The organism is Pararcticibacter amylolyticus (genome assembly GCF_003130405.1).
Classification (GTDB): Bacteria; Bacteroidota; Bacteroidia; order Sphingobacteriales; family Sphingobacteriaceae; genus Arcticibacter; species Arcticibacter amylolyticus.
Genome location: NZ_QEAS01000009.1, coordinates 1 through 57,671, shown reverse-complemented (window position 1 = coordinate 57,671; position 57,671 = coordinate 1). Strand labels below are relative to the sequence as shown.

At 45.2% G+C, this 57,671-nt stretch carries 38 protein-coding genes (1 of these 38 running past the window's edge); 31 read left to right on the top strand and 7 right to left on the bottom strand.

Annotated features, from left to right (window positions below):
- The 11 genes from DDR33_RS11885 to DDR33_RS11835 form a co-directional block, all read left to right on the top strand.
- Positions 1-3,096: the 3' portion of a TonB-dependent receptor gene (locus tag DDR33_RS11885; protein WP_158280726.1), read on the top strand. Its footprint begins 297 nt before the window's first position; only the last 3,096 of its 3,393 coding nucleotides appear in the window; its start codon lies off the left edge, out of view; its stop codon occupies positions 3,094-3,096.
- Between the two features lie 11 nt (positions 3,097-3,107).
- Entirely contained in the window at positions 3,108-4,814 is a 1,707-nt protein-coding gene (locus tag DDR33_RS11880; RefSeq protein ID WP_158280725.1) for a RagB/SusD family nutrient uptake outer membrane protein, read from the top strand.
- 59 nt (positions 4,815-4,873) lie between these two features.
- Entirely contained in the window at positions 4,874-6,526 is a 1,653-nt protein-coding gene (locus DDR33_RS11875) for a hypothetical protein (RefSeq protein WP_109416016.1), read from the top strand.
- 100 nt (positions 6,527-6,626) lie between these two features.
- Positions 6,627-7,457, top strand: coding sequence for an SGNH/GDSL hydrolase family protein (locus DDR33_RS11870; protein WP_109416183.1), 831 nt, complete (start codon positions 6,627-6,629; stop codon positions 7,455-7,457).
- A 316-nt stretch (positions 7,458-7,773) separates the two neighbouring features.
- Positions 7,774-8,364: an RNA polymerase sigma factor gene (locus tag DDR33_RS11865; protein ID WP_109416015.1), complete on the top strand. Its 591-nt coding sequence runs from the start codon at positions 7,774-7,776 to the stop codon at positions 8,362-8,364.
- A 93-nt stretch (positions 8,365-8,457) separates the two neighbouring features.
- On the top strand, positions 8,458-9,666 hold the full coding sequence (locus DDR33_RS11860) for a FecR family protein (protein ID WP_109416014.1): 1,209 nt from the start codon (positions 8,458-8,460) through the stop codon (positions 9,664-9,666).
- Positions 9,667-9,848: 182 nt separating this feature from the next.
- Positions 9,849-13,256, top strand: coding sequence for a TonB-dependent receptor (locus DDR33_RS11855; protein ID WP_109416013.1), 3,408 nt, complete (start codon positions 9,849-9,851; stop codon positions 13,254-13,256).
- A gap of 17 nt (positions 13,257-13,273) precedes the next feature.
- Positions 13,274-14,845, top strand: a complete 1,572-nt coding sequence (locus DDR33_RS11850) for a RagB/SusD family nutrient uptake outer membrane protein (protein WP_109416012.1) — start codon at positions 13,274-13,276, stop codon at positions 14,843-14,845.
- A 304-nt stretch (positions 14,846-15,149) separates the two neighbouring features.
- Positions 15,150-15,701 (top strand): HEAT repeat domain-containing protein, encoded by a 552-nt coding sequence (locus DDR33_RS11845; protein WP_109416011.1) that lies wholly within the window; start codon positions 15,150-15,152, stop codon positions 15,699-15,701.
- Between the two features lie 57 nt (positions 15,702-15,758).
- Positions 15,759-16,607, top strand: a complete 849-nt coding sequence (locus DDR33_RS11840) for a helix-turn-helix domain-containing protein (RefSeq protein WP_109416010.1) — start codon at positions 15,759-15,761, stop codon at positions 16,605-16,607.
- Between the two features lie 171 nt (positions 16,608-16,778).
- Positions 16,779-17,687: an alpha/beta fold hydrolase gene (locus DDR33_RS11835; protein ID WP_109416009.1), complete on the top strand. Its 909-nt coding sequence runs from the start codon at positions 16,779-16,781 to the stop codon at positions 17,685-17,687.
- An 87-nt stretch (positions 17,688-17,774) separates the two neighbouring features.
- Here the strand turns inward: DDR33_RS11835 and DDR33_RS11830 are convergent, their stop codons facing one another.
- A complete protein-coding gene (locus tag DDR33_RS11830; protein ID WP_109416008.1) occupies positions 17,775-19,007 on the bottom strand; it encodes an MFS transporter in 1,233 nt (410 codons plus the stop codon).
- A gap of 93 nt (positions 19,008-19,100) precedes the next feature.
- Between DDR33_RS11830 and DDR33_RS11825 the strand changes: the two genes are divergently transcribed.
- The 3 genes from DDR33_RS11825 (at position 19,101) to DDR33_RS11815 (ending at position 22,165) form a co-directional block, all read left to right on the top strand.
- A complete protein-coding gene (locus tag DDR33_RS11825) occupies positions 19,101-20,063 on the top strand; it encodes a helix-turn-helix transcriptional regulator (RefSeq protein ID WP_109416007.1) in 963 nt (320 codons plus the stop codon).
- A 176-nt stretch (positions 20,064-20,239) separates the two neighbouring features.
- Complete coding sequence (locus tag DDR33_RS11820) at positions 20,240-21,133, top strand: SDR family oxidoreductase (RefSeq protein WP_109416006.1); 894 nt, start codon at positions 20,240-20,242, stop codon at positions 21,131-21,133.
- A 111-nt stretch (positions 21,134-21,244) separates the two neighbouring features.
- Positions 21,245-22,165, top strand: coding sequence for a helix-turn-helix domain-containing protein (locus DDR33_RS11815; protein WP_109416005.1), 921 nt, complete (start codon positions 21,245-21,247; stop codon positions 22,163-22,165).
- Between the two features lie 38 nt (positions 22,166-22,203).
- On the opposite strand, the gene DDR33_RS11810 is transcribed toward DDR33_RS11815, so the two are convergent.
- Positions 22,204-22,851, bottom strand: a complete 648-nt coding sequence (locus DDR33_RS11810) for an LURP-one-related/scramblase family protein (protein ID WP_109416004.1) — start codon at positions 22,849-22,851, stop codon at positions 22,204-22,206.
- Between the two features lie 339 nt (positions 22,852-23,190).
- On the opposite strand from DDR33_RS11810, the gene DDR33_RS26980 reads away from it, so the two are divergent.
- The 17 genes from DDR33_RS26980 (at position 23,191) to DDR33_RS11725 (ending at position 48,607) form a co-directional block, all read left to right on the top strand.
- On the top strand, positions 23,191-23,511 hold the full coding sequence (locus tag DDR33_RS26980; protein ID WP_394341113.1) for a DUF6660 family protein: 321 nt from the start codon (positions 23,191-23,193) through the stop codon (positions 23,509-23,511).
- A gap of 265 nt (positions 23,512-23,776) precedes the next feature.
- Entirely contained in the window at positions 23,777-28,144 is a 4,368-nt protein-coding gene (locus DDR33_RS11805) for a CusA/CzcA family heavy metal efflux RND transporter (protein WP_109416003.1), read from the top strand.
- Between the two features lie 10 nt (positions 28,145-28,154).
- Complete coding sequence (locus DDR33_RS11800; protein ID WP_109416002.1) at positions 28,155-29,417, top strand: efflux RND transporter periplasmic adaptor subunit; 1,263 nt, start codon at positions 28,155-28,157, stop codon at positions 29,415-29,417.
- A 237-nt stretch (positions 29,418-29,654) separates the two neighbouring features.
- The gene (locus tag DDR33_RS11795) at positions 29,655-31,244 is read left to right on the top strand and encodes an AAA family ATPase (RefSeq protein ID WP_109416001.1); all 1,590 of its coding nucleotides are present in this window, start codon (positions 29,655-29,657) and stop codon (positions 31,242-31,244) included.
- Positions 31,232-32,200 carry a hypothetical protein gene (locus DDR33_RS11790; protein ID WP_109416000.1) on the top strand — a complete coding sequence of 323 codons (969 nt, stop codon included), beginning with the start codon at positions 31,232-31,234 and terminating at the stop codon, positions 32,198-32,200. The genes DDR33_RS11795 and DDR33_RS11790 overlap by 13 nt, the downstream gene beginning before the upstream one ends.
- Positions 32,200-33,963 (top strand): DUF58 domain-containing protein, encoded by a 1,764-nt coding sequence (locus DDR33_RS11785; RefSeq protein WP_109415999.1) that lies wholly within the window; start codon positions 32,200-32,202, stop codon positions 33,961-33,963. The genes DDR33_RS11790 and DDR33_RS11785 overlap by 1 nt, the downstream gene beginning before the upstream one ends.
- On the top strand, positions 33,956-34,531 hold the full coding sequence (locus tag DDR33_RS11780; RefSeq protein ID WP_109415998.1) for a hypothetical protein: 576 nt from the start codon (positions 33,956-33,958) through the stop codon (positions 34,529-34,531). The genes DDR33_RS11785 and DDR33_RS11780 overlap by 8 nt, the downstream gene beginning before the upstream one ends.
- Complete coding sequence (locus DDR33_RS11775; protein ID WP_158280724.1) at positions 34,518-35,882, top strand: AMP-binding protein; 1,365 nt, start codon at positions 34,518-34,520, stop codon at positions 35,880-35,882. The genes DDR33_RS11780 and DDR33_RS11775 overlap by 14 nt, the downstream gene beginning before the upstream one ends.
- Positions 35,879-36,511 (top strand): nicotinamide riboside transporter PnuC, encoded by a 633-nt coding sequence (gene pnuC, locus DDR33_RS11770; RefSeq protein ID WP_109415996.1) that lies wholly within the window; start codon positions 35,879-35,881, stop codon positions 36,509-36,511. The genes DDR33_RS11775 and pnuC overlap by 4 nt, the downstream gene beginning before the upstream one ends.
- Entirely contained in the window at positions 36,504-37,520 is a 1,017-nt protein-coding gene (locus tag DDR33_RS11765) for an AAA family ATPase (RefSeq protein ID WP_109415995.1), read from the top strand. Before pnuC ends, DDR33_RS11765 begins: the two co-directional genes overlap by 8 nt.
- Positions 37,521-37,534: 14 nt before the next feature.
- The gene (locus DDR33_RS11760) at positions 37,535-38,476 is read left to right on the top strand and encodes an ADP-ribosylglycohydrolase family protein (RefSeq protein WP_109415994.1); all 942 of its coding nucleotides are present in this window, start codon (positions 37,535-37,537) and stop codon (positions 38,474-38,476) included.
- Between the two features lie 90 nt (positions 38,477-38,566).
- Complete coding sequence (locus tag DDR33_RS11755; RefSeq protein ID WP_109415993.1) at positions 38,567-39,412, top strand: SGNH/GDSL hydrolase family protein; 846 nt, start codon at positions 38,567-38,569, stop codon at positions 39,410-39,412.
- Positions 39,413-39,740: 328 nt separating this feature from the next.
- Complete coding sequence (locus tag DDR33_RS11750) at positions 39,741-40,304, top strand: RNA polymerase sigma factor (protein ID WP_109415992.1); 564 nt, start codon at positions 39,741-39,743, stop codon at positions 40,302-40,304.
- A 90-nt stretch (positions 40,305-40,394) separates the two neighbouring features.
- Positions 40,395-41,573 carry a FecR family protein gene (locus DDR33_RS11745; protein ID WP_109415991.1) on the top strand — a complete coding sequence of 393 codons (1,179 nt, stop codon included), beginning with the start codon at positions 40,395-40,397 and terminating at the stop codon, positions 41,571-41,573.
- Positions 41,574-41,777: 204 nt separating this feature from the next.
- Positions 41,778-45,113, top strand: a complete 3,336-nt coding sequence (locus DDR33_RS11740; RefSeq protein WP_158280723.1) for a TonB-dependent receptor — start codon at positions 41,778-41,780, stop codon at positions 45,111-45,113.
- Positions 45,114-45,124: 11 nt separating this feature from the next.
- Complete coding sequence (locus DDR33_RS11735; protein WP_109415989.1) at positions 45,125-46,774, top strand: RagB/SusD family nutrient uptake outer membrane protein; 1,650 nt, start codon at positions 45,125-45,127, stop codon at positions 46,772-46,774.
- 717 nt (positions 46,775-47,491) lie between these two features.
- Entirely contained in the window at positions 47,492-48,607 is a 1,116-nt protein-coding gene (locus tag DDR33_RS11725; RefSeq protein ID WP_238387775.1) for a glycoside hydrolase family 130 protein, read from the top strand.
- A 135-nt stretch (positions 48,608-48,742) separates the two neighbouring features.
- Here DDR33_RS11725 and DDR33_RS11720 read toward each other — a convergent pair whose 3' ends face one another.
- The 5 genes from DDR33_RS11720 to DDR33_RS11700 all read right to left on the bottom strand — a co-directional run bounded on the left by DDR33_RS11720 (position 48,743) and on the right by DDR33_RS11700 (position 57,233).
- Positions 48,743-50,599, bottom strand: a complete 1,857-nt coding sequence (locus tag DDR33_RS11720; protein WP_238387774.1) for an alkaline phosphatase — start codon at positions 50,597-50,599, stop codon at positions 48,743-48,745.
- Positions 50,593-52,113, bottom strand: a complete 1,521-nt coding sequence (locus DDR33_RS11715) for a RagB/SusD family nutrient uptake outer membrane protein (protein ID WP_109415986.1) — start codon at positions 52,111-52,113, stop codon at positions 50,593-50,595. Before DDR33_RS11715 ends, DDR33_RS11720 begins: the two co-directional genes overlap by 7 nt.
- Before the next feature lie 16 nt (positions 52,114-52,129).
- The gene (locus DDR33_RS11710; protein WP_109415985.1) at positions 52,130-55,474 is read right to left on the bottom strand and encodes a SusC/RagA family TonB-linked outer membrane protein; all 3,345 of its coding nucleotides are present in this window, start codon (positions 55,472-55,474) and stop codon (positions 52,130-52,132) included.
- Between the two features lie 54 nt (positions 55,475-55,528).
- Positions 55,529-56,482 carry a FecR family protein gene (locus tag DDR33_RS11705; RefSeq protein WP_109415984.1) on the bottom strand — a complete coding sequence of 318 codons (954 nt, stop codon included), beginning with the start codon at positions 56,480-56,482 and terminating at the stop codon, positions 55,529-55,531.
- A gap of 202 nt (positions 56,483-56,684) precedes the next feature.
- Positions 56,685-57,233: an RNA polymerase sigma-70 factor gene (locus DDR33_RS11700; RefSeq protein ID WP_146198755.1), complete on the bottom strand. Its 549-nt coding sequence runs from the start codon at positions 57,231-57,233 to the stop codon at positions 56,685-56,687.
- Positions 57,234-57,671: the final 438 nt, after the last annotated feature.

Sequence of the window (57,671 nt, the reverse complement as noted above, 5' to 3'; positions counted from 1 at the left end):
GCTATACCCGGACACCCCTTAAACAATGTTTCTGCGGATCAGAAGGTTTTAGGGGTGGTAAGGGATTCTATAAGCGGGGAGCCCCTTCCGGGTGTATCAATCGGAATCGAAGGAACAACGCGGGGAGCTGTATCCGATGCCAACGGTGCGTTTACATTGACAGTTCCCTCGCCGGCCTCTGTTCTGATATTTACTTACATCGGCTATCATCGCCAGCGCGTACCTCTGAACGGAAAAACTGTTCTTGACATCCGGATATCTAAATCTGAAGCGAAGCTGAGCGAAGTCGTTGTGGTTGGCTACGGAACACGCGTAAAGGGAGCCGTTACCGGTGCCATTTCTTCGGTTAAAGCTGAAGTGTTTGAGAACAGGCCGACCACCAGTAGTTTCGATGCCTTACAGGGAACTATACCGGGCCTTACGATAGCGAAAAACAGTGGACAGCCTGGTGGTGGAAACTTCAACCTGAAAGTACGCGGGGAGTCGTCAATCAACGGCAACAAGCCTTTAATTCTTGTCGACGGAATTCCCGGGGATATCAATACGATCAATACCAATGATATTGCCGACGTTACCGTGTTGAAGGACGCTGCCGCGGCGATATATGGAGCGCGTGCAGGCGATGGTGTAATCATTGTAACAACCAAGCGCGGCAGAAAAGGACCTCCGGAGGTAAATTATACTGCAAATGCAGGTATTAAGACCCCTACCTACCTCAGAAAAATGATGAACACCCTGCAATATGCGGAATTTGCAGATGAAGGCTTGAGAAATACAGGTTTGCCCGGATTCCCCCAGGAGGTGTTTGATAAAATTAAAGCCAATGCTGCACCGGATCTGGATAAAGGATGGAATTATGGGGTGACAAATTATCCGGGATTTTATGGCTATACCGACTGGAATAAGGTAGTATATAAAAGTTCGTCCCAGCAGATTCATAACCTGGCCATTTCTGGCGGCGGAGAGAATAACAGTTATATGATGTCTGCAGGGTATAGAAGAGACAATGGTATCCTGCGGTTTGGCGAGAATAAATCAGATGGCTATAACCTCCGGATGAATTACGACTTTCGTATCGGCAATAAATTATCGGTAGAAACCCGGACAAATTTTGATAATACTAATACAAAAACACCTTCAGAAATTAACGGAGAGAGCCCTCTGAAAAATGTCACCAGGCAGTTTCCTTATGCTCCGGTGTATAACCAGGTGGGGCAGTTCTACAGTTACCAGGGGTATGCCAATCCGGCCGGATACCTGGAAGAAGGGGGAACCACTACGGATAATTTTTCACGGTTTGCAACGAACTTAAAAGCAGATTATTCTGTTCTGCCCGGCTTTAAACTTACGGGACAGGTAGCTGTCAGGATGGATTATCTTAATAGCACGGCAATTCATCCCACAATTATCCGGAGCAATTATACCGGAGGCATTCAGGATATCCGGAATACGCCGAACTCTGCCGGTTATACAAATAGCAAAACGCTGAATAAACTCTACCAGGTTTATTTTGACTATAATAAAGATTTTGGAACAGATCACCGGTTCAGTTTAACAGGAGGTGCTTCACTGGAACAAACGAATATTTCCGGACAGTCTACAACTGGATATAATTTTCCGAACAACAGCTTGTTTACACTGAACCTGGCTGACCGGACGAAAGTTGCTTATGCAAATTTTACAGGTAACCTGAGTGATCAGGCACTCGGGTCTTACTTTGGCAGATTAACGTATGGGTATAAAGGAAAATTGATCATGGACCTGACTGCTCGTGCCGACGGAAGTTCAAAGTTTGCGCCATCGGAACGCTGGAGCGCGGTTTTCCCGTCAGCTGCAATAGCTTATAACGTCTCAGAAGAAAAGTTCATTAAGTCGCTGAACGCGTTTGACCTGTTAAAATTGAGAGTGTCTTATGGTAAGATGGGTAACCAGGAGATCGGAAATCTGGGACTTTATGATTATATCCCATTAATATCTCTAAGTGGTAATTACCCTTTAGGTTCGCCGAATGCAGGCCTTACCGGAGCTAACGCCAATCCGGCTTCTTCTGACAGAACATGGGAAACAATCACCAATAAAAATATTGGTCTCGACCTTGCTTTGCTGAATTCAAGACTTGCCTTTTCTTTCGATTACTATAACAAGATCAATGACGATATGCTGGTGAATATAGCAGTGCCGGCAACCTTCGGAGCCACACCGCCTTCCAGCAATCAGGGAAAATTGGTGACGAAGGGTTTTGAATCTATTGTGACGTGGAAAGATAAGATCGGAGACTTCCGGTACAGTGTTTCTCTGCAGCTGAGTGACAGCAGAAATGAGCTGGTTGAGCTGATGAATACTGATTCTTATGGAGAAGGGATGGTCAGAACCCGCAAAGGGTATGCCCTCAATTCTTACTTCGGATATGTTTCTGAGGGTATTATCAGGACCCAGGCCCAGCTGGATGAATATAAGAAACTTCAGGGTGTACCGGCGCGGGTTTCTATCGGCGACATGATGTATAAGGACGTAGACGGAGATGGGAAGCTTACTGCTTTCGGCGATAGGAGCAAGGGGCTTGATGGTGATATGATATACCTCGGTAATGTTACCCCGAGATACTCTTATTCATCTAACATTAACCTTGCATATAAACAATTTGATTTTCAGGTATTCTTACAGGGAGTTGGCAAAAGAGATGTGATTTATGAAAGTAACATCAGCAGGCCTAATACCTTCTTCTGGCCTTCGCTGGCATATTTTTATAACAAAACTTACAGTGCTGACCGGCCCGATGCTGAATTTCCAAGATACCTGCCAGGGAATTTAGGATGGGACGATGTGGGAGGGTATAATTACCGTGCATCTACGAAAACCATACAGAATGTTGCCTATCTGCGCTTTAAGGTTATTACAGCCGGGTATAACCTGCCGGATGCTTTTGCCCGGGCTATCAAAATGAAATCTGCCCGCATCTATGTGAGCGGCCAGGATCTGTTTACCATTTCAAAAGGAACATTTGGCGGCAACTTCGATCCTGAAGACGGTTACCGCCAGGAGGGCACTTATCCCTTCAACAGGGTTTATTCGATGGGTTTAAATGTTAAATTTTAATGAAACAGGGTATGAAACGCAGATATTTAAATCGTTATAAAATAATAAGTAAGGAAACCCTTGTAGTCTCCTTATTGCTGATGTCTATTCTTTGGAGCAGTTGCCAGAAGGACCTGAACCTGGTATCGCAGGATAGTATTACGGATGCCACATTCTGGAAAACAGGCGCTGATTTTAAGCTGGCTGCTAACAATCTTTATAACGGGCTTGACAGGTTTGGCGAAGAGGATACCGAATCCGATATTGCATTTAATGTGCCAAATTCGGTAAGTAACGGTCAACTGGTTCCGCCCGAAACATCCGATACATGGAATTCTTGCTACGGATACATCCGGTCTGCTAATAATATCTTAGAAAAAGGTGCAGGAAGCGAGGATGTTGAGATTAAAAGGTATGTAGCCGAAGCCAAGTTTTTCAGGGCCTGGTATTATTGGAAACTACTCAGAATATACGGGGGAGTGCCGCTCATAACCAGGGTGTTAAAAACAAATGATCCCGAATTGTTCGCTCCCAGGTCGGGCCGTACTGAAACTGCTGACCTCATACTGAAGGATCTTGACGAAGCGAAAAATGATCTGCCTGTTCAATCGGATATCTCTTCATCTGATATTGGAAGAATCACTAAAGGAGCGGCTCTGGCCCTGGCTTCGCGGGTAGCGTTGTTTGAAGGAACCTGGCAGAAATCAAGAGGCGGTGCAAATGCTGTTAAATACCTGGATGCAGCAGTGACGGCCTCGTTGGCAGTGATCAACAGCAATGCCTACAGCTTGTACACCGGCAGCGGTGCACAAAGTTACCGGTACTTGTTCCTGGAAGCGGGGGATGACTCTAAAGAATCCATACTCGACCGCCGGTATGGCAGGAATATCCTTGGACACGATGCCCCCTATATGTACGACCAGGATGGCTATAATCCGACCCGTAAACTCGTGGACCTATATCTTGATAAAAATGGGTTGCCCATCACTACACCGGGTACTGTCTTCCACGGTTACGGCACTTTTACCTCTGAATTCCAGGAGCGGGATCCGCGGATGACACAGACGATGATCATCCCGGGGACCTTAACCAACCGGGTGTTTTTCCCGGTAACGAAAGTTGCTAACTGGCCGGATGTTCCCCAGCGTAATTATAATACCGGCTACATCCTGTACAAATACATGTCGGAAGATCCTGTGGCCAATAATTCGGGCCGGGAAGGGGATAATAGTTTGTTTGATTACGACAGGCATCTTATCCGTTATGCTGAAGTGCTTTTGAATTACGCAGAAGCAGTTTATGAAAAGAATGGATCAATCAGCGATGCCGATCTTAATATATCGGTCAACAAGCTGCGTGACCGGGTCGGAATGCCTCATCTTACTACGGCCTTTGTGACGGCGAATAACCTCAGCATGCAAATGGAGATCCGGCGCGAAAGAACGGTAGAACTGGCGCTTGAGGGTTTCCGCTACGATGATCTGCGCAGGTGGAAAACTGCGGAAACGGAGTTGCCGCAGGACATTAAAGGTATTAAAATAACTGGAACGGACTGGGCCGGACGTGCACCCTATAACGATCCGGGCTATGCCGGTAAAGTAGATGCGAACGGTTTCCTCATTGCCGAAAAGGGTAGAAGATTCGATCCCGCAAAAGATTACCTTCAGCCGCTGCCGACCAGAGAGGTCGCATTTTACCAGGCGAACGGCCACACCCTTGAACAAAACCCGGGATGGTAATGCACGTAAGGAGACAGGGATTCCTGTCTCCTTAATTACACACGATAAATATTTTTGCAATGATCCATAAAAACACACATTTCTTTCTGCTGATTGCATACTGTCTGTTTGTCCAATCCGGTGTATTCGCCCAGCGGACAAAATTATCCCCTCAACCTGAGCCCAAAATTGTCAATATCGTTAATTTCATCCGGGAAATTGAACCGCGTGACGGCAATATCACGAAGGATGTTCTGTACGAAACTGTTGTCAACCAGATCAAGCTAATGAAGAAATACCATCTGGGCGGCACCTTCTTACTTCAATATGATGCGCTTATTGATAAACGTTATCAGGATTTGCTGAAATCCCTGCCCGAAGACGAGTTTGAGATCGGCGCGTGGTGGGAACTGCCGCAGCCGCTGATCGAGAAAGCCGGCATCAAATGGCGGGGAAAATATGCATGGGACTGGCATTCCGATGTTGGATTTTCGGTGGGTTACACGCCTGCTGAGCGAGAAAAGATCATCGATGTTTATTTCCATGATTTTAGGGAGGTTTTCGGACATTACCCGAGGTCGGTTGCTTCATGGGTGATCGATGCTCATTCTTTGGGTTACATGTACGATAAGTACAAGATCGTTGCGTCTGCCAACTGCAAGGACCAGGTAGGTACCGACGGCTTTACTCTTTGGGGCGGTTACTGGAACCAGGCCTATTACCCAAGCAGGCTGAATTCTTATATGCCCGCTCAGCACGCTGAAAAGCAGATTCCTGTTCCCGTGTTCAGGATGCTTGGAAGTGATCCGATCAGGCAATACGCTGATGGCCGGACGGTGACTACCCTCGAACCTGTATACAGTCATGCCGGGGGAAATGAACAGTGGATAAACTGGTTCTTCGGAACTTTTTCCGGCGACCCGTCACTCGGGTTTAATTATACGCAGGCAGGCCAGGAGAATTCATTCACCTGGGAGGGAATGAAAAAGGGGCTGGAAATTCAGATGCCCATCATTGCCCGTCTCCGCAGTGAAGGCAAGATCCGGGTTGAAACGATGAAATCATCCGGAGAATGGTTTAAAAAGACCTATAAGGTGACTCCAGCCACTACCTTTACCGTAAGCCGGGACCTCGGCGAAAGTGATAAAAAGACCATCTGGTATAACAGCCGCTTTTACAGGCTCAACTTGCTTTGGGAGAATGGCAGTATGAGGATCACAGACATTCACTTGTTTAATGAAACAGTGCCGGATAAATATCTGAAAGACGTCACCACCATTAACCAAAGCTTCTTTTACACATTGCCGGTGGCAGATGGCTTTCAATGGGGTAAAGCAGGTAAGCCTGAAGGGTTTCGTTTGATGATGAATGAAGGCGGCCGCGAAGTCCCCGTAAAAGGTGGCGATCCGGTCTTTAAGAATATAAGTAAAACGAAGGCGCTCGCTTCATGGCCGGCGGGTTCCGGTAGTTTCGAGATTACAATGGACGAGAAATCGATAACCATTGCGGCGAAAAATAATCCCCCCGTCAACTGGTTTCTCGACCTTTATGTGGCCGGGAACGCTGTAACCGCTTTTAAAGAAGTTTCCGGAGAAGGCGCCCAATATGAGTTCGATGGTCATCGTTATCAATTGCGGGCAACGCATGGCTCGATAGAGAAAACGGATAACGGCAGTTTGTTCCGCATCAGACCCAAAGGCCAGCGTATTGTGTTATCTCTGGCAGATTTGTAGGATATGCTTTATAGTGTGATTTTATTCCTGCCAATGCCCGGGCTTCAGCGACTATTTGAAGCCCGGGCATTGACAAACCTGTAAATTTATAATGTATAATATGAAAAAATATTTCTTTATCCTGTTCTGCTTGTTGCTGTTATCGTCCTTCAGGGAGAGAGAATTAACCTGGCTCGCAATCGGCGATTCAATTACATACCTGAACGATCATCCGGATGAAACCGGAAACCGGGTGAAGAAAGGATATCTTACACGGGTAACAGAAATGCTGCCCGGTCTGCGATATATCAACCAGGGTCATAACGGTTGGACATCAGGTGCTATCGCGCAGGAAATCGGGAACCTCGGCCTGGTCAGGGCAGATATATACACTGTTTTTTTAGGAACAAACGACTGGTGGCAAGGCAGGCGGGTTGGACAAATGGAAGATTACCAGAACGCTGCCGGTAATGAAACTGTATACGGTTCGTTCCGGATCATCGTGGATAAAATCCGCCAGTTGAATCCGGCTGCCAAGATTGTTTTGGTCACCCCCATGCAGCGCAACGACTTTGTTTATATCGCGGACCCCAATAACAACGCATTTGGTTCCTATCAAAAAAAGAATGATCAAGCGCTGGAGGAATTCGCTAATGCCATTATTTCGATTGGTGAATATGAGAAAATTCCAGTTGTCGACCTGCATCACCATCCATTGCTCAGGATGAAAAACCTTGTCAACTTTAAGCGCCTGAGAGATCCTGAAAAAGGTGGATATAAAAATTACAGATTCCCCCAATCCAGCCGGGTGCCGTTCGATCCTATGAAGGATGAGTACCCTTATCCTCCCGCTGCCATCAATCTCACTTATGATGGCTTACATCCTTCAGATAAGGGAAATGCTATTATTGCGGAGTGTCTTGCAAAAACCTTTAAACGACTGGGACTATGAGAGGATTGAACTAATCTCCTAAGTTCCTTTAGCATTTTAAGAAAACCCTGTCACTGTACCCTTCATGCCTTTACTCCCGCCGTGCAGATTCTCATAATCTCCTAACATTGCCGGGGATTCTTTTCTATTTTAGCCATCTATCACTATCTTTGATTTGCAGTGGTTGCTTTTATTCGTATTGACTGTGTTAAGGTTTAATAGTTAATTTGTTACTTGTAAGAAGCGATATTTTTTGCTGCTGCCGGCATCTGTTGCTTCTTTTTGCAACATAACTTATCAGTGAAGCCGAATGTTATTCCATTGAACAATTATAAATATGTTTAACTACGATGGACTTTCAGAGAAAGAACTTATCTGCCTTCTTCAGGAGGGTCATGAAGGTGCTTTAAGGTCGCTTTATGATATCCATGTTAAAAAACTGCACTATTTCATTTTGAGGACCGCAAAGTCGCGGCAACTGGCGGAAGATGTAGTTCAGGATGTTTTTATTAAAATATGGGAAACCCGTTTACTTATCGATCCCCAACAACCCTTTAAAACTTATCTCTATACGATTGCCAAACGCCATCTGCTCAACCTGCTGAAACGTCTGCAACATGAAACCGGGATTCTCGAAGAAATCCGGAAATACATGGATCCGGTTGAAAATACCACCGAGTTGCAGATCGAATATGCCGAAAGTAACTTGTTGCTTGCCGAGGCGATCTCTAAACTTCCGATCCAGCGCAGGGAAGTGTTTATCCGCTGCAAGCTTCAGGGCCTTTCTTACAAGCAGGTTGCTGCCGAACTGGATATTTCTGAAGGGACTGTAAATAACCAGATGGTGAAAGCGCTCAGGTCGATCAGGGAGTATATCACTTTTAAAAATACCATTGTTTCGTTACTGATATTCTTCATGAATAATTGAATTCATAACCACTTGTGTCAGGTGCTTTACAATTTTTTATTTTCACGATATATGTAAAGCCTCTGCCATTTGTATAAGTAAGAAAAGGCCGTAGTGGATAATTCAATTAAAAACCTGTTTCTGAAATACATCAATAATCAATGCAGCCGGCACGAGCTGGATGAAGTGATTTCACTAATCAAGGGTGGCGCTCACCAGTCGGAATGGGAGGCAGCGATTTCAGAAGATGCCAGGCATACCGACAGGCTTGACCAGGAAAGCGACATGACAGAGGCGGAGACCGACCGAATTTATAAACGGATTGAAAATAAGTTATTTCTGCCGGAACACACCGGTACGGCTGGTTTCCGAATGAGGGTAGTCAGGGTATGGCAGACCGTTTCCGCCGCTGCTGCTGTTATCATTATTACCTCGGCCGTGTTTCTTTTCTTCAACAACCGGAAAGGTAGTACCAATTCATCCTCCGTTCATATTGCCGATGTTCGTCCAGGCGGGAATAAGGCATTCCTGACCTTAAGTAACGGAAAGAAAATATCGCTTACCGATGCCGCTAACGGAAATATTGCCGTACAGCCGGGGATAAAGATTTCAAAAACCGCCGAGGGCCAGATCATTTACACCGCCCAAAAGATGCCATCGGGCATGAATGCGGAGCAATACAATACGATCGAAACTCCCAGAGGAGGTCAGTATCAGATACGTTTGCCGGATGGCACTGCCGTCTGGCTGAATGCCGCTTCCAAACTGATATACCCGGTGAATTTCCGGGGAAGCCGGGAACGCAGGGTGCAACTTGAGGGAGAGGCATATTTTGAAGTAGCAGGGGATAAGGCTCATCCTTTTGTTGTGAAAACAGGCAGGCAGGAAGTGACCGTTCTGGGCACTCAATTTAATATTAACGGTTATAAAGAAGAAGCGGTGATCAACACCACCTTACTGGAAGGCCGCATACAAACCAGGAACTTAAATTCCGGCCAGTCTCGTATATTATCTCCCGGACAGCAGTCGAGCGTTGTTAAAGGCGGCAGAGACATTGACGTGATGAATGTGAATACTGACAATATTATCTCATGGAAAAATGGATACTTTATATTCAATAACCAGGATATTATCAGTGTAATGAAAGTGATAAGCAGATGGTATGATGTCAACGTCGAATATGAGGCGGTGGATACTGAAGAGAAGTTTGGAGGCACCTTTTCCCGTTCTTCGGAGCTTAACGATATTCTCGAAGTGCTTAAAAAACTGGGAAAGGTGGATTTTAAAGTAAAGGGGAGAATAGTTGTAGTATCAAACCAATAGAAAACCGACTAATAAATTAACCAGTTGATTTTTTTAAGAAAGGAGGAAAATTATCAGAAAGAAGATGAAATAACTAGTAAGACCAAGGGAAGGTGGAAGCTCCCCTGGTCCTCAGCAAGGCTGAGTCAGGCACTTTTAATAGATTCAACTGCAATAAATCTAAATTAAAACCCGACATTCAAATGTATAAAAAATTTACTGAACCCCATTTCAGGAGGGACTCCTGTGCGCGTTCAAATCTCATTCTAAGATTAAAATTTACCTTTATTTTGCTGATTTCTGCCCTTTGTCAAATAAGAGCGGAAGGGTTTGCACAAAAGATTACGCTGACGGTAACCAACGCACCGATAACGGAAGTCATCGCCCGGATAAAGAAGCAAACGAAGTTCGACTTCCTGTATAACAACACCATCCTAAAGGAGGCGAAACCCATTTCTATCCGGGTGAAGGATCAGGATCTTATGAAGGTTCTCGATCTGTGTTTTGAAGGGCAGCCCCTCCGGTATGAAGTCAGGAACAACATTATTTTCATAACAAAGAAGACAGAGGTCAAGGCTGTTAAGCCGCCTGCCTCTACATTGCAGGTGCTGGAGGTGACGGGAACAGTAAAGGATGGCTCAAGCGGTGAAACCTTACCTGGCGTCACCGTTAAAGTAGAACGCGCACGTCAGGGAACCAGCACCGATGCAAACGGAGCCTTTACTCTTAATGTTCCCGACCTGAATGCTGTCCTTGTCGTTTCCTACCTGGGATATGAGACACAGCGGATCTCTTTAAACGGGAGAAGAAGTATTGAGATCAGGATGGCGAAATCTGATACTAAACTGGAGGAAGTCGTAGTGGTTGGATATGGAACGATGCGAAAGTCTGACGTGACCGGCTCGATTGCTATTGCCAAAGGTGCTGATATGGTCAAGTCTCAAAATTTCAGCCCCTTAGACAACCTGAGAGGCAAGGCGGCCGGTGTCAATATTTTTTCTAATTCCAGTCAGCCAGGTGCCTATGCCAACCGCGTGATCATCCGGGGGACAGCAACAATTAACTCTTCTTCGAATCCGCTTTATGTGGTAGATGGTGTCGTAATGGAAGATTTTCATTTGCTGAACCCCAATGACATAGAGCGTATCGAAGTGTTGAAAGATGCTTCGTCTGCCGCCATTTATGGTGCCCGGGGCGCCAATGGTGTCATCCTGGTGACTACCAGGCGGGGCAATAAAGATGGCCGCAGGACGATCAGTTACCAGGGATCTGCCGGCCCAAGCTCTGCCCAGCGTTATATGGACCTGCTTAATTCGCAGGAGTGGGTAGACGCATTCATGATCGGTCTGGAAAATGAAAACAAGTGGCAGGGTAAGAACTGGTCGCTGAATAAAGCCACCTGGTTTAATGACCCCAATTACTTCGATGCCAGCGGGAATCCATTGTATAACACAGACTGGCAAAAAGAAGCTACCCGGATTGCCTGGTCGCAAAATCATCAGCTCAATGTTCAGCAAGGGGATGAAAAATCTTCTACTGGTGCCTTTTTGAACTATTCTAACCAGCAGGGCATTGTGCAAAATACCTATAATAAGAGAATCAATGGTAAGCTGGCTTACGATAGCCAGGTAAAAGACTGGTTGTCGGCCAGTATTAACCTCACTGCTAATCATACCTGGGGGCGGTACACACCTGAAGACGGCGGCGGCCAGGATGCGCGCCGGACGATGATTGAAATGCTTCCCTGGCTGCCGGTCCGTCAGCCTGACGGAAAATATACCTCTTCAGCCTCCTCCACGGTGGCAAGTGTTCTGGGCTTCGAAGGTATGGCGAATCCTGTTTCTATTCTGGACCTGCAGAAACGCATGCGCTACAATACACAGATCTTTGGAAACGCTGCCCTGACCTTTCACCTGATGGATGGTCTGGATGTGAGGACCCAGTTTGGTATTGATAACCATAAAAAGGCTTACAAAGGATATTCGTCTATCACATTAAACAATATTTCCATGCCGAACGGATGGGCGGAAATCAACCATACGGACGTGCTGTACTGGCAGGAGGAAACATACGTGACCTATAACAAAACCTTTGGGAAGCACCGCGTAAACGGGATGGCTGGATTGTCCTGGCAGGAACGCACTTATAACTATGACGGAGGCAGAACGGAAGGCTTCACCAGCGATTTTTTCGAGTGGTACAATATGGGGGTAGGAAGCATTCCGTCTTCGCCATACTCTGATTATACCAGGTGGGCGATGAATTCCTATTTCGTTCGGGCTGCTTACACCTATAACGACCGGTATTCTGCTACTGTTACGGGGCGGTATGATGGGTCTTCGCGGTTTGGAGCCAACAACAAATACGCCTTTTTTCCTTCGGTAGGGCTTGCCTGGAACCTCTCGAATGAAGACTTTCTGAAGGATAATGCCCTGATAAATAACCTGAAACTGCACACCAGCTATGGAATTACCGGGAACTCGGAAATTGATCCCTATAAGGCCCTGGCGAATGTAACGTCAGGAACTTATCTGTTGAACGGGGTGCGGGCGCCTTATTCCTATATCAGTACCATGCCGAACGATGACCTGAAGTGGGAAAAAACGAGAACCTATGACGCTGGTTTTGAGCTGGGCCTTTTAAACAGCCGTCTCAACTTCGATATTTCCTATTACAACCGTAAAACGACCGATCTGCTGCTGGATGCACCTTTGCCAAACTCCACTGGTTTTGCTTCTGTGATGAAAAATATCGGCTCTGTGCGCAATCAGGGCGTGGATATTATGATCAACGCGACACCTTTAAAGTCAGAAAAGTTTACGTGGAATACCACGTTGAATGCCAACTTCAATAAAAATGAAGTGCTCAAATTGGGCGAGAACAACGAAGACATCACGGTTCTTGGCTGGGTAGGAGGGCCAAACGGTATTATCCGGGTAGGAGAGAACCTCAACAGCTTCTATGGCTATAAACGTAACGGGATCTATACGGTTGAGGACTTTCAGGGCGGGGTTATCCCGATGGATAAGATCGGGCGGCCGAACCGGTCTGCCAAACAGGAAGTACTGGGGCAGGGGGTTCCCGATTGGTCAGGCAGTTTTATTAATACATTGAAATACGGTAATTTCGATCTCACCCTCGATTTGCAGTTCGTTTATGGCGTGGAAACCCTCCAGCAGTTCTTTCACTCTACCTACGACCGCTTCGGAATAACCAACGGCCTGAAGGAGATCCTGACGGATGCCTATAACGGAGCAAACCCCGGTACGATGCAGCAGGCAATTTATCTGACGAACAGCGGGCATGCGGGCCAGGATACTAACGTAGACTCGCGCTGGGTAGCAAATGGTTCATATCTGCGTGTAAACTTACTGCAGCTTGGATATACATTTTCGTCGGGACTCGCAAAAAGAATGGGCTTTTCGGCTTTGCGCGTTTATGCCAGTGCCAATAATCCATGGTTGTTCACATCCAAAGATTTCAAAGGCTATGATCCCGAAAGTACATCACAAATCACTTCAGGAGAGGCTTATAAATTCGGACAGAATGTAACGTTTTTTTCTTACCCAAGAGCTAAAACGTTTTTATTGGGAGTAAACCTTACTTTATAATCAAACGGAGACAGGTTATGAAAACTAAAAATATAATAATTGTTTTGATTCTTGGATGGATGACAGCGCTAAGTTCCTGCAAAGGATTTCTTGATGAGGAACCCAGAAACAAGGTAACATCAGGAGTATATTATCAGAATGAAGCGCAGGCGCAGGAAAACGTCAATACGCTGTACCGGATGGGAGCGCCGGTAAGATATGCCTCGGCTCCCAGTGCTTACATTGGTCCTACGGCCTCCATCAATACCATGCTGACGGGATATTTTACCAACTCCTACGAAGGGCAGGAGCTGGTAACCTTATACGCCCGGCAGCTTACCCGTCAGCAGAATACCCGTATCGTGTCGAACACCATGAACACCATCTGGAACGAGTGCTACCAGGCGATCAACGTGGCTAATGGCGCTATTCAGTATATTCCCCGGATTTCAATGAATGACGCAAATCTGCAAAAGCGGCTTGTGGCTGAAGCTCGATTTTTCAGGGCATTTAATTATTTCTACCTGGTAAAAACGTTTGGTGCGGTCCCCTTATCGACAGCCCCTTACGAAAGTCTCGAAAATATCTATCTGCCGCGTACAGACGTTCCGGAGATTTATGCTTTAATGGAGGCAGATCTGAAGGAGGCTGCAGAGGTACTGCCTGCAGTAACCTTCGCAGCTAGTGGCCATCGCATAACAAAGTTTGCAGCTGCAATGGCCCTGGCTAACGTGTACCTGCAGCAGGGAAAGTTTGCAGATGCAGCAACCTACGCCAGGATTGTGGTGAACTCACCTCATAGTCTTACCCCGAACGATGACCTGGCTATGAGCAGCGCTTACAATAAATTGCGGAAAACAGATGACCTTCCGGAGGTTATTTATGCTTATGAGTATGATGGCACTATCAGCAACAGCAGCTGGTGGCCTACTTATGCGTTTAGTTCTTCTGCCACCTCTGTGTTCACCACCTACTCGATTTTTGAAAGAGTATACGGGCCTACCAATCGCTTCCTGAATGTGTATACTGCTGACGATCTGCGCATTCAGGCCAACCAGTTCTTTCATTGGGAATATACTAATCCAAATAATGGGAGGAAATGGACTTCTGACGTCGCCGGGGTGTGGTATTTCTACGACGAGGATGCCTTGTTAAACAGCGGAAGAGGTACCAAAGACTGGAATTTTTACCGCTACGCAGAAGCACTTCTGATCGCTGCCGAAGCCACCGTCAGATCTGCCGGTTCTGTAACTTCTGAGGCTGCCGGTTATCTGGCACAGATCAAAGCCCGTGCTAACACCAGCGGGAAAACGATAGCTCAATTTACAACGGAGCTTCAGGGGATGACCGCAAATGCCTTCGTTGAAGAGGTATGGACGGAGCGTCTCCGCGAACTGCCGCTGGAATTCAAGATGTGGGATGACTGCCTCCGTACCGGTAAATTCCCGGTGATCTCTGCTACCGTCAAAGGCTCCGTAACCTATCAAAACTTAATTGGAGCTACTAATGGTTCTGGTGCTGTATTTAAGGAAACGGATCTTGTATGGCCGGTATCTTTAGATGAATTACAGCGCAACCCGTCTTTAACTCAAAATAACGGATATCAATAAGAAGACGGCGATTATTCATTAATACCGGGAAAGCCGTCTCACAACTGAAGTGTGAGGCGGCTTCTTTTAACCAGGCTTTCAACTCTATCTAATTACGGTCATAAAAATGTCATGAAGTTTCGTTTGTCTATACAAAACTCTCATTCGTCATTTTTTGAGCAGATCAATTACTCTTATCACTACATTATCACCGAAATGCTGTTGCAGCAGAAAATGCAAAAATTGGATAGAGCCTTTCCGGTTTGCGTTGAATACATGAGAATTTAAACTGTTCAATTCTTGTCGCTGACAGCCGGGTGTTTAAATGACAACAAATTTAACAGAGGAAGAAGCTCTTGCTTTCTTAAGAAGTCATCAACCGATGCCGGTTGATGAATACCTGTCTTCAGACCTGGCAGGCGTATACGATGAGGTCAGATGTTTTTTTATTGCTAATAAGAATAAAAACTGTGTACCCCTGTTTTTAAATTCCTTTGGATCCATTAACGGATCAGGTATTTATCAGTTAGTTGAAGAGGTGATTTTGCAATTTCCGCCGGAAGATGTGATCCCTCACTTAAAACAAGCATTACTAAGCAATGAATATAGCGTTCGTTACTGGAGCGTTCTGATAGCCGCGCATTACCCTTCAGCCGAGCTGTTGCCATTGTTTAAATATCTATTGGAGAACGAGGACTTTGACATTAAATACCTCGTTCTTTCAGCGCTAGTTCAGTTTCCGGTCGAAGAGTCAAAATCTTTGCTGGAAGAATTTTTGGAGAACGAGGCCGGTAAGGAGCTGAGGAGCATTGCAAAATGCGTATTATCCGCCGGAATGCAAAACTTCGTCTATCCGCCAAAGAAGTACATCCATTGAAAGATTTGATTATTTTAGTACTATGAAAATCACCGACGAAATCAAAAAAGCTGTTTGATGATGAACAATATCTTTGACGTCAGCCTGAAGACTATAGGTTTAATGCCAGTCAGTAACGATAGCCTTGAGATGATAAATTCTGACACCTATAAGTCGTATATTAAGATTATGTATCTGCCAAAAGGGTGTAAGATAAAAGTAGACTTCAGCGTTTACCATACAGAAGGGCCGGCTCTCTTCTTCGTCAGTCCAAACCAGGTGCTTCGCATTGAAAACCTATGTGCCGAATCCGGCTCTTTTATATTCTATAATCGTGATTTTTATTGCATCCAGATTCACGACGAAGAAGTGGCCTGCGACGGTTTATTGTATAATAACATCCACAATATGCCCATGACTGCTGTACCTGAGCAGGAGGCGGCTTTCATCAACTATCTTTTTACACAAATCGAAAGCGAATTTAAACTGAAAGACTCGTCACAGGAAGAAATGCTTCGCACTTATCTGAAGCAGTTGCTCATTAAATCCACGAGGCTTTGGAAACAGCAGCACCTGGACGGTGTACTTGCTGACCAGAATAATGACCCCGAGTCCTTCCGCCGGTTTACGCAATTAGTTGAGGCATATTATAAACAAAAGCATACCGTTGCCGATTATGCTGATCTGATGCTGGTTGCCCCTAAAACGCTTACGCACAAATTTAAGCGGATGAATCTGCCGCAGCCAAATGAAGTCATCAAAAACCGGATTATTCTGGAAGCTAAGCGGCTTTTGGTACATACAGCCATGACGGCCAAGGAAATCGCCTACGAGTTGGGTTATGATGACCCTGCTTATTTCAGCCGTTTATTTTTCATTAAGACAGGTGACTCTCCGTCAGGGTTCCGGACTAAATACCTGGTTTAGGAAACGATAGGTTAACTGATTTTATCTCATACCTGGCGCAACTTTCTGAAGCCGGGAAAAATATGCAAGACACTCCTCCTTTTGTCCATTCTCCGGGCATGTGGTTTTGCTCACCTTTGTATTGTTAATCCAATAGTAATACAAACAGATCATAATCCAAACACTAAAACAATGAAAACAATCATCTCAACAATCAGTCTGCTAATCGCGTTGTCATTAAACCAGTTAATCTTTGCCCAGGTAAAAAGAACTCCCGCCTCAGCCGGAAGGGCCGAATATATTGAGGTTGAAAAGAATGTAAAACTTCATGTTATAGACCTCGGTGAAGGGCAGCCCATTGTGCTTATTCACGGCTGGCCGCTCAATAACGCTATGTATGAGTACCAGTACCAATACCTGGTTCAAAAAGGCTTTAGGGTAATAGGCATATCGTTAAGAGGTTTCGGGAAATCCGACAGACCTTATGGTAAGTATGACTTTGATGTTTTCTCGGATGACATCAAAGTGGTCCTGGAGAAACTGGGAATAGAGAATGCAGTGTTGGGTGGTTTTTCGATGGGTGGGGCAGTAGTTACCCATTACATGGCCAAATATAACGGCGCTCATATCAGTAAGCTTGCATTATTTGCAGCTGCGGCACCATCGTGGAAGCAACGCAAAGATTATCCTTACGGCATCTCAGAAGAGGCTGCAGCCGGGTTGATTCAGACCACCAAAACTAACAGGCAACAACTAATAGAGGATTTTGGCAAGGGCTTCGGCGCTACAGAGACCAGTCTTTCTGCTCCTGCATCAAACTGGCTTGCCAGTATCAACGCCGATGCATCTCCTTACGCTACTACGCAATCTATTACCGCATTACGTGATTTAGACCTGCGCCCGGTACTCGCCAGGATAAAAGTTCCGGTAGCGATATTTCATGGTACGAAAGATAAACTGTGTGATTTTGTTTTCGCCGAACAATTACATAAAGGCATTAAAAACTCTTATATTGTTAAATTTGAGAACAGCGGACACGCTCTGTTTCTGGAAGAGATGGATAAGTTTAACACCGAGCTTGAGAAATTTGCCAGATCGTAAGATTATACTTTTATAGCATAATCCTGAAGGGAATAGACAGACCATTGGTTTGCATCTATTCCCTTCACTGTTTTATTGGCACATCATTTACCTGTTGGTATCGGCACTATATGTGTATATCATAACTCCCACAAATATAATCAATGCTGCTGTTGCATATAAGATCCCCGGGCTGTGGACATAAATGGCAGCTGCAGCCAGCGGAATAAGCACATTGTTCGCCGACTGCAGGCTTTGATTCACACCCTGTAACTTGCCCTGTTCGCTCTCGCTGACTGATTGCGATAGTTTACCATTGTAAGAAGTCTCAAATAAACCTTCCCCGGAAATGATAAACAGGATGGCAAGTATGATCATAACAATAGAATGAATGCCTGTGCTTGCCGCTATTAAGCCCAAGCCAATACAAAGATTAAACAGACCGGTTATTCCTATCCTTTTTTCATTCATACGTCTCAGTAAGCGGGGGAGCAGCAATGCCCGTGTAACTATTTCGCACACCCCAATTGCTGTAAGCAACATTCCAACCGGTTCCGGTCCCCATTCATAAATATCTTTCAGAAAGACAGTAAAATTGAACTGAAAAATACCCATGCCTGCATAGAAAAACAAACCAGGTACAAGCAGTAATCTGACATTCTTCAGAATGAATACATCTTTAAAATGAGAAAAGGTGTTGACGCTTTCTAAAGTCAGTCGTTTGATCCTCTTTTCAGGCGGCAAAGACTCAGGAAGCAGGAAATATACAGCTAATCCGGAGATCAATATGAAGGCCGAAGTAACATAGAAAGGCAGGGATATAGAGATACTTCCCAGCAGCCCACCCAGGGCTGGCCCGCCGATCTTTCCTATCCCCATGGTAGCGCCCATATAGCCAAACCATTTCGTGCGTTCTTTTGACTCAGTACTATCCGATATACAGGCAAGCAAGGTGCTGATATTTCCAGCTGTAAGTCCGTCAATAATACGCCCGAGAAAAAGCATCCATAGAGAACCTCCTGCTGCAAACAGGATATATCCAATGGCAGATCCCGACAAACTGATAATCAGGATACGCTTCCTTCCATATCTGTCACTTAATGCTCCCAGAACCGGTGCGGCAAAAAAGGTACAGCCTGCGTATACGGATAAGAGAGCACTCATGCCTACGACAACCTGGCCGGGACCCAGATATTTGCCTACCAGGAAGGGGAGAAGTGGCAATACTACTGACATTCCAATGGAGTTAAGGGCGATAATTCCGATAATGATCCACAATGAATTTTTATGAGGATTTATTTCGGTTGAATCTCCTGTTGTTTTTTTATACTTGAGTAACATGTTTTATTATTGTTAAGTGATGATGCAAAATTGCCTGTCATTTTTAAAGTAAAATAGTTAGATTAGACTGAAAATTAGTCGTGAAAGACTTTTATGGAGAAGGCCGATCGCACAGTTCCGGGAATTTTATATTCGCTTTCGAATCTGTTAGGGACAGAAATAAACGACCGGAGATTAGAGATACCGGAAGGCTTTGGGACTGGCTATTGTGCCGGATTTGTTTTTAGTGAGCATATCCGGATGCTCATTTCCAACTATGAGCTGAATAAGGATTTAGAGGTAAAGAATCCTGATATGGATACAGCCAGAAGATACCTGTTTTTTAAGTTTCAGAATATCTTCCCTAAAAAAATATCCCCACCAGTGGCGAGCCAGTCAACGGGGACGCCTTCTGTTTTGATAGGAACCAGTCGTGTGAATACCGATGATATCATTGCCATCCATACCAATACGGCTACTATAAATATAGAAGTGGACGCCGCCTATCTTAACAGGCTGTTTGATTCTTTGACAGAATCCACGGTTTTGCATAGCTTATTACAAAACGCACAGCCTCTGCTGTTTGAACAACTGGTTTTTCCTTCTTTACAAAAAATTGCAAACGAAATCCTGACTGAATCGGCCAGCGGGACTTTCAAATTGTTCTTTCTGAGGATTAAAGCAGAGGAACTCGTTTGCCGGTTATTAATGGAACTGGAAAAGCGGCAGGAAAAACAAGTATATTCTTTAAATAGCCTTGATATACAAGTTATTTATCAGGTAAAGGAGCAGATTCTTGAACATCTTGAAATCCCGCCGTCGATCAATACATTAGCCGTTAACGCTGGCATGAGCCCCACTAAGCTTAAACGTTTATTCAGACAGATATTTGGCAACAGTATCTTCAGTTATTATCAGACGTTCAGAATGAAAGAGGCTGCCCGTCTGCTGAAAGAAGAACAGTTATCCGTTTCTGAAGTAGGGTACCAACTGGGCTTTACCAACCTAAGCCACTTTACCAGGGTGTTTCGGGAACATACAGGAATGAAGCCCAAACAATATAGCATGGATCGCTGAGGTAATCTGCAGGATAAACCCGTACCAGGGTATATCCTGCACGGTATTAGCTACAACAATCAGGGTTTTAGCTACAAGCTTTAGAAAACTTGATAAGATCTTTGTAATACAGGAAATCATGAATATCATGATGATTTACAAATGAATATTCAGCTTATTTAATTCGATCGTATTTTATGAAAGTATTTGTAACTGGTGCTACCGGGTTTATCGGTTCGGCCCTTGTTAATGAATTATTGCATGCAGGCCATCAGGTTTTAGGATTGGTTCGCTCGAAAGAAGGTGAAAAGGCTATTAAAGCACTGGGAGCGGAGGCCTGTTTCGGAGATTTGACTGATTTGAACAGCTTGCGCAAAGGAGCAGAGCAGGCTGACGGGCTTGTTCATACAGCTTTTAACCATGATGATTTTACCGTTCTTCAAGAAAGCTGCGAAAATGATCGCCGCATTATTGAAGCTTTCGGCGACGTATTTGCCGGTGACGGGCGGCCCATGGTAATAACTTCTGCTTTGGGATTGTTACCCCGCGGTCGTGTAGTTTACGAGAGCGATCAGGCAGTTGCGGGGCCAAATCCGCGGATCGCAACCGAACAGGCAGCCGACGCAGTGGCAGCACGGGGTGTGAATATATCGGTAGTGCGTCTTGCCCCTACCGTACACGGAGAGGGCGATCACGGTTTTGTCCCGATGCTTATCGGTATCGCACGACAGAAAGGGATTTCTGTTTATCAGGATGAATCTCCAAACTACTGGCCCGCAGTACATCGTCTGGATGCTGCCAGACTTTACCGGCTGGCCTTAGAAAAAGCGGTTACGGCAGGTATCCGATACCATGCGTCAGCCGAGCAGGGGATTGCTTTTCAGGAAATTACCGCTGCCATTGGCCGGGGATTGAATATTCCAGTGACCGGTAAAACTAAAGAAGAAGCAGCACGTCATTTTGGATCTTTCGCTCACTTTGCGGCTATGGATGTACAGGCCTCCAGCGAAGAGACACAGCGGGTATTGGGTTGGCAGCCGGCGGGTCCGGATCTTATCCGGGATATTGAAACGGTTTATTTTAAAAGTTAATCTTATAACACTATATGGTATTGATATCCATATGCTGTCAAATGCATTGCTCCGTGCGTATATTTGTATGAACAGCAAAGATCCAATTCATCTGGGTAACAAGCCGGCAATATGAATAATAATCCAATTCAGCGGGTAAAAACAATCACCGAGTATCACAGGACCCGGGGACTGTCTCAGCCCGCCCATCCGCTGGTCAGTTTGATCGACTACAGAGAAATCAGGCATTCTTCAGAAATCACGGCCGTCAGTTGGGGCTTTGATTTTTATATGATTGCCTTAAAAAAGAACATGGGGGGCAAATTCCGCTATGGTCAGCAGTATTATGATTTTGACGGGGGTACGATGTTTTTTATCGCGCCTGGTCAATTGATCCGGATAGAAATCACTCAGGATGCGCCAGACAGGTCCGGATGGATGTTACTGATCCATCCGGACTTTTTCTGGAATCTCCCTCTCTCCAAAGCTATCAGTAATTATGAGTACTTCGGTTATTCTACGAGGGAAGCTTTGTTTTTATCAGAGCAGGAGGAAGCTGTCATGCTGGATGTTGTGGCGCATATCAGCCGTGAATACAGGGCTAATATTGACCGGTTCAGTCAGCAGATCATCGCGTCGCAGATAGAGGTGTTGCTGAACTATGCCGACCGGTTTTACCACCGGCAGTTTCTGACACGCAGGATTGCGAATCATCAGGTCGTGGATAAGCTGGAAAAACTGCTGGATAATCACTTCAATGGCACTTTGAATCGACAAGGCCTTCCTACGGTAAACTATTTAGCTGAACAGCTAAACCTGTCTCCAGATTATCTGAGTTCATTGTTGAAAATTACCACGGGCTTGAATACACAGCAGCACATTCATGAGAAACTGATTGCAAAGGCCAAAGAAAAACTATCTGTCACCGGTCTTTCAGTCAGCGAGATTGCGTTTGAGTTAGGCTTCGAGCACTCGCAGTCTTTCAGTAAACTGTTCAAAGCGAAAACTAATTTGTCGCCGGTTCAGTTTCGCCAGTCGTTTACTTCTCGTTAACTGAGTTTCCCTTTGGTGATCTATTGCTTAATGAAATTTTATCCTCTCCGCCGCTCCAGTAAGATCATCATCATCAATCCAAGCAGGATGCGCTCGCCGTCGCGCGAATCTATGTCAGCCAGTTTGTCCACTCTGAATTTTCTTCCGAAGAATGATGATTCTTTTGATAAGCACGCAATAGCTGCTCCATGAGCATTTGTAACGGCATATCTGGGATGAAACAAGTAACCGGTAAACAACCCGACCAGGGGAACTTCGGACAGCAGGGAATCGAAAACTTTCGCCCAGGGGTTTTCTTCACGGATATTAAAATCAAGATTTTTTCCTGAGTCGAAGATCTGGTAGCTCGCCTTCCAGATGGATTTCATCCCCTTACGGCCTACGCTGCCGATCATTGCACCTTTGCTATCAGAAAAGGCATAGTTCGCATTGAAATCTATCCAGCGATCCGCTTTGATCTGATAAAGCAGCTCCGTCTTGCTCTCATCGGAATAGATCATGATGGCTTCTTTGAGTTTGAACATCTTCTGCCGCACATAAGCGATTGTCCGGCCGGAAGCATCCTTTGCAATAAAATCATTGGCAAAGGTTCCTATCCTGAACTGAAAGGAGATAGGGAATTCAAGCTTTGTTAGTTCAATACGGGAAGTATTTTGCTGATGTAAGATTTGGTTTTCTTCAGTCATTCTCTGTTTTTTTGCGCCAAATATAGTATTAATTCATTCCTGAAGAGAAACAGAATAATCGCTCACAACGTCTTTGTTCTATTACCTGCTATAACTCCTTTGATACAAGCTATCCATTCGGGTATGTAAAATCAATAGAAGGGAATACGGCAAGAATAAGAGTGGGAGTCAGGAACCCTGTAATAGACAGAGATAGGAAGTTAGAAACTGACTGATTCGATTACATATACTTTGCAATTGAGTTGCACACTACCAGATGATAACTTTGTCTTATCTGTTTAGCTTAAAACCAGACTGGGCTCATTGAATAATAAGTGGATTATTGTATAATTGCAAAAAATGAGAATAATTTCGCTGATTTGTAGTCTTATTGTTTTTATCCAGGTAGTAATACCATGTGGAGACAAAGCTCCGTCAGCGTCTTATTCCCATATATCTGCTTCGGAGGCGTCGCACTCAGAAGACGAGCCACACAAGGCGGCAGACCAATGCAGCCCGTTTTGCCAATGCCATTGCTGTGCAACACCGGTAATCATGTATCCACCGGCAGGTCTGGTAGTCAAACTGGCAAATTTTCCCCGTGTATACAAGAAGTATATCTCATCCGAATATCTCGGAATTTCCATTTCGATCTGGCAGCCGCCTAAGCTTAAGGCCTGATCTTTAATAGTGTCAGCCCGTCTGGCGATGCTATTTCCCTTCTAATTCATTGATGCTTTTGGGGTATGTTCTCCCAAAAAGGACGTCCCGTAAAGCACATGTATCATGCGTTCAGCAAAACCAGTATCTACTCCAGGAGACCTGTGACTCCGGTCATTCCGGACGGGTTAATGACAAGGTTGATGTAGTAGTCCTGAGTATACTGATTGTAGCAGCTGTTTTTGGAGTGCTTCAGCATCCAATTCCACATTTCAAGTAAAGCAATATGCTAAATAAAATCATTAAATTTTCCATAGATAACAAGTTGATTATCGGCCTGTTTACTGTTGGCCTGATCGTATGGGGGATTTACTCCCTGCGAAAACTGCCGATAGACGCAGTCCCTGATATTACCAACAATCAGGTACAGGTAATTACATTATCTCCGTCTCTCGCCGCCCAGGAAGTGGAGCGGCTCATTTCATTCCCTGTCGAACAGGTGATGTCCACCATTCCGAAAATCGAACAGGTTCGTTCTATATCCAGGTTCGGACTTTCTGTTGTCACGATCGTTTTCGAAGATAACGCAGATATTTACTGGGCCCGGCAGCAGGTGAATGAGAAGCTTGCGGAGGCTAAAAACAATATTCCGGAAGATCTGGGCAATCCTGAGATATCTCCGATATCGACAGGGCTGGGTGAAATCTACCAGTATGTAGTACACGCAAAACCCGGTTATGAGGAAAAATATGGCGCACGTGAACTACGGAGTATACAGGACTGGATTGTAAGAAGGCAGTTGCTGGGTACCCGCGGTGTTGCCGAGGTAAACAGTTTCGGCGGACTTTTGAAGCAATATGAGATCAGCCTCGATCCCGATAAATTGCGCAGCTACGACCTTAGTATTACCGATGTATTCAACGCACTCCAAAGCAACAACCGCAATGCAGGTGGTGCTTATATCGATAAAAAGCCAAATGCTTATTTTATCCGTACCGAAGGGCTGGTTGGAAATTTAGATGATATCGGTAAGATCGTTATTAAAACCGGTGCTGCCGGCACTCCGGTACTGATCCGGGATGTTGCTGTTGTCACCATCGGCAGCTCTATCCGGTATGGAGCGCTGACAAGGGCCACCAGGGAGAGTGATGGTGAAGCAGTAGGGGGCATCGTGATGATGCTCAAGGGAGCTAATGCCAACCAGGTAGTGAAGGAAGTCAAGTCCCGGATCTCACGGATAAGCAAGACATTGCCTGAGGGAGTCACGGTAGAGGCTTTTCTCGACAGAAGTGCACTGGTCGATCGTGCCATCGGAACCGTCGCTAAAAATCTGATCGAAGGTGCACTGATCGTAATTTTCGTACTGGTACTTTTCCTGGGCAATCTGCGGGCTGGCCTGGTGGTGGCATCTGTCATTCCGCTGGCGATGTTATTTGCTATCGGGATGATGAATGTGTTTGGCGTCTCCGGTAATCTGATGAGCCTGGGGGCGATAGACTTTGGTTTGATAGTCGATGGTGCCGTGATCATTGTAGAAGCCTCCATGCACCATCTTGGATTGAGAAATGGTGGCAGGCTGACACAGAAGGAGATGGATGAAGAGGTTTATGAATCTGCCGTCAAGATCCGGTCTGCCGCAGCATTTGGGGAAATCATTATCCTGATCGTGTATCTGCCCATCCTGGCCCTTGTGGGGATTGAGGGAAAGATGTTCGGCCCAATGGCGCAAACAGTTTCGTTTGCTATCCTGGGTGCATTTCTGCTTTCTATGACCTATGTGCCAATGATTTCTTCTATTGTTCTAAGTAAGAATACAGAGCATAAAAAGAACTTCTCTGACCGGATGATGAGCTTTCTGCACCGGAAGTATTATCCGTTTATTACCACTGCTCTTAAAAAAAGGGCGCTGGTAACTGTATCTGCCCTGGTTCTGCTTGTTGTAAGTCTCTTCGTCTTCACCCGCATGGGAGGCGAGTTTATTCCTACGCTGGAGGAAGGAGATTTTGCCGTTGAAACACGTCTTCTTACCGGCAGTTCACTGTCGCAAACTGTAGACAAGGTTAATCAGGCTTCGGTGATTCTGGTAAAACAATTTCCAGAAGTAAAAGAAGTTGTAGGTAAGATAGGAGCCGCTGAAATCCCTACCGACCCTATGCCTATGGAGGCCTGCGACCTTACCATTCTTTTGAAGGATAAAAGTGAATGGACATCTGCAAGCTCCAGAGAAGAACTTGCGGAAAAAATGAGCGTAGCCCTGAAGCAGGTACCCGGTGTAAGTTTTGGTTTTTCACAGCCCATCCAGCTGCGTTCCAATGAACTCATTTCGGGTGTCAGGCAGGATATTGGGATTAAAATATTCGGAGACGATCTGGAAAAACTTACAGAGCTGTCACAGAAGGTGGGAAAGATCGTATCTGGCGTGCAGGGAGCGAAAGATCTATACCTGGAGCAGGCTGAAGGCCTTCCTCAGATCGTGGTACATATCAACCGCGACCAGATCGCGCAGTATGGCCTGAGCGTGGAAAGTGTGAACCAGGCAGTTAACGCAGCTTTCGCCGGTCAGTCAGCAGGATTGGTATATGAAGGAGAGCAGCGTTATGACATGGTGGTTCGTCTTTCTCAGCAAAATCGCCGCAGCATAGATGATGTTAAGAATATTTTTATATCCTCCCCCTCGGGAGTGCAGGTTCCCCTCGAGCAGTTGGCTGAGGTCAGTTTTAAGCTTGGACCGAACCAGATCCAGCGTGAAGACACCAAACGCAGGATTATTGTAGGGCTAAACGTTCGAGACAGGGATATTCAGAGTGTTGTAGACGAGATCCAGGGCAAAATTAATAACCAGATCAAACTACCTGCCGGCTACTATGTAACCTACGGGGGCCAGTTTGAGAACCTGAAAGCGGCAACTTCGAGGCTATCAATGGCGGTGCCGGTTGCCCTGGCGCTGATCCTGACGCTGCTTTACTTTACCTTCGGGTCGGTTAAACAGTCACTGTTGATTTTCACCGCAATTCCAATGGCGGCTATCGGAGGTGTTTTCGCGCTCCTTTTACGGGGAATGCCTTTCAGCATTTCGGCGGGCGTTGGATTTATCGCCTTGTTCGGCGTAGCGGTGTTAAACGGAATTGTGCTGATCACCGAATTTAACCGCCTGAAGAAAGAGGGCAAATATTCCATCCGGGAAATCGTACTGAAAGGAACAGAGGTGCGGTTACGGCCTGTGCTGATGACTGCCATGGTGGCTTCCCTGGGCTTTTTGCCGATGGCAATTTCAACGGCGGCAGGTGCTGAAGTTCAAAGGCCGCTTGCTACAGTAGTCATCGGGGGACTGATCACTTCCACCATTCTTACACTCATTGTATTGCCGGTTCTTTACACCTACTTCGAAGGCTGGAAGGGGGGAAAAGCGGGAGGTACAATTGCCACGCTTATTATTGCTGTCCTTTTGTTGTCCCCTGCTCAAATCAAAGCACAGGAGGCGGGCAGAACCCTGACGATGGAACAGGCTGTGGAGCGCGCTTTACAGAACAACCAGACAATCCGGTCTTCTACGCTGGAGATCAATCGCCGCCAGGTACTTAAAGGAACAGCGATGGATTTAGGCAAGACGAATGTAGACCTCCAGTACGGCCAGTTTAACAGCCGCAAGCGGGATAATAGCATCACGATATCACAATCCATTCCCTATCCGGGAGTATTCAGCAGCAGGAGCAAACTAGCTGAAGCAGAAGTTGCAGAGGCTAAAGCCGGATTAGCAGTAAGCCGGAATGAGCTAACGTACCAGGTACGTCAGGCGTATACTCAACTGTCTTACTATCGTGCTCTCCTCTCGTTCTATCAGCAGCAGGACTCAATTTATGCGAGCTTTCAGAAAGCTGCCAGGCTCCGCTATCAAACAGGCGAGTCTAATCTGCTGGAGGCTACAACTGCTGAAACACAGCGCAATGAAATCGGAAACCAACTCGTCAAGAACCAGGCTGATATACGCTCGTGGCAGGCAGAGCTTCGGAGATTGCTGAACACAACAGAAGACATCCTCCCGGCCGGTGGGGAGTTTAAAGCTGAAAGGGATGTACAGGTACTAACGGACAGCGTTGTTTTGAGTAATCCTCTGCTTGTTCAGCAACAGGAATTGGTGAAGATTGCAGATAATGCCATGCGGCTCGAACGTTCGCTTGCTGCACCCGACTTCAGCGTGGGGTATTTCAATCAATCTATTATAGGTACTCAAAGTATCGATGGCCAGGAAGTTTATTTCGGAGCAGGCAAGCGGTTTCAGGGAGTACAGGCAGGCATTGCTATCCCATTATTTTTCAAGCCATTTGCATCCAGGATCCGGGCAGCAAATATTGAGAGGGATATTGCCAGGAGTCAGCTCGGATTGATGCAAACCAATCTGCAGGGCGAATATTCACAGGCATATCAGGAAGTATTGAAAAATTCGCAAAGCATCAGCTATTATGAAAAGAATGCTCTGCCGAACGCTTCCCTGATATTGAAACAGGCCCAGGTCGCTTTCATGAACGGAGAGATTGGCTATGTAGAGTATCTGCAGGCCCTGAGGACCTCCTCAGAGATCCGTTTCGGTTATTTACAGGCTGTCAATCAATACAATCAATCAGTTTACCGGATCAAGTATCTGGCTGGTATATAATGAAAACACAATGAAGAAGAAAATTAATGAACGTTTAACACTTGCAGCTGTATTGATCTTAGTGCTCTTCCTGCAGGCTTGCGGAAACAGGAATACTGCTGACTCCGGGGAGACAGCTGCAGAAGAAAATCATACTGAGAACGAAAATGTCGCTGAAATTACAAAGGCCCAGTATCAATCAATCGGTATTGTGCTGGGCTCCGCTGAAATGAAAGCGATCAGCGGCCAGCTTAAAGTGACAGGTTATATCGACGTGCCGCCTCAGGGCTTGATAAGTATTACCACACAAATGGGAGGGATTGTAAAATCAACCCCCTTGCTGCAGGGAAGCTCTGTCAGAAAAGGACAGGTAATTGCTGTTCTGGAGAACCAGGATTATGTGCAGCTTCAGCAGGATTACCTGGAGAGCAAAAGCCAGCTGTCTCTTACAGAAGCAGAATACCAGCGGCAACAGACCCTCGCTAGCCAGAATGTGAACTCCCAAAAGACATTACAGCAGGCAAAGTCCCAATACCAGATCGCTCAGGCCAGAGAAAGTGCGTTGCGTCAGCGATTGAAACTGATCAATATTCAGGCTTCGTCGCTCACCGCTTCCGGTATTCGCAGCTGGATTAATATTTATTCTCCTGCAACCGGTTATGTGACGAAAGTGAATGTAAATGCAGGAAAGTTTGTCAATCCCAACGATGTGATGTTTGAAATCGTAGATGGATCCGACCTCCATGTTGAATTGAATGTTTTTGAAAAGGATGCGGAACTCGTGAAACCGGGACAGCGCGTTCGGTTTACACTGGCTGGAGAGACGACTGAACGCTATGCCAGGATTCAACTGGCAGGACGTGAAATCAGACCGGATAAGACCATAACTGTACACGCTATTGCCGATGGAGGCAACTCATTCATTCCAAACACTTACCTGAAGGCATTCATTGAAACTGGCGAAATCCGCGCATTAACCCTGCCTCAAAGCGCAGTAACGGATTTTCAGGGTAAGAAATACATTTTTGTAGCAACGGACGCTCCGGAACACGAAAACGGAACACACCGGGATGGTGATGACGATAAAGAAACTGCTGAAAAAGCAGAGCCTTCTGCCGGAGAAGAAAAAATGTTCTACTTCGAGATGGTTGCGGTGACAACCGGGAACGCGGACGGAGAGCTGGTGCAGGTGGATCTTCCCGCAGGCAGAGATTACAAGGGAACAATAGTTTTGAAAGGAACCTACGACCTCTTGTCAAAATTAAAGAACAGTGAAGAACACGAGGGCCATTAGACCCCCGTATTTGTTGATCACTAGAGTTAGGTTTACAAAAGAAAACCTGCGGAGTAAAGATAGATTTGCGCTTTGTCGCAGAATTTAAATGATGTTGAAGGGCATCCTGATAAATAAGCAATTTAAGTATCAAATTACTAAATTGCCTGCCGGCTCTACTGGTGACTTATCGCAGCCCTTAAGTAAAGGTTTGCAATAGTCATTCGTTTCATGAGCAAATGACATCTTAACACGGATATGGACTTTCTAAATAAAACATTAGGGATCTTTCAAAAGGTCCCCTCTGCTCCAACGAACCCGCAGGAAACCCCGGCTCCGGAACGTTTCGATATTCAGGATCTATATTCCGGAGAGGAGGGCTATGCTGAGGAACACACAGGAACAGTACTGGATGAGAAGCTGCGGCAAGCTTACTTTTGGATAAGCAATACCGCCATTATCAGTCCTTTTTACGATATAGAGTACGATGAAGGAGACCCCAGGCAGTTTAGCTTCGGAGATAGCAAGGTACAACTAAGCTTACCTAAAGGGCAAAGTTATTCCAGCTTTGTGCTGGTTCCGCTTTTAAATTTAATAGTAAGAGGCAAATGCCTCATAGTAGGTGGTCCGGGAAGGGGAAAGACAGCAACCTGTGTATTGATGGGTTTGCTGGCCGGATATACAAAAACTGATGTAATGCGTGCTATTCAGCATGGTCAGCCGCAAATGACAATAGCAGATCTTTTAGGGCATCCTCTGCCGGCGGACATGGTAAAGGCAGAAAAAACCTCCGACATCCGTATCGCCTGGAGAAAATGGCTGGGCATGAATGTGAAAATCATTGATGAATATAACCGTATTCCCACAAGAACTCAATCGGCTTTACTGACAGTTCTTTCCGACAATTATGCTGAAATATTCGACCAGATCTTTGAATGTCCCCCTTCGGCATGGTATCTTACAGCAAATGATGATGCGGGAGGAGGAACTTACCAGGTAATCGAGGCCTTGAAAGACAGGATTGATATTGTTATCCGGGCTTTTCATTTCAATACACGTTTCATTGACGACCTGCTTAAACGGATAGAACTTAATTTTAAGCCTGAGTCAATGATCCCTGAGGAGATCATCTTTTCGGAGGAGGAATTAAACCAGATCAATAAAGAGCTAAGGGCTATCCGGATTTCCGATGAGTTGCGTAAACGGATTGAATTTTTCTGCCGGCAGTTTGAGTTCTTTGAGCCCGCTTCTGACAGGCTCGAATATATGACGAAGGACACTGTGAAGCTTTCCGCGATGGATTTCAAAACATTGTTCCGGCAGGAGACAGGAAAAGACCAGGTGAAAGATTTGGGCTCTCAAACTCTGAATGGTGTTTCCGTGCGCAAAATCACCACTCTTCTGATCTTCTCCAAAGCGTTGGCCTATTTCCGGGGCAATAAGCAGGTGGAACTGGAAGATATCCGGCAGATCTTACCTTTTGTACTGCATGACACTTTCTCTCCTCATCTGGAATCTCCCTTTTTCGATCAGCCGGGTAATGAAAAGTACCGGGTAGACAAAATTGTCTGGCTCCGGAAGATATTCGATATCTCCTGCCAGGAGTACCTGAGTATGGATCTCGACCGGAATGATCCGATGGATAAGTTTGATGTACACTTTAAACAAGGCCTTGAAAATGTCACGCTGAGGGAGGTTGAACAGCGCCTCCAGGATATTGAAAGACAGTTGTATAAATGGTCGCAGGAGAAAAAACTATATGGATACCGTGCCGACGACATTCTTAAACTGAAATATTACTATCAGCGATACAGTAACTACAAACGCTGGCTGCAATGGAAAAAATAACATTTCCTCCGCTTGTTGAATATCTTAGGGAAAACGCCGCTGAGTATAATCAATTGTATTATCAGCAGGAGTTGAAGTCGGGAAAGATGGATCCCGTTCTGTTATCTAGATGGATTGTCCGGGTGGTAGAACCAATCGTTGCTGCTGCTGCTGAGGTTTCTCCCGAATCTCTTCCTGTTGTGTTTAAGTCTTTTTACGTCAGCTTGTTGTCTTTGCTCACAGGTAACCTTTCTTTAACTTATGAACGGCAGTACGAGGAGGCCTGGTCACTCTGCGGCCTGGTTCCCGGGTTGATTGCAAAGCAACCTCAGAGGATGATCAATGCCCTGAATTCGGCTTTACTCTCTCTGAGGCAGTACCAGCCAGGAAGGGTGGGAGACTGGATCCGATTAATGGGCCAAACCGCGATTTACTGTAAAACTACAGTTGAGTTTTTAAATTGCGGACGGATAACAGCATGGCTGTGCGGGATGTCTCATCTTCGTGAAAAGGCGATTATGATATACCCTGGGCTTGCCGAAGAAATAAAGACTGTCATGAAGAGTGAGAAGCTTCCAGCTTCTCCCGATGATCTTTTAAATCACCCCTGGACTGACGCGGCGAAATTTAAATTTCAAGGAGTGGCAGGTGGTTTTCACGGTTATGGAAATGCATTTACCCGTCCTCCTTTAGTTGCCGGTTTAAATGGCCGGATCGTGGCTTCAGACGGAAATACCTGCTGTGCCCTTTTTGCCGATGCACTGGGAACTGTTTTGATCAGGGATGTTCCGCTAGCGACCGAAAGGGTAACAACTTCCGCCTCAGTTCTGCCTGCAAAGCCATTCACCGAAAAGGATTTGAACATTCGTTTGTGTTTTGACGACATGACATCCTGTGTAACCCTCAATTCAAGCGTTGTTATTACCAGAAGTTCGTCCCATTACTTATTTATTTATAATTATCCTGAGATTAACTGATGACAGCAGAGATTCTTAAGCAGAACTGGCAATCCAAGTGGGATAAGGCCCGCACAACCTGGAGCCCTTTTGTAAAACTTAGGGAGCCTGTTTGGTGCCTTAGTTCATCGGAAGCAAGAAAAGAAGGCCTAACAGGTAGTTTTGCCATGATACGTTTATCTGATCACCGGATCGTGATTGATCTGGAAGAAGTATTAAAGCTTGACGTAGGCGGATGTGCACTGCAGGTACTGGCACATGAAATTGGTCATCATATTTACACTCCCGCCAATCTTCATGATAATGCAATCCTACTGTCGCGCATTCAATGGGGACTGGCGGGTATAGAAAACCGGACTGCTTTTGTGGCCAATATATATTCCGACTTCCTGATCAACGATATGCTTCAGAGGTCCAAAGGCCTGGATATGGCGGTCGTATATCAGAAGGTGAATAAAGGCATCGAATTTTCGAAGCTTTGGACATTGCTGATGCGCACCTATGAGTATTTGTGGAGACTCAGCCGTGGAATGCTGACGGGATCCTCCCATTTTCAAAGTCCATCTATCGACGCCGATGCGTCACTGCTTGCCTCGCTGATAAGAAGCTACTCCCGGAACTGGCTCGATGGAGCCGGTCGTTTTACTGCTTTATTATTCCCCTATATCCTGGAAGATGAAGAATATCAGAAGGCAAGATTGTCTATGTTGATCTATCTGGATGCAGAAGCCGCCGGTTTAAATGGCAGTATAATTGCGGGAATTACAGAAATCGACGATGAAGCCGTCAAGGGAAATGTAGATCCCCGAAGAGAGGCCTTGGGGATCAGGGGTGAAGATAAAATTCCAGCAAATGGTATAGGAATATCAGAACGGGGAGGAACCGGTCCTCAACAGCGATACCTGGAACCTGGTGTTTATATTGACCTTCTCAGAAAAATTAATCCTGTATTGGATGAGCAGGAGCTGTTAAATAATTATTACCGGGAAATTGCACTCCCTCATCTGGTTGATTTTCCGGTAGAGCAAATCAATCCGGTATCCTATAATCTCCCTGAGGGGACAGGTAATTGGGATTTCGGAGATTCCCCTGATGAAATAGACTGGCTGGAATCAGCTGTTCAATCTCCCGAGTTTATTCCGGGATACAGTACTGTTAAGAGAGTTTATGGCCCGGATAATGATAGCTCAAGTGTCTCAAGTCCCCTGAATGTGTATATTGGTGTAGATTGTTCAGGATCCATGGGCAATCCCAGATTTACTTTTTCCTGGCCTGTGCTGGCAGCTGCCATTATCGGGCTCTCGGCTTTAAGAGCCGGGGCAAAAGTGATGGCCTGCCTTTCCGGCGAACCGGGTAGTTTTCTGGAGAGTGAGGGGTATAGTACATCTGAAAAAGAGGTGCTTACTGTTCTTACCTCATATCTTGGAACAGGGTATGCCTATGGAATACCTCGCCTTAAAACGCCTTTCGGGTTTCCGGTGAAAGACAAATCCCATGTTATTGTCGTAACTGATGACGATATTTTCAGTATGCTTTCTGCCGAAACAAAAACAGGGGAAAGTAATTGGGATATCATTGAACAGTCTCTAAAAAACGCCGGTGGGCATGGGACACTGGTTCTGCATTCCCGGCCTGATTGGCACCGTAACGAAGTAAAGCGTTTGGTGCAAATGGGCTGGGAGATTTATTATGTAACTAACGAAAAAGAGTTGCTGGATTTCGCACGTAGCTTTTCAGCTGCCAATTACCATTCAAAGCAGATCAAAAATCAGGGCCATGGTTGATCTTTATTCCCTTTTATCCCACCTTAGGAGCTGTCCTGAAGTGTTTTTTGCTGGAACTTCACAGTTCCAGCATGGGAGTATTCATACTTATGCTTTAGTTGCAGATTGTTTCCGGCTGGTTTCGGGTGATTTACTTTTAGAAGAGAATGCGATCCCTGATAAGGAGATACTGAGTAAGCTGGAGGAGAAGTCGCGTACTGCCATTCAAGTTTCCTGTTGGTTTTTCTCCTATGAGGCTTTTCACAGGCAGCCGGGATTACTTGCAGGTATCACGACTTTTATGTTGAGGAAATTACCTGAACTAGCAGACTATGTTGATACGGGACAGTGGATTGAGGATGAAGACCGTAACGAAGAGTTTGTCCGTGCAGCGTTGGATTGTTGTGGTATTTTGCCGGACGGAGAATCTGAAATTGAAGCAGCAGACCGGCTGGATGCCTTAAGTACCATCAAGCGCCAGCAGGTTTTAAAAGAATCTTCCGATGCTTTTGAGCGAATGGTGGAGATCCGTCGAAAAATGGCTGAGCAGAAAGCACGTGAAGCAGCGAATGTTTATGGAAGAGAATAATAAAGGCCCGCGGATAGGGTTGAGCGATACAGAGAGATTTCCGCTTTTGAATGACATCTCTTTGCTGCATGAGCTGAGACAGGATGAATGGGCTCCTAACTTCAACTTTATGAGTGGCGACCGCATAACCGCTCATCATCTTCAGGAAGTAGAACAGTATGCATTGAACATCAGGGCGGCACGCAGGTTCTGGGATGAAAACCAGCAGCCTGACTGGCTTGAGGAGTATTGGGAATCCTGTACAGCAGAGGTTCCTTTCTATAAATACCGGTCAGGGGAGTTTCGCTCACAGCCATGCATTACCCGGGAGGATATCAGGAGGCAGCCCTGGTTGTTTGTGTCGGAAAAAGCAAAGTTAAATGACCTTCTGGTATATCAAACTTCAGGAACTACCGGAGCTCCTCTGGATGTTCTTTTTGATCCCGTTTCACAGGCGTGTTGGCTCCCTCAAATGCAGAGTATCTTGGACGAGTACGGTGTATTTATCGGAGAGCAGGGACGGAAAGTAGCTATAGCACTTATCTGTTCTCAGGCAACAACCCTAACCTACGCTTCATTATCCACTTACCTGAATGGGGCGGGTATTTTGAAACTGAATCTTAACACTGCAGAATGGAAGGATCCTTCTCACCCTGTCAAATATCTGGAAAAATACAACCCTGAAGTTTTAACGGGCGATCCCTTTGCTTTTATGGCACTTCTAAAACTTAAGCCTGGGATCTCTCCTAAAGCATTGATCTCATCCGCTATGAAATTAAATGATGGGATAAAAGAAAAGCTGGAAGGTTATTTTAATGCTCCGGTTCTTGATGTTTATTCCTTAACTGAATGCCGTAATATTGCAGTTTCCGTCGGTAATAAATACCGGGCTATTCGCCCGGAGCTTTACCTGGAGATATTCCATCCTGAAAAGGATGAACCCTTGCCTTACGGTGAAAGGGGAGAACTGGTGGTTAGCGGAGGAAACAATCCCTTTCTTCCGCTAATAAGATACCGGACCGGAGATTTCTGCTGCCTGAAAATTGAAGACGGAGTACCTTATTTAGAAGACCTGGGAGCACGCAAACTAACAATCTTCTATTCTTTGGAAGGGGCGGTGGTCAACACTATTGACATCTCAAGAAAAATGACCAGCTATCCGCTCTCCGGATTCAGACTGCATCAGTCTGAAAACCTCTCGCTTCAGTTCGAAGGTTGGACAAATGAAGATGTTTGCGGGCAGATCTCATCTGATTTACTGGATATATTCGGCCAGGTTCAAATAAGTATAAAATTGAATAGTGCAGGAAGTGATCTTTCAGAAAAGGTTGTCGCCTATACCAGTGATTTTTCAAGTTTAGGATCCCGATGAGTGTTTTTTTTGATATTGAAAGTATTGCCTTTAACATTTGGAATTATCCGCTTAGCTACGTAGAGTTAATAGGCACTCTTTTCGGGTTGCTATCTGTATTTTATGCATCGAAAGCGAACATCCTAACCTGGCCCTCAGGGGTCATCAACGAGCTTTTTCTGTTCATTCTCTTTTTCCAGGTTCAGCTATATGCCGATATGTTTCTGCAGGTTTACTTTTTTATAGTAACATTATATGGTTGGTTTCACTGGAACTCAAAAACAACAGAAAGCAGAATCACTACTCTGCGCAGGAAGTCTCTTGTTATAACAATATTCCTCATTCTGCTGTTGTCGCTGCCGGCAGGCTTTATGGTGCAAAATCTGCACGTTTATATGCCTCAGCACTTTAAGATGCCAGCCGCATTTCCGTATGTTGATTCCCTGGTTATGGTTGGAAGCATCGCCGCAACCCTGCTCTTGTCGCGCAAAAGGCTGGATAATTGGTATTTCTGGATTGCTATAGACCTGATTTGTGTGGTACTTTATTCCGTTAAAGGAATTTATTTCTTAGCGTTGGAATACCTTGTATTTTTGGGAATGGCAATTTATGGACTCCTGTATTGGAAAAAACAGGTAAGTAATGATTAAAGCATTTGTTTTCGGAAAATTTCTTCCTTTTCACAAAGGGCACGAAGCACTTATTCGTTTCGCCTTGACAAAATGTGATTTTCTTTCTGTATTAGTATGCTGTAGTGATAAGGAAAAGGTGGAGGGTACAATAAGAAAGGCCTGGATTGGAAGTACTTTCAAGGATGTGCCCAATATGGATGTACATATATTGAACTACAAAGAAAGCGAACTGCCGAATACCTCGGAATCCTCAGAGCACGTCTCACAGCTTTGGTCTGTTCGTTTCAAAGAGATCTTTCCTGATTACAGTCTCGTTGTTACCTCTGAGCCTTACGGTGATTACGTTGCGGCGTTTATGAATATCCGGCATATTCTGTTCGACAGGGAAAGAAAGCTTATACCTATCTCGGCGTCGCAGATAAGAACGAATCCATCTGAAAACTGGGAGTTCCTGGCAAAAGCTTCCAGACATTTCTTCGCATTGAAAGTAGTGATACTAGGTACTGAGTCTACCGGCAAATCTACTCTCGCAGAAAGGCTTTCCCTTCACTATCAATGTAATTTGGTTTCAGAAGCAGGAAGGGAGCTTATTCCTGACTCAAAGGAATTTTGTTATGAAGACTTGATCTTAGTTGCAAAAGAACACGCTTGTAGAATAAATAATGCAGCAGGCGGCGATCATCCGCTGATCATCATAGATACCGATATTCATATTATAAGATCTTACTCCAGGTTCGTCTTTCAGAAGGATTTGTATGTGGATGATTCGGTTTTGAAGGACAACAAGGCTCAACTTTATTTATACCTCAGTAATGATGTTCCATTTGTCCAGGACGGAACAAGAATGAATCTTGAAGACCGTAACGGGCTGGATATTTCACACAGAATGATCCTGAAGGAAGCAGGTGTGAAATTTATAGAGATAGGAGGAGGTTGGAATGCAAGGTTTGAACACGCCGTCAGATGCATTGATGGCTTGCTGGCTCGAAATAACTCTGAACTTTATGCTGCTTCAGGCAGTTCTTAAAAGTGAATTTACGCATGACAAAGGATAATATTTATAAAGATTTCCTCCTGGGGGTTGCTACCGGTGATGCTCTGGGGGTTCCGGTAGAATTTAAAGATAGAGAAGATATTGCGCAACGACCGGTAACGGAGATGACTGGAAACGGTACGTATAATTTACCTCCAGGTACCTGGTCTGATGATAGTTCACTGACCTTTTGTCTCGCGGAAGCTCTGATTGAAGGGTTTTCCATGGAAACGATTTCTTCGAAATTCCAAGACTGGGCGTACAATAACTATTGGACCCCATATGGTTCAGTTTTCGATATTGGAATTGCCACGAAGGAGGCAATTAACAGGTTGAAAACAGGTGTACGCCCTGACCTGGCCGGTGGCTTTTATGAAGAGGAAAATGGAAACGGCTCGCTCATGCGAATTCTGCCTCTCCTCATTTACGTGAAGGATAAGCCAATAGAAGAAAGATTTACATTAACAAGAGCAGTATCCTCCGTTACCCATGGGCATATCAGGTCAGTCATCGCTTGTTTTTATTATCTGGAATTTGCAAGGGTATTAAGAGAGAGCAAAGACATGATCAAAACGTATTATTTGCTTCAGGAAACTGTCCCGTCTTATCTTAATTCAATCGGAATTAATAAAGCAGAAATAAATGTCTTTAAGCGTCTTTTCCATGGAGATATTTCTGCCCTGGAAGAGAAAGATATTTTTAGTTCCGGGTATGTACTGCACACTCTTGAGGCAAGTATCTGGTGTTTGCTTACTACCGAAAGCTACTCCGCCGCTGTTCTGAAAGCTGTTAATTTGGGCAGTGATACAGATACAACCGGGGCTGTCACTGGAGGACTCGCAGGAATACTTTACGGTCATGAATCTATTCCGGAAAAATGGATCAGTCAGTTGGCGAGGCTGGATGACATTTTAGATTTGGCCAGGAGGTTGGAGCAAAGGTTTGGGTAATACATTATGGGCAATAGGGGTGTTTTTCCTGAATATTTTATATTCGTTCACTTCATGAGAATGATCATCCGCAAATACAATTTTTAAAAAATGAAAAGAGCTTTATTATCAGTCGCTTTAATATTCTTTACATGTTTGCATGTATCCCGGTCGTATGGACAAAATGTTCGTAAAGCCGGAATAGACAAACACGAAAGATCTGTAAATACCCAATGGAATGGAAAACGCGTAGCATTCCTCGGCGATTCAATGACTGAAAAAAAGACCGGTGATACTTCTTTTGTATATTGGGAATACCTGGCCGCGCTGCTTGGATTGCAGCCTTATGTATATGGTATCAGTGGAAATCAATGGGATGGCATTTATAACCAAGCTGTCAAACTTTCACAGGAACATCCCCGTGACGTTGACGCTATCATTATTTTTGCTGGTACCAATGACTACAACCATGGTGTTCCTTTGGGGGGATTTTATGAGGAAACCACTAAAACAACGAATCATAACGGCAAAGAAGTCACCCGTAAATATCGGGAGCCTGTTATAACATCCACTACTTTCTGTGGCCGTATTAATACCGTGTTATCTTATTTGAAAGAGAAATTTCCCAGGCAGCAGATTGTCGTGATGACTCCCATCCACCGGGGATACGCAAAATTTAATGATAAGAACATTCAGCCTGACGAGAGTTTTGCCAATGCCCAGGGCCTTTATATTAACGACTATGTGCACGCGCTTAAACAGGCATCAGAAAACTGGTCAATCCCTGTCATCGATCTTTTTTCTATATCCGGCCTTTATCCCCTTGCTTCTTCACAATCGGGCTATTTCCGGAACAAGGACACAGATCTTTTGCATCTTAACAAAAGCGGAAATTATCGGCTTGCTAAAGCCATCCAATATCAGTTACTGGCGTTGCCGTCAACATTTGATCAGTAAGTGTTGCCGAAATATTCCGGTATACTCATGCTGCTTTCCACTGTTTTATATTTGTTCCTTAGTCGTTGCTGATATGACATTACTTTTTTACTGAATTCAAGCTGGCGGCTAACAATATATAATGACAAGACTTTGAAGATCAATCAAAACGCGATAGTAATAACCGGTGGCCCGGTTTTAAGTTTAAGTCATTGTATGAAAATCTGTTTACTATCCCCCGGATCTTTTTAATTGACATTTTAAAAGGCTTGGTTATATTTGTGCAAAATCGATTTAGAATCTAACCAGATTTATAGGCCGATACAACGCTTTCGTAGTATACAACGTCATGGATAGTAGAGATATCAAACGCTTAATTGAAGGTGACGAAGCTGCATTCAGAATTGCCTACGAGCAATTCAGCGAACGGGTATACCGCTTGGCTTTCCGCTTTTTAAAAGATAAAGAGCAAAGTGAAGAGATCGTTCAGGAAGTGTTTTTAAACCTTTGGCTGAGCCGGTGCAGACTGGACGAAAACGGCAATATGTGGTTGTATCTTTATGTAATCGCCAAAAGATTGTGTTTGAACGCACTGAGGGAAATTCATAAATCAACCGACTTGTTTAACAGGTTATTGTCTAATATCAAAGAGGCCAGTAATGTAACTGAGGAAGAAATCCTTGCTGCGGACATCGGAAGGCTTGCAGAAGAGATTGTTAGTAAATTACCGAAGCAGCAGCAGCTGATCTTCAGGTTAAGCCGGGCCGAGGGCCTGTCTCATCAGGAGATAGCTGAAAGACTTTCCATTTCACCTAATACTGTTAAAAACCACATGGTGGAAGCCCTGAAAACTTTAAGGGCACACTTAAAGTATACTGATCTAATCTATTTCATCATTCTCATTTTTCGTTAAAAAAATTTGCAACACCACTAGTCCTCCCCGCGCTGTTCTGTGTTCTCCTTATATAAAACCAATTAACGGCTGTTATAAAACCAGGAAAACGTGGATAAAGAAAGGCTCCAAAACTTATTAGAAGAATATTTTAACAATACCATTGGCAATGAGGATTGCGATGAATTGTTGAAGTATATAGAACAGACGGATCCCGGATTATTCTCGGAAATGATCGACAAGCTGGTGCAGGATAATGAAGAGGGGCCGGCTTTCGAAGGCATACAGGCAGAAAAGGTGTATGAAAATATCACATCTGATAAACGTTTTTCCCGGAGGTCACTTAACCTTTATCACAAAAACTGGTTTCGTATTGCTGCTGTTGTGGTCGTGTTCCTGTCGTTTCTTTTCTATTTTGTTAATACCGGAAAAATTGATCTGCATTCAAACGCAAATCCCGAAAGCAAAGATCTGAAGGCGCTTATTGTACCCGGGGGTAACAAGGCTGTGCTGACGCTTTCAAACGGGGAGAAGGTCGCTCTGGATCAGTTAGGAACAGAAGCCCTCACAAAAGAATCGGGCGTTCAGATAAAAAAGACAAGAAAAGGAGAGATTATCTATGATGCACCTCGTATGGGGAGATCAGAAACAGTGGCTTTTAATAAAATAGAAACGCCAAGGGGAGGTGAATATCAGGTGATATTAGCTGACGGCACCCGCGTTTGGCTAAACGCCGCCTCATCTCTTAGCTATCCAACTGCATTTAATGGCAGTAAGAGGGAAGTGCGGTTAACGGGTGAGGCTTATTTTGAAGTAGCCAAAAGCAGGAATAAACCCTTTTTCGTTCAGGTAAATGGAACTACCATCGAAGTTTTAGGCACACATTTCAATATTACTTCTTATTCCGACGAATCAAATCTGACCACCACTCTTTTGGAAGGATCAGTGAATGTTACTAAAAACGGGCACCAGACCTTATTAAAACCGGGACAGCAGGCTGTTGTAACCCGGACATCTGATCACATCAATGTATCATCTGCTGATATTCCTGCTATAATGGCCTGGAAGAACGGCTATTTTCTGTTTCGCGACGAGGATATTAAAAGTATTATGAAGAAGATCTCCCGCTGGTATGATATAGAAGTTGAGTACCGTGGAAATGTAGAGGAACAGAAGTTTGGAGGCACCTTTTACCGTTCGAAAAGCTTTAGCGAACTGCTTCATTACCTGGAAAAACTCGGTTCTCTGCATTTTAAGATTGAAGGAAGGAGGGTTATTGTGACACCATAGATTTACCTCACGACGACTTAATGAATTATCTAAAACCGGGAGCGTTGGCTCCGCCCCCGGATGTCAGCTTTTGAAAGCTGTGCCAGATAATTAATTGATGAAATACGACCAATTAACGACTAATCTAACATTCAAATGTATAAAATTTTTACTGCAAAGATTTGCAATAACGGATACTGCTGTACCAAAAGATTTCTGCTCGTGATGAAACTGACTATTGTTTTGCTGACAGTGACTTTATTACATGCCAGCGCAACTGGCTTAGCTCAGAAGGTGTCTATCAATGTGAAGAATGTTTCCATTGTACAGGTGCTCGAGCAAATACAATCGCAAACCAGTTATAATTTCCTTTATAACTCTAAGGATCTTATCAACACAAAACCAGTGAGTCTGTCTGTTAAGGATATGTCTTTAACGGAGGCTCTCGACCGGTGTTTCAAGAACCAGCCGGTAAATTATTATATCGAAAATACTACCGTTCTGATTGAAAGTAAACGGGTGGAAGCTGTTGCAGAACGGGAACTCAGGAAGGTTATTAAAGGTAAAATAACCGATGAAAAGGGGGAAGCACTTCCCGGAGTTAGTGTAAAGATTAAAGGATCTGCCACCGGAACAGTCTCAGCTAATGACGGCTCTTTTACAATATCGGTTGATAATACCGATGCTATACTGGTATTCACCTTTATAGGTTTTGAGCCCCTGGAAAGAAAGGTGGGCAGCGCCAGCATTATGAGCATTGTTCTTAAGCCTGTTACGACAGGATTGTCAGAGGTGATCGTGGTGGGATACGGAACGCAAAAGAAAGTGGATGTTACTGGTTCAATTGCCTCTGTAAGTGAAGAAGCTATCAAAAGTGTACCGGCAAGTAACCTGATAAGCGCGTTGCAAAGCCAGGCACCAGGCCTGGATATCCAGAAGGCCGGTGGCAACAGCCATCCTGGCGCCACGCCATCCATCGCCATCAGGGGGAAGCGCTCCCTGGATGCGGGTGCAAGCAGCGATGTGCTTTATGTTGTAGACGGTATTCCATACAACAGTACCTACATTAATGATCTTAATCAGGATGATGTAACATCCGTACAAATATTGAAAGACGCATCTGCGACCGCTATTTATGGTTCCAGAGGTGCAAATGGTGTGATTCTTATTACCACAAGAAGAGGAAAAACCGGCGCCCCGGTAATTACCTACAGCGGCTATGGCGGCGCATCAACAGCGCTGGGCCATTATGACGTGATGGATGTAAAAGCCTACGAGACGTACAAAAAATGGGGGAATTATAATGCAAACAACCCGAACACCATCGGCGCGCCTAATCGTTATAGTGGAATTGACGATCCTAAGTTCTATACGGATGGTATAACTTTCCTTCCTGCTGAACTGGCCGGTATGGAAAACGGAACTGCAACAGACTGGCAAAAGCTTATTTTTAAAAACGGGCTTAAAACCAATCATCAGCTTAGTGTTTCAGGCGGAACACCTACTACAAAATATGCCGTATCGGCTGGTTATTATAATGAAGGGGGCTTATTTCCCGGCCTGTCGTTCAAACGCTACAGTTTCAAAGTGAGTGTAGATCAGGAACTGGGTAAGTACGTTAAAGTCGGCGTAAGTTCATTAAACACGATCAGCAAGATCTATGGTGAAGATATTAACCCGGTAGTCCAGGCGCTGATCTCCAGTCCGCTTACCGTTCCGTATGACGATAAAGGAAATCTCATTCCCTTCCCAGGCGGCGGCTCCCTGACGTATAACCCTTTGGCCAACCTGGTGCCCGGGGCAGTAGTTCAAAGACGTTCCCGATATAACACTTTCACAACCTTGTATGCCGAGGCGCAGATTTTACCGCACCTGAAATACCGGTTTAACGGCGGTCTGGAACTTACCCCGGAGACTTTTGGTGAATTCTACGGCAGCGCTACCTTTAAGAACCTCAGCGGTCCCTCTACTGGCAAAAACAAGAATTATGATTATTACGACTACACTCTGGAGAACCTGCTGACTTACGAAAATACCTTTTCTAAAAAACATCACGTAACCGCTACCGGTCTTTTTAGCTTCCAGGAAGATTATAAAGCGAATACAGAATTCTCTTATAACAACATCCTCGCTGATGATATTCAATATTTCAATCCGGCATTAGGTGCTAATCTGAGTGGGAAGGGCGATTATAAAAAATTCGACATTGTTTCATTCATGGGGCGTATTAATTACGACTACATGAGCAAGTATCTGCTGACACTTACCATGCGGTCGGACGGTTCGTCGACGCTTGCTCCAGGCAATAAATATCATTTGTTCCCGTCGGTAGCCCTCGGATGGAATATCGCACAGGAGGATTTTATGAAAAACATTTCATTCTTGTCCAATCTTAAGTTACGTGCCGGTTACGGTTCTGTAGGAAACGCTGCGGTAAGCCCTTACCAGACACTCGGCGGATTGGAACTGCTTAATTACAATTATGGGACCACAAACGTTACAGGTACCTATCCTAATAATGTACCTAATCCACAGTTAGGCTGGGAATATACGTCGACACTGAACCTGGGCCTCGATTTTGGGTTGTTGAATGACCGGATTACCGGATCTGTTGATGTTTACAAACAGAATACCAGCGATCTCATTCTTCCGCAAAACCTACCCATTACCACGGGTTATACCAAGCAATTCCTTGCGAACGTTGGTAAAACACAGAATAAAGGGCTGGAGTTAAGCATTTCTTCAACCAATATCGTGGCGGCTTCCAGAAAAGATTTTGGCTGGACTACTAATTTCAATATCACGTTTAACCGCAATAAGATCGTTGCGCTGCAAAATGGCGTGACTGAAGACGTTGGCAATAATCGCTTCGTAGGGAAGCCTATCAATTCACTTTATAATTACGTCAGGCTCGGCATCTGGCAAAATACGGCAGCCGATTCGGCCCTTGCGAGGGATCTTAAACTTACAATGACCGGAGCCGCGTCTGTCATCGGTACTATAAAGGTAGCCGACCTGAACGGCGATGGTGTCATCAATTCGAACGACCGGACGATTGTTGGTTCGCGTGACCCGAAGTTCCTTGGAGGTTTTACCAACCGCTTCAGTTATTACGGCTTTGACCTGAATGTGGTGTCTACTTATCGGGTAGGAGGCACACAGATTGCCTACTGGCTTCAGCCTGGCAGTAAAGTAAATGCATTGAACGGGAAAGAGAATAATTTAAACATAAATTACTGGACCCCCGATAACCATGAAAATACTTATCCCAAACCCAACTTTAATGTACAGAGTCCGGCCTACGGGGATCTTCTTGGCTACTATAATGCATCCTATTTAAAGATCAAAACCATCAATTTAGGGTATTCGTTGCCGCCCGCTATCGTTAATAAAATAGGAGTGAAATCCCTTCATGTTTACAGTAGTTTCAATGACGCCATAATCCTGTTCTCTAAATTACATGACCGGTTCCCGGGTATAGATCCGGAGTCGGCAGGTACGCTCGGTGTGGATACGCCTCCTACTAAATCGTTATTGTTTGGTTTAAATGTTACATTTTAATTGTTTTTGACATGAGATCTATCATATATAAATATTTCATCCTGGCAGCGATCATTTTCTCTGGATTAGGCTGTAAGAAGCAGTTAATAGAACAACCCCGTTCGGGGCTGACACCCCAGTATTTTCAAACAGCACAGGGTTTTCAATCAGGTCTGGATGCAGCCTATGCAGGCAACCGTGATATATGGGGAAACGAAGGCCTTATGACTATGACTACCCCCGGCACAGACGAGTTTAAGTCAGGCGGCGGTGGAAATAGTGATATGAATATCTATTCCAGCAGTTTCGACGCCAACAACACTTTCGTCCCACGGGTGTGGAATGCTTGTTATACCTATATTAATGACTGTAACGGCGTGATTGATAACGGCGCATTGGTTACCGGCTTGGATCCTGCTATTGTTAAGCAAAAAATTGCTGAGGCTAAATTCCTGCGGGCAAACTACTACTTCTTACTGGTACGTTTCTGGGGGCCAGTGACGCTGAATACCCATTTTATTGCCGAACCGATTACAAGTGCAGAAAGGGCTCCTATTGCCGACGTTTATAATTTCATCATTCAGGACCTGAAAGATGCTATCGACGGATTACCGCCAAGTCCGGTAAAAAATGGCGTGTTGCCCGGAAAAGCGACCGCTGCTGCGGCATCACACTTGCTGGCAAAGGTTTACCTGACACGGGCATACTCATCGGCCAAACAATCTGATGATTTTCTGAATGCTTACAATACCGCCAAAGGCTTAATTGATAATATTGGCACCCTGGGACTCGGCTTGCTGCCCGATTTTGCATCGGTTTATGCAGAGGGTAACGAGGGAAGTAAAGAGATTTTATGGAGTGTTCAGCATACGTCTAACCTAACCTATAACAACAACAGTAATGAGTTGAATTTTTATTACGTTATGGGTTATGAGAACTTTCCCGGGCTTGTACGCTCTATGGCTTATGGTCGCCCCTATGCACGCGTACAATTAACCCGTTGGATGAGCGATACCTGCTTTGCTGACAAAACAAACGACACCCGGTATTACAAAACGTTCCAATCTGTATGGTTATCTAACTCCGCCGATAAGATCCCGAAAGTAAATGGTGTTCCCAAATATGCGCTTGGTGATACCGCAATCTATATGCCTGGAGTCGATGTCTCCGATACTAAAATAAATGCGACCCGCTATTTACTTGTGCCTCCACGTAATTATACCCTGCAATTATTTCCTACCATGCTGAAGTATCAGGACACAAGAAGAGCAGGTATTAATGATCCGTCTGTCAGACCGGTTATCGTATATCGCCTGGCAGAAACCTACCTGCTGGCTGCAGAAGCTGCTGTGAATCTTGGAGATAATGCCAATGCTGCCAAATACATTAATGCCGTACGTGAACGGGCTGCAAATCCAACCGGTAATGTCGCTGCGATGACTATTACTCCGGACAAAGTCTCCCTGGATTATGTTTTGGATGAGCGGTCGCGCGAGTTAGCAGGTGAGCAAACACGCTGGCTCGACCTGGTGAGAACCAATAAGCTGATTGAACGCGTAAAAAAACATAATCCGGATGCAGGTGCTAATATTCAGGAAAAACACCTATTGAGGCCAATACCGCAAACGCAGATAGACAGGGTAATTTCCGGTCCTAAGTATCCTCAGAATACCGGCTACTAAAAGGCCGGAATATAAAGAAACTCGTTAAACGAGTGAATCAACATCAGGCGGGCGCTTTCTGTTAATTTGGTTTAAAACAGAAAGCGCCTTTCTTAATAATAGTTGATTTATATTAAAAACTCTTGTCCTGTTATTAATTTTCCGCTCCAATCGCACGTGAGCACCAAGAGCAAATTGAGATAAATCGACAAAGGAATGAATAGATTATGCAGATGACATTCCGTTTCTTTAAAATCTATTTTCGCTTACAAGCTTAAATAGTACTTATAAGCCGAATTCCTGACATATGATTTCATATTGAAGTAGTTATTGAATTTTTGAAATTGTTGACCTGTATTTTACGTTGATAAACTTAAATTTATTACTGTCATGAAACTTGCTAAAGCGTTAGTGGATATCTTAATCTGGTTACGAGTATTTATATCGCCTTTCCTGGTTTTTCTTGGATTTGGGTTTTTCGTTTGGTTTACGTTAAATAAAACAATAAAGGCTGATATCCTTTGCGCAGTTATAATAGTGATTGGCTTAATAACATCGGTCCTGATAACGAAAAGGATCAAAAAAAGATTTGGGCTGTCACATTTTGTATCCCGCGTAAATGCTTCCCCCGAGCTTGACAATTTAGATTGAGGGGCTGCAACAGAAGGTCAAAATATCAGACTGAGCATGTTTTGAATTTCAAATCAGGCTCTAATTAATAGGAAAATGAAGTATTTTATGAAAGCTTTTTTTATTGTTCTATGTTTTTTCTTTACATCGGTTCAAGGCCAGCAAAGCCATCAAAAGGAGTTACCAGCCTGGGCGCTTGGTCCCTTTACACGGCCAGCTGGTGTTAATCCAATTATTTCACCCGACAGTTCCACTTCGTTTATCTCTCCTATAGATAACAAATCGGTAAACTGGGAAGCCAACGATACTTTCAATCCCGGTGCCGTTGTGAAGAATGGTAAGGCGGTAGTATTATACAGGGCAGAAGACCGCTTCGGTGAGGGGATAGGCAAGCGAACTTCGCGGATTGGATATGCAGAAAGCTCCGACGGCATTCATTTTACCCGCAGGAAAACGCCGGTTTTATACCCGGCAAACGACAGCCAGAAAGACGTGGAGTGGCCGGGAGGCTGTGAAGACCCCAGGGTCGCCGTTACCAGCGATGGAACTTATGTGATCGTATATACGCAGTGGAACAGAAAAAATGCAAGGCTTGCAGTCGCCACTTCCCGTGACCTTGTCAACTGGACCAAGCACGGAGCAATATTTAAAAAAGCTTACGGCGGAAAGTTTTATGATATCTGGTCAAAATCGGCTTCTATCGTAACTAAGGTTGAAAAAGGAAAGCAGGTCATTGCCCGCATTAACGGGAAGTACTGGATGTATTGGGGTGAATCAAATGTCTATCTTGCAACTTCAACCGATTTGGTGAACTGGGAACCCCTGGTGGATGACAAAGGTAACCTGAAGGTGTTGATTGCTCCCCGAAAGGGATATTTCGATAGCAGTTTCACTGAATGCGGGCCTCCCGCCATCGTGACAAAAAATGGTATTCTATTGATATATAACGGTAAAAACGCCCCCGGTAGTAAAGGTGACACAACCCTAAGTGCAGGTATCTACTCGGCTGGCCAGTTGTTGTTTGATATCAAGAATCCGGCGAAGGTCCTCGGCCGGTTGGAAAAACCCTTTTTTAAACCTACTGAAGCCTTTGAGAAAAGAGGACAGTATGCCGCAGGTACCGTGTTTACCCAGGGTCTGGTTTGGTTTAAGCAAAAATGGTTCCTTTATTACGGTTGTGCAGACTCGAGAGTGGCAGTAGCTGTTTTTGACCCTAAAAACTGAAACTGAACCAGTTTGTCACTATAAAGTGGTCATCAATAGTGATTCATTTTTTACGGCCTTGAAATGAAGGTCCTTTATAAGCCCGGGCAGGTTATGCCCGGGCTTTATTTTGCTCTACTTTCTTCATTTACCGGCTCATTTCTGGTAGGCCAGCGCTTGTAGAATTTTAAAGAATATCTGATTGTTTTCAAAGAACCCTCTGAAGAGCTGGGCTCCGGGACCATACGCAAAAACAGGAACAACAATGTTGGTATGGTCGTTTGTACTGAATTCCCCCATGACCATTCCCCTCGCCGGATCAGTGTCCAGTAGGGAAAGTCCCCCGGTTTCATGATCAGCAGTTACTATTACCAGGGTTTCACCATCAATATCAGCAAATTCTAAGGCCTGACCCACTACCCGGTCGAAGTCATGTAGTTCTGTGATGACATAAGGTAAATTATTTGCATGTCCACCATAGTCGATTTGAGCCCCTTCAGCCATAATGAAAAAGCCCGGTTTGTTCTTGTCCAGCAGGTCAATGGTTTTACGTAAGGAGCGGCCAAGCATCTCTCCACGGCCTTCTCTAACCGGCCTGGTTGCGGAGTCGGGCAGCAATACGACTTGTCTGTCAGATTTTTGCGATTCAAATGATTCCAGCGAATGCTGAACAGAATATCCTTTCTCCCTCAAATGGGCCAGAAGACCCGGATTGGCAGATTCGCTGAAACTCCGCTGATTGGACCCGACAAGAATACTCGCCTTACTTTTAAGAAAGTCGGCTGCGATCGCTTTTGACATAGACCGCTCTGCATTATGTGCGTAAAATGCTGCGGGGGTTGCATCCGTAATATCACCGCTGCTGATGATGCCCGATTTTATGCCTCTTCCTGCCAGCGTGTCCGCCAGGTTGGTTAATTTATTTCCCTTCGGATCCACGCCAACTGCCCGGTTATTAGTTTTGTGACCAGTGGCAATCGCCGTTCCGCCGGCCGCAGAATCGGTGTTGCCCGCATCTGCCGAACAGGTAGTGGCGAAACCGATGTTCGTAAAGTTAGAAATATTCAGGCTTCCGTGGTTTGCCATCAGAGCTGCATGAATCTGGGCCAGTCCCATTCCATCCCCGATTAAAAGAATGATGTTCTTCGGCCGTACCTCGGTGGCGTCCCTTTTGTGGGTAACCTGATACGTTTTGTAAGGTTTGGGAAGCTCAAAGTTGAGTTTATCCTTATTCTTATAAAAGTCAAACAAGCGGACCGGAACGTCGGTATTAATCCAGTCGACACCTAGTTTATCCAGTACGAGCCAGGTATTGGGACTGTCCTGAGATGCCCAGAACCTGAATGTTTTACCACGGGAGTGTGCGGCGTCAATTACCCCCCTTAGTTTTTTCTCGTCCTCCGCTACCGGATTCCCTTTACCGTTCCACCTGGTATAGGTATCCAAAGCCTGGCTGATCATGCCAACCCTTTTGAGCTGTTGATCTGTATAGGGTATTTCCGGCCGCCCGTCAATCATGAAAGGTTCCGGAACTTCGTCAAATTTTTCCGGCGGCGGCACTTCTCCGCTCAGTAATAACCGGGCAGCCCCGGGATTCTTACTTTGATCGAACATGATTTTATAACGATCGATCTCCTTTAACAGGGAAGGAAGAACCGTACTATAATGTTGTTTAAGATCTATCACCAATTGAAGACTGTTCTGCTCTTCCGGGTATACTTTGTTTCCGTTCTCTTTGAATTTCTCAAAGAGCAGATCCAGGTACATCTTTGAGAGTGTCCGACTTTTACTGATCTCCGAGCTGTCGTGCGCGACATACAGGATTCCATCCTTCAGGAAGATATCTGCTTCAATAGAACCCATTCTGGCGTTATAGGCAGTAAGAAAGGGTACATCCTGTTTATAGTCATTATGACTGTGTCCATGGTTCGCGTTTAGCCGCTGCTGGGCAATACTGCTTAGCCCCAGCCCGAAGGCCAGGACAAAGCAGGTGATTTTCTTACATCTTACCATCCGGGATTTTGTTTAATGACACCGGCACTATTGTCGATTTCGCGTTTAGGTACAGCCCAAACATCGTGAACAGCAGGATTGAACTCACGGGCGGGCCAGATAACTTTACCCTGGGAATCATGTAAGGGCTTTGCGTAGGCTGCTTGCGCATCCCCCCAGCGTACCAGGTCACGATGACGGTCGGGCCATTCTCCAGCCAGTTCATTACGGCGTTCCCTTTTCAGATCTGTCATTGTCATTCCCGATTTTTCGATGAGCCCGGCGCGTTTGCGGATCAGGTTAAGCTCTTTATCTCCTGCGCCCGCTCCGCTTTGTGCAATAGCGGCTTCTGCCTTGATCAGCAGAACCTCAGCATAACGCATTAAAGGAACATTCAGATCTGTTGTGCCGTTATCACCATTTGGATTTACGTGTGAAGGAATCGGATTGGCATAAGAGAATGGCTCCATATATTTATTAAACTGGTAGTCAGACGTAGCACCTCCGTCCTTCGTAAAGCTGCGCTCTGCACCAAAAAACATAAACTTATCGCCCGGTTTCAGTATCGTTACCTCCCGGCGCTGGTCTCCCGCTTCAAACGAATCATATAATTCTTTCGTTGGAAGATAATACCCCCATCCATTGTAAATGCCCCAGGCTTTATTGGTCAGCATAACGCCGGGTAATTTACTTCCCCAGCCTGTGCCGCCGCCGTTGGGGGTGCACACTACCGACCAGATATACTCTTTCGACCAGTTGTTAGCTGCTTTAAAAACATCCGCAAAAGATGAAAGCAGGGCGTGCTGTCCGGAGTTGATCACCATATCGGCATATTTTGCAGCGTTGGCATAGTCCTTTTTATAAAGATACGCTTTTGACATTAAGGCCCAGGCAGCGGTTTTGTGTCCTTTGCCATAATCCGTTGCTGCCATCTCTGAGAACAGAGGCAGATTATCAGCCGCTTTATTCAGAAGTTCAATGATATAATCATAGTTTTCATTGACGTTTGCCGCGCGTGGCACTGCCACAGCAGGATCTGCATCAGGAGAAACGATCGGGATCCCCGCCTTCTCATTCCCGTAGTTGGATGCCAGCTGAAAGTATACAAGAGCTGAATTATAATAAGCATCGCCGATGATATGTTTCTTCAATGTTTCGTCCATTGGGATCTGCGGAACATTGGTAATAATATCATTAGCACGTTTGATAGTGGCATACCGCATACTCCACTGTGATTCGGTATAGCCGCCACCGATATAATTGCGGTTAAAATTCTTGATATTGTCGCCTTCAGGCTTGTTCCTGCCGGTAACCATATCATCGCTGGCATTTATAAACCAGAACATCCCACGGCCATAAAAGTCTTCCTGGTTGTAGTTTTCATACATCCCCGCCTGGGCTTTTATTGCATCTTCGCGCGTTTTCCAAAAATTCTGTGCCGACGGTGTGCCCTCGGGGATGATGTCGAGCTGATTGCTGCAGGCCGCCAGAAAGGAGCAGGCAGTGAAGATCATATATTTGAATAGTGTTTTCATTTTAGTCGGTTTTAGATTATAGATTTAAGCTTAGTCCTACGAAATAACTTCTCGCCTGCGGGTATCTCCCAACATCAAGCCCGTTATTGTCCATACCGATTTCCGGATCAAAACCCGAGTAATTCGTGAACGTGAACAGGTTGTTTGCAGAGACGTAGACCCGGAGAGTCCTTGCTTTCATTTTGCCGCTCAACGAACCCGGCAATGTATAACCAAGCGTTACATTACGGATCCTTAAGTAAGAACCGTCTTCTACATAAAAGTCAGAAGCGTTAAAATTTCCGTTGTTATCGGATGTGGACAGGATGGGCACTTTGCCGCCCGGGTTTTCCGGTGACCAGGCATCCAGGATTCCCTCGAGTTTATTGTATGAAGGACCGCTTGCACTGTAGGTGGTTCTCTTCACAGCATTAAACAGCTCATTGCCCTGCACCCCCTGGGCGAAGATATTCAGATCGAATCTTTTATAATTTGCGTTGAAACTGAGCCCGTATGAAAAATCAGGATAAGCGTTGCCTGCGTAGTAGCGGTCGTTCAAATCAATAGATCCATTTCCGTCAAGGTCAGCGAACCTGAAATCGCCGGGTTTGGCCTTTGGCTGAATCAGCCCGCCAGCTGAATTTTTATAACTGTCAACTTCTGCCTGGCTCTGGAAGATCCCCTGGGTTTTCAGCACATAGTAGCTATACAAAGGCTGCCCTATGGCAATCGTAAGCGGAGCCAGCTCATTTCTGAAATTGGTTGAAACCGCCATATTCTGCATTCCGGGAGCCAGTTCTATTACCTTATTCTTAAGCTTGGTAAGCGTAGCATTAATAGAGTAGTGGAATGCCGCACCGGGTTTACTGTTGTAGTTCAGTCCCAGTTCAATGCCCCTGTCTCTTACAATTCCGGCATTAATAGTTTGCGAAACAAGACCTGCCGTTCCCGGTAACGGGCGGGTGAAGATCATTTTATTTATTTCCTTTTCGAAGTAATCTGCGGTCATGCTCAATCTCTTAAGCACTCCGATGTCCAAGCCAATATTTGTCTGTTTGGATTCGGCCCAGGTCTGGTTCTTGTTAGGCAGAACAGTTTGAACATATCCGGTTTGCAAAACCGGGTTTTGCCCGAAGTAGCTCTGGGTAGGTTTCAGAAGCGGGTTAACATCCTCTGGATCCAGGCTGGCAAGGTTACCCAATACTCCGTAACTTCCCCTGATCTTCAGTTCATCCAGCCAGTTTAAGTCTGCGAGGAACTGCTCTCTGCCCACAGACCAGCCAGCTGACACCGAATGGTAATAACGGGAACGCTTCCCCCGGAAAAGCATAGACGTTGCGTCGTTTCTGCCAATAAGCGAGAGCATATATTTTTCGCGGAAATTATAATTAGCCCTTAAGAACAGGGAGGATATCGCTGTTGCTTCGTATGAACTCCTGGATGGCTGGATTATGGTTGCGTTATCGAGATAGCGATATTGTTTTGATTCATCATCAAATCCCGCACCTGAGGCATCCAGTCCCCTGTTTTTTGTTTTCTGAAAACTGAAGCCCCCGGTAAAATCGAGCTGATGGGAGTTGATATTCAGCTTATAATTCAGTACCTGCTCGGCCAGAAGATCGTCTACCCGGTCTGTATTCTCTACGAGGCTGTTGCTGAGGACCGGTTTTCCAACCTCGGGGCGTTTTGCAGTAAAGCTCTTGAAGAACGCATCTTTTTTAGTCAGACTTAGGTTCGACCGGAAAGTTAAACCCCTGGCAATATTTAACTTAGCATAGGGGTTCACTGTCAGCACGTTCACCGGGTTGTCAATGTCCATGCGCAGGAGTTCTGCAACCGGATTAATGATATCACCGTAGTCACCCGCATATTGGCCGCCAGGCAAACCAGCGAAAGTTCCGTCAGCATTATAGGGAGTGCCGTTGGTAGGGTAGTAGATGGCGCTTAGCAAAGCTCCCGTGTAGTCACTGCTTGTATTGGCCCCGTTTCCGTTGGTAGAACTATAGGAAAGTTGTTCTCCTACGGTAAGCCAGTTGTTAAGTTTATGCTCAGAATTGATCCTGAAATTATACCGTTGAGTCTTTGTATTCAGCACGATCCCTTCAGCGTTCCGGTAATTGAAACTTATAAAATAGCTGGATTTATCGCTGCCGCCATTCAGGGAGGTGTTGTAATCCTGAAGAAGCCCGTTTCTGAAAACCTCGTCAATCCAGTTTGTCCGTGTGATCTGCCCCTCAGGATAAAGACCCGCATCAAAAGCTGGAAGTATGGTTGTTCCCCCGTTCTTCGCTGCTTCCTTTGCAACAAAAGCTCTCTGTTCGGCATTCAGAGGTTTCACTTTCTTCCATAAGCTCTGCTGCCCCAGCTTCGCATCAAATGAGATCTGCGACTCTCCGTTTTTTCCTTTTTTGGTGGTGATCAGTACAACCCCGCCTGAGGCGCGTGCACCGTAAATAGCTGCTGCCCCATCCTTAAGTACCGAGATATTTTCAATATCATTCGGGTTGAGCTGGGGAGTTCCGGGATAAAGAGAACCGTCAACCACATACAATACACTCTCTCCGGTTATTCCACCCATCCCCCGGATGTTCACTCTTGGCGCAGAAGTGGGGTCTCCGCCTTCATTAGTGACGATTACGCCCGGCGATTTTCCAGCCAGGATCTCTCCCACATTATTTAAAGATCTTGATCCCAGCTTATCCAGAGAAACTGTGCTTACAGCCCCGGTGAGGCTTGCTTTTGTCTGCGATCCGTAACCAACAACTACCACATCCTGAAGCTGGTTGAGTGACAGCTTCAAAACCACTGTAAGAGATGATTGTCCGCCGGTGCTGACCTGTTGCGTTTCGAACCCGATCATGGAGAATGAAAGAACTGCATTTTCATCAGCCTGGATCCTGAAAGCCCCTTTTACATCTGTTAACGTTGCCTTTGTTCCACCTACTACTTTTACTGAAACACCGGGTAAGCCTGCTCCCGAAGAATCCCTGACCACTCCGCTGATGACCCTGTCTTCCCTGGTTTGCACTGTTTTACCAAGCAAAACGTAGTCACCCTTTTCAAGGGTACTAAAGCCAAGCTTATCTAAGGCTGAAAGGAGGGGCTCGTTTTTGAAATCAGTGTCTCCCATTGCATTTCCGGACGGTAAAGCATCAGGATTGTAAACAAATTTTACTCCTGTTTTTATCTCAATTTCCCTGATTACTTCTTCTATCGGCGTTCCCCGCCTGATCTTCATACTGAGGCGGCTTTCTTTTAGGCGCTGTGCCATACCTGCTGATGCAAAGAGTGCATGACCAATGACACATAGTAAAAAGGTGAGCACGTAAGCATGCCTTATCCTGCGTCCCGGCGGTTGTAAAGTTTTTAAAGTTGTTTTCATTTAATGTGTTCTTGATTGTGATGATACTTTTGAATAATGGGATTCATTTATAAATCATTGTTCCGGAGATGTTGCGTTATAGATATGATAAGCAGACTTATCTTTTGATTCCCTGATGCGGAGGTGATGAAGACTGCAAAGCAGATCCAGGATCTCTTTAACGGGCTGCCCGCTGTTAAACCTGGCGGTAGTTCTCAGCTTAGCATTGACCTCAGGTGACAATACGATGCTGACATTATAAATGGAAGAGAGCCGTTGTGCCGTGTTTGCGAGATTGCTTCCTTCAAAATTTATAGCAACTACACGTTTACAGGCTGCCGTGACCGGAAAGATCCTGTTTTCGTCGCTGTTAAAATGGATTCCCTGCCCCCTTGTCAGCGTTGCCAGCAAACGTGGTCCTTTGCTTACTCTGACTTTGCCGGTAGCCACCTTTATGATGAAATTGCCTGAGCTTTGCGGCTGCTCAATATCAAAGCTTGTCCCCAATACCTTAACTTCAATTCCTGAAAGGCACTGGACGATGAAAGGAGTGTTCTTCCGGGGTGAAATATCAAAAAATCCATTTCCCCGCATCAGTTTGATCCTGCGGTGTTCTATGGCGAAGGACTTCGAATAGCTTATAAGGGCACCCGGTTTTAACACAATAACAGACCCATCCGCCAGGCGAACTGTCGAATCCTTGGGTGAGGTGTTTTCTATGGTTACCAGGCTCTGGCTTTTTCCAGGCAAGCCTGCGTAATATAAAATGAAGGCAATGGCAGAGCATACCAGTACCACCGCCGCCGCTCGGATCATGGTCTTAAGCTGAAATACTCCCTTTGGCGGATTTTCAAGCTTGTTCAGCTTCTGGCTTATCCGGGAGGCAATAGCCTGCTTCTGATCCTCAGAAAGCGGCTTATAATCAAATGTCAGCTGCTCATACCAGCGGTCAACAAGATCGGCATCCTCCGGCTTCAACTTTCCTGCCAGATAGCGGGAGAACATGCGTTTTAACTTCTCTGCGTTCATTCACAGACAGGTCAATTCAAAAACCGGATCGTACTATCCAAAGACGTTAAGCGTTTATTAAATTTAGGTTAAGTGGTAAGGAGCGGTAAAGGTGCCGTAACATTATCAGAGCATTAGTGAGTTTGTCACCACCAGGCAGGAACGCCAAACACGAATATATTCCGTGTCCGGAAATAAATAGAGCCTTGGATATCGGGTGGCCTCAGAGAAAGAAACAGGTTAGGTGAGGAAGCTTTTCTTTTAGAATTTTAAGTGCGGAGCTTGTCTGATTTTTTACTGTCTGAACAGAAATTTTCATTTCTGCAGCAATTTCACGATTCGATTTTCCTTCCTTCCTGCTCTTGGAAAAAATTGCCCGCATCCGATCAGGCAATGCAGATATCGCACATTCAATTTCAGAGCTCAGCTCCCGGTATAGCAATTGTTCATCAGCAGCCCCTTCATATCCCGATTCAAGCAGCATCGAGAACTTTTGCTGATGGGCCTGTATAACCGTGTTCGATTTGTAATAATTAATCACCCTGAATTTGACCGAGCCCAGAAGATAATGCTTCAACTGTCCTGTAAGATTTATCCTGTGCCGGTTCTCCCAAAGGGATACAAAAATATCCTGTGTTATTTCCCCGGCAAGAATTGAATTGCCCGTTTTACTCATTGCCAGGGAAAAGACATCCTCCCAGTATTCCTGAAAGATTGCCTCCATAGTGCCCGGCTCATTTTCCTTTAACGCTAAAAGTAAATCCTTTTCCAATAATACTTCGTTTGCGCCAAAGATATTTTGGTTATATTCCTTCTTTATTAAGAAATCATAAAGTATAAAATATAAAAGTAGCCTCAATCAGGGCTAGCGATTTGTTTTTCTGTCTGTTTTTGCACGGGACTGTTCCGGTTCTTTTCCGGGACAGTTCCGGGACAACAGGCGGGAGGCTACGTGTTTTCTGCGTGTCTTCCGCGAGTCGTGCTCGTGTCGGCCTCGGGTTGGAGTCGCAGCCGACTCGCAGAGGACACGCAGAAAAGTCGCAGAACACTGCTAATCATCCCGATACTTTCCCGGTATTGTCCCGGAAGCGGTCTTATCCTTGTCTTATCCTAGAATGGCTATACACCTTACTGAATAAATCCTGAATTAATTATACACGATGATTTGTTATTCCTGGTTGAATTATACACTGCAATTTGGTAATCCTGT

What these genes read in the sequence shown, in the direction of transcription:
- DDR33_RS11795 (WP_109416001.1), top strand. Translation starts at nt 29,655, where the DNA reads ATGGACTTTCTAAATAAAACATTAGGGATCTTTCAAAAGGTCCCCTCT.
- DDR33_RS11875 (WP_109416016.1), top strand. Translation starts at nt 4,874, where the DNA reads ATGATCCATAAAAACACACATTTCTTTCTGCTGATTGCATACTGTCTG.
- DDR33_RS11850 (WP_109416012.1), top strand. Translation starts at nt 13,274, where the DNA reads ATGAAAACTAAAAATATAATAATTGTTTTGATTCTTGGATGGATGACA.
- DDR33_RS11815 (WP_109416005.1), top strand. Translation starts at nt 21,245, where the DNA reads ATGAATAATAATCCAATTCAGCGGGTAAAAACAATCACCGAGTATCAC.
- DDR33_RS11775 (WP_158280724.1), top strand. Translation starts at nt 34,518, where the DNA reads ATGGAAGAGAATAATAAAGGCCCGCGGATAGGGTTGAGCGATACAGAG.
- DDR33_RS11800 (WP_109416002.1), top strand. Translation starts at nt 28,155, where the DNA reads ATGAAGAAGAAAATTAATGAACGTTTAACACTTGCAGCTGTATTGATC.
- DDR33_RS11710 (WP_109415985.1), bottom strand. Translation starts at nt 55,474, where the DNA reads ATGAAAACAACTTTAAAAACTTTACAACCGCCGGGACGCAGGATAAGG.
- DDR33_RS11760 (WP_109415994.1), top strand. Translation starts at nt 37,535, where the DNA reads ATGACAAAGGATAATATTTATAAAGATTTCCTCCTGGGGGTTGCTACC.
- DDR33_RS11845 (WP_109416011.1), top strand. Translation starts at nt 15,150, where the DNA reads ATGACAACAAATTTAACAGAGGAAGAAGCTCTTGCTTTCTTAAGAAGT.
- DDR33_RS11840 (WP_109416010.1), top strand. Translation starts at nt 15,759, where the DNA reads ATGATGAACAATATCTTTGACGTCAGCCTGAAGACTATAGGTTTAATG.
- pnuC (WP_109415996.1), top strand. Translation starts at nt 35,879, where the DNA reads ATGAGTGTTTTTTTTGATATTGAAAGTATTGCCTTTAACATTTGGAAT.
- DDR33_RS11810 (WP_109416004.1), bottom strand. Translation starts at nt 22,851, where the DNA reads ATGACTGAAGAAAACCAAATCTTACATCAGCAAAATACTTCCCGTATT.
- DDR33_RS11870 (WP_109416183.1), top strand. Translation starts at nt 6,627, where the DNA reads ATGAAAAAATATTTCTTTATCCTGTTCTGCTTGTTGCTGTTATCGTCC.
- DDR33_RS11820 (WP_109416006.1), top strand. Translation starts at nt 20,240, where the DNA reads ATGAAAGTATTTGTAACTGGTGCTACCGGGTTTATCGGTTCGGCCCTT.
- DDR33_RS11880 (WP_158280725.1), top strand. Translation starts at nt 3,108, where the DNA reads ATGAAACGCAGATATTTAAATCGTTATAAAATAATAAGTAAGGAAACC.
- DDR33_RS11790 (WP_109416000.1), top strand. Translation starts at nt 31,232, where the DNA reads ATGGAAAAAATAACATTTCCTCCGCTTGTTGAATATCTTAGGGAAAAC.
- DDR33_RS11855 (WP_109416013.1), top strand. Translation starts at nt 9,849, where the DNA reads ATGTATAAAAAATTTACTGAACCCCATTTCAGGAGGGACTCCTGTGCG.
- DDR33_RS11825 (WP_109416007.1), top strand. Translation starts at nt 19,101, where the DNA reads ATGGAGAAGGCCGATCGCACAGTTCCGGGAATTTTATATTCGCTTTCG.
- DDR33_RS11740 (WP_158280723.1), top strand. Translation starts at nt 41,778, where the DNA reads ATGAAACTGACTATTGTTTTGCTGACAGTGACTTTATTACATGCCAGC.
- DDR33_RS11780 (WP_109415998.1), top strand. Translation starts at nt 33,956, where the DNA reads ATGGTTGATCTTTATTCCCTTTTATCCCACCTTAGGAGCTGTCCTGAA.
- DDR33_RS11835 (WP_109416009.1), top strand. Translation starts at nt 16,779, where the DNA reads ATGAAAACAATCATCTCAACAATCAGTCTGCTAATCGCGTTGTCATTA.
- DDR33_RS11755 (WP_109415993.1), top strand. Translation starts at nt 38,567, where the DNA reads ATGAAAAGAGCTTTATTATCAGTCGCTTTAATATTCTTTACATGTTTG.
- DDR33_RS11735 (WP_109415989.1), top strand. Translation starts at nt 45,125, where the DNA reads ATGAGATCTATCATATATAAATATTTCATCCTGGCAGCGATCATTTTC.
- DDR33_RS11805 (WP_109416003.1), top strand. Translation starts at nt 23,777, where the DNA reads ATGCTAAATAAAATCATTAAATTTTCCATAGATAACAAGTTGATTATC.
- DDR33_RS11705 (WP_109415984.1), bottom strand. Translation starts at nt 56,482, where the DNA reads ATGAACGCAGAGAAGTTAAAACGCATGTTCTCCCGCTATCTGGCAGGA.
- DDR33_RS11715 (WP_109415986.1), bottom strand. Translation starts at nt 52,113, where the DNA reads ATGAAAACACTATTCAAATATATGATCTTCACTGCCTGCTCCTTTCTG.
- DDR33_RS11765 (WP_109415995.1), top strand. Translation starts at nt 36,504, where the DNA reads ATGATTAAAGCATTTGTTTTCGGAAAATTTCTTCCTTTTCACAAAGGG.
- DDR33_RS26980 (WP_394341113.1), top strand. Translation starts at nt 23,191, where the DNA reads ATGAGAATAATTTCGCTGATTTGTAGTCTTATTGTTTTTATCCAGGTA.
- DDR33_RS11725 (WP_238387775.1), top strand. Translation starts at nt 47,492, where the DNA reads ATGAAAGCTTTTTTTATTGTTCTATGTTTTTTCTTTACATCGGTTCAA.
- DDR33_RS11720 (WP_238387774.1), bottom strand. Translation starts at nt 50,599, where the DNA reads ATGGTAAGATGTAAGAAAATCACCTGCTTTGTCCTGGCCTTCGGGCTG.
- DDR33_RS11785 (WP_109415999.1), top strand. Translation starts at nt 32,200, where the DNA reads ATGACAGCAGAGATTCTTAAGCAGAACTGGCAATCCAAGTGGGATAAG.
- DDR33_RS11750 (WP_109415992.1), top strand. Translation starts at nt 39,741, where the DNA reads ATGGATAGTAGAGATATCAAACGCTTAATTGAAGGTGACGAAGCTGCA.
- DDR33_RS11865 (WP_109416015.1), top strand. Translation starts at nt 7,774, where the DNA reads ATGTTTAACTACGATGGACTTTCAGAGAAAGAACTTATCTGCCTTCTT.
- DDR33_RS11830 (WP_109416008.1), bottom strand. Translation starts at nt 19,007, where the DNA reads ATGTTACTCAAGTATAAAAAAACAACAGGAGATTCAACCGAAATAAAT.